The 55,067-nt window shown below is 70.5% G+C and carries 53 protein-coding genes, 2 tRNA genes and 2 pseudogenes (2 of these 57 running past the window's edge); 25 read left to right on the top strand and 32 right to left on the bottom strand.

Annotation, left to right across the window (positions count from 1 at the left end; translation table 11 throughout):
- A protein-coding gene (locus H9Y04_RS31385; RefSeq protein ID WP_187817480.1) for an LLM class flavin-dependent oxidoreductase crosses the window boundary here: on the top strand, positions 1-429 show its 3' end. The gene continues 633 nt to the left of window position 1, outside the view; the window shows 429 of its 1,062 coding nt (coding positions 634-1,062); the start codon falls outside the window, past its left edge; the stop codon is at positions 427-429.
- Between the two features lie 8 nt (positions 430-437).
- Here the strand turns inward: H9Y04_RS31385 and H9Y04_RS31380 are convergent, their stop codons facing one another.
- Together H9Y04_RS31380 and H9Y04_RS31375 are read right to left on the bottom strand one after the other, a co-directional pair.
- Positions 438-1,175: a maleate cis-trans isomerase family protein gene (locus tag H9Y04_RS31380; RefSeq protein ID WP_187817479.1), complete on the bottom strand. Its 738-nt coding sequence runs from the start codon at positions 1,173-1,175 to the stop codon at positions 438-440.
- An 87-nt stretch (positions 1,176-1,262) separates the two neighbouring features.
- Positions 1,263-2,105 carry a maleate cis-trans isomerase family protein gene (locus H9Y04_RS31375; protein WP_187817478.1) on the bottom strand — a complete coding sequence of 281 codons (843 nt, stop codon included), beginning with the start codon at positions 2,103-2,105 and terminating at the stop codon, positions 1,263-1,265.
- Positions 2,106-2,474: 369 nt separating this feature from the next.
- Here H9Y04_RS31375 and H9Y04_RS31370 point away from each other — a divergent pair, with 369 nt between their 5' ends.
- Genes H9Y04_RS31370 through H9Y04_RS31360 form a run of 3 tightly spaced genes read left to right on the top strand, consistent with a single transcriptional unit; the run spans position 2,475 to position 5,501 of the window.
- Positions 2,475-3,494, top strand: a complete 1,020-nt coding sequence (locus tag H9Y04_RS31370) for a D-2-hydroxyacid dehydrogenase (RefSeq protein ID WP_187817477.1) — start codon at positions 2,475-2,477, stop codon at positions 3,492-3,494.
- Between the two features lie 48 nt (positions 3,495-3,542).
- Positions 3,543-4,979, top strand: a complete 1,437-nt coding sequence (locus H9Y04_RS31365) for an amidase (protein WP_187817476.1) — start codon at positions 3,543-3,545, stop codon at positions 4,977-4,979.
- 54 nt (positions 4,980-5,033) lie between these two features.
- The gene (locus H9Y04_RS31360) at positions 5,034-5,501 is read left to right on the top strand and encodes a winged helix DNA-binding protein (RefSeq protein ID WP_187817475.1); all 468 of its coding nucleotides are present in this window, start codon (positions 5,034-5,036) and stop codon (positions 5,499-5,501) included.
- On the opposite strand, the gene H9Y04_RS31355 is transcribed toward H9Y04_RS31360, so the two are convergent.
- Both H9Y04_RS31355 and H9Y04_RS31350 read right to left on the bottom strand, forming a co-directional pair.
- Complete coding sequence (locus H9Y04_RS31355; protein ID WP_187817567.1) at positions 5,476-6,294, bottom strand: DUF817 domain-containing protein; 819 nt, start codon at positions 6,292-6,294, stop codon at positions 5,476-5,478. The two genes, H9Y04_RS31360 and H9Y04_RS31355, sit on opposite strands and share 26 nt — an antisense overlap.
- A 75-nt stretch (positions 6,295-6,369) precedes the next feature.
- On the bottom strand, positions 6,370-6,867 hold the full coding sequence (locus H9Y04_RS31350; RefSeq protein WP_187817474.1) for a DUF3830 family protein: 498 nt from the start codon (positions 6,865-6,867) through the stop codon (positions 6,370-6,372).
- Between the two features lie 131 nt (positions 6,868-6,998).
- Here H9Y04_RS31350 and ehuB point away from each other — a divergent pair, with 131 nt between their 5' ends.
- From ehuB to H9Y04_RS31325, 5 genes are all read left to right on the top strand, one after another.
- Positions 6,999-7,955, top strand: a complete 957-nt coding sequence (gene ehuB, locus H9Y04_RS31345) for an ectoine/hydroxyectoine ABC transporter substrate-binding protein EhuB (RefSeq protein WP_187817473.1) — start codon at positions 6,999-7,001, stop codon at positions 7,953-7,955.
- Positions 7,955-8,695: an ectoine/hydroxyectoine ABC transporter permease subunit EhuC gene (gene ehuC / locus H9Y04_RS31340; protein WP_187817566.1), complete on the top strand. Its 741-nt coding sequence runs from the start codon at positions 7,955-7,957 to the stop codon at positions 8,693-8,695. The genes ehuB and ehuC overlap by 1 nt, the downstream gene beginning before the upstream one ends.
- The gene (ehuD, locus tag H9Y04_RS31335) at positions 8,692-9,339 is read left to right on the top strand and encodes an ectoine/hydroxyectoine ABC transporter permease subunit EhuD (protein ID WP_187817472.1); all 648 of its coding nucleotides are present in this window, start codon (positions 8,692-8,694) and stop codon (positions 9,337-9,339) included. Before ehuC ends, ehuD begins: the two co-directional genes overlap by 4 nt.
- A complete protein-coding gene (ehuA, locus tag H9Y04_RS31330) occupies positions 9,329-10,156 on the top strand; it encodes an ectoine/hydroxyectoine ABC transporter ATP-binding protein EhuA (RefSeq protein WP_187817471.1) in 828 nt (275 codons plus the stop codon). Before ehuD ends, ehuA begins: the two co-directional genes overlap by 11 nt.
- A 231-nt stretch (positions 10,157-10,387) precedes the next feature.
- Positions 10,388-11,149: an IclR family transcriptional regulator gene (locus H9Y04_RS31325; protein WP_187817470.1), complete on the top strand. Its 762-nt coding sequence runs from the start codon at positions 10,388-10,390 to the stop codon at positions 11,147-11,149.
- Between the two features lie 286 nt (positions 11,150-11,435).
- Here the strand turns inward: H9Y04_RS31325 and H9Y04_RS31320 are convergent.
- Both H9Y04_RS31320 and H9Y04_RS31315 read right to left on the bottom strand, forming a co-directional pair.
- Positions 11,436-11,509 (bottom strand) — tRNA-Lys (locus tag H9Y04_RS31320).
- Positions 11,500-12,084, bottom strand: a complete 585-nt coding sequence (locus H9Y04_RS31315) for a bifunctional DNA primase/polymerase (RefSeq protein WP_187817469.1) — start codon at positions 12,082-12,084, stop codon at positions 11,500-11,502. The genes H9Y04_RS31320 and H9Y04_RS31315 overlap by 10 nt, the downstream gene beginning before the upstream one ends.
- 187 nt (positions 12,085-12,271) lie before the next feature.
- Between H9Y04_RS31315 and H9Y04_RS31310 the strand changes: the two genes are divergently transcribed.
- Entirely contained in the window at positions 12,272-12,613 is a 342-nt protein-coding gene (locus tag H9Y04_RS31310; protein ID WP_187817468.1) for a DUF8844 domain-containing protein, read from the top strand.
- Here H9Y04_RS31310 and H9Y04_RS31305 read toward each other — a convergent pair.
- From H9Y04_RS31305 to H9Y04_RS31280, 6 genes are all read right to left on the bottom strand, one after another.
- Positions 12,603-13,538: an LLM class flavin-dependent oxidoreductase gene (locus H9Y04_RS31305; protein WP_187817467.1), complete on the bottom strand. Its 936-nt coding sequence runs from the start codon at positions 13,536-13,538 to the stop codon at positions 12,603-12,605. The genes H9Y04_RS31310 and H9Y04_RS31305 overlap by 11 nt on opposite strands.
- A 79-nt stretch (positions 13,539-13,617) precedes the next feature.
- Positions 13,618-14,094, bottom strand: a complete 477-nt coding sequence (locus H9Y04_RS31300; protein WP_187817466.1) for a MarR family winged helix-turn-helix transcriptional regulator — start codon at positions 14,092-14,094, stop codon at positions 13,618-13,620.
- 53 nt (positions 14,095-14,147) lie between these two features.
- A complete protein-coding gene (locus H9Y04_RS31295; RefSeq protein ID WP_438818171.1) occupies positions 14,148-15,503 on the bottom strand; it encodes an AAA domain-containing protein in 1,356 nt (451 codons plus the stop codon).
- On the bottom strand, positions 15,500-17,086 hold the full coding sequence (locus H9Y04_RS31290) for a hypothetical protein (RefSeq protein WP_187817465.1): 1,587 nt from the start codon (positions 17,084-17,086) through the stop codon (positions 15,500-15,502). Before H9Y04_RS31290 ends, H9Y04_RS31295 begins: the two co-directional genes overlap by 4 nt.
- The gene (locus tag H9Y04_RS31285; protein WP_187817464.1) at positions 17,077-18,249 is read right to left on the bottom strand and encodes a hypothetical protein; all 1,173 of its coding nucleotides are present in this window, start codon (positions 18,247-18,249) and stop codon (positions 17,077-17,079) included. Before H9Y04_RS31285 ends, H9Y04_RS31290 begins: the two co-directional genes overlap by 10 nt.
- Positions 18,250-18,331: 82 nt before the next feature.
- The gene (locus H9Y04_RS31280) at positions 18,332-18,787 is read right to left on the bottom strand and encodes a hypothetical protein (protein ID WP_438818175.1); all 456 of its coding nucleotides are present in this window, start codon (positions 18,785-18,787) and stop codon (positions 18,332-18,334) included.
- Positions 18,788-19,191: 404 nt separating this feature from the next.
- Between H9Y04_RS31280 and H9Y04_RS31275 the strand changes: the two genes are divergently transcribed.
- Positions 19,192-20,583 carry an NsdA family TPR-like regulatory protein gene (locus H9Y04_RS31275; protein ID WP_236071704.1) on the top strand — a complete coding sequence of 464 codons (1,392 nt, stop codon included), beginning with the start codon at positions 19,192-19,194 and terminating at the stop codon, positions 20,581-20,583.
- A gap of 45 nt (positions 20,584-20,628) precedes the next feature.
- On the opposite strand, the gene H9Y04_RS31270 is transcribed toward H9Y04_RS31275, so the two are convergent.
- On the bottom strand, positions 20,629-21,225 hold the full coding sequence (locus H9Y04_RS31270; protein WP_187817463.1) for a histidine phosphatase family protein: 597 nt from the start codon (positions 21,223-21,225) through the stop codon (positions 20,629-20,631).
- Between the two features lie 554 nt (positions 21,226-21,779).
- Between H9Y04_RS31270 and H9Y04_RS31265 the strand changes: the two genes are divergently transcribed.
- Positions 21,780-22,631, top strand: a complete 852-nt coding sequence (locus H9Y04_RS31265) for a spermidine synthase (RefSeq protein ID WP_187817462.1) — start codon at positions 21,780-21,782, stop codon at positions 22,629-22,631.
- A 123-nt stretch (positions 22,632-22,754) separates the two neighbouring features.
- Here H9Y04_RS31265 and H9Y04_RS31260 read toward each other — a convergent pair whose 3' ends face one another.
- Positions 22,755-23,246: a hypothetical protein gene (locus H9Y04_RS31260; RefSeq protein WP_306660195.1), complete on the bottom strand. Its 492-nt coding sequence runs from the start codon at positions 23,244-23,246 to the stop codon at positions 22,755-22,757.
- Positions 23,247-23,432: 186 nt separating this feature from the next.
- Between H9Y04_RS31260 and H9Y04_RS31255 the strand changes: the two genes are divergently transcribed.
- The 3 genes from H9Y04_RS31255 to H9Y04_RS31245 all read left to right on the top strand — a co-directional run bounded on the left by H9Y04_RS31255 (position 23,433) and on the right by H9Y04_RS31245 (position 27,214).
- Positions 23,433-24,125 (top strand): response regulator transcription factor, encoded by a 693-nt coding sequence (locus tag H9Y04_RS31255; RefSeq protein WP_187817460.1) that lies wholly within the window; start codon positions 23,433-23,435, stop codon positions 24,123-24,125.
- On the top strand, positions 24,122-25,528 hold the full coding sequence (locus tag H9Y04_RS31250) for a HAMP domain-containing sensor histidine kinase (protein ID WP_187817459.1): 1,407 nt from the start codon (positions 24,122-24,124) through the stop codon (positions 25,526-25,528). The genes H9Y04_RS31255 and H9Y04_RS31250 overlap by 4 nt, the downstream gene beginning before the upstream one ends.
- Positions 25,529-25,729: 201 nt before the next feature.
- Positions 25,730-27,214 carry a cellulose binding domain-containing protein gene (locus tag H9Y04_RS31245; RefSeq protein ID WP_187817458.1) on the top strand — a complete coding sequence of 495 codons (1,485 nt, stop codon included), beginning with the start codon at positions 25,730-25,732 and terminating at the stop codon, positions 27,212-27,214.
- A gap of 206 nt (positions 27,215-27,420) precedes the next feature.
- Here H9Y04_RS31245 and H9Y04_RS31240 read toward each other — a convergent pair whose 3' ends face one another.
- From H9Y04_RS31240 to H9Y04_RS31225, 4 genes are read right to left on the bottom strand one after another with little or no spacing between them, the layout of a single operon-like run.
- Positions 27,421-28,929 (bottom strand): GH1 family beta-glucosidase, encoded by a 1,509-nt coding sequence (locus H9Y04_RS31240; RefSeq protein ID WP_187817457.1) that lies wholly within the window; start codon positions 28,927-28,929, stop codon positions 27,421-27,423.
- 42 nt (positions 28,930-28,971) lie between these two features.
- Positions 28,972-29,877: a carbohydrate ABC transporter permease gene (locus tag H9Y04_RS31235; protein WP_187817456.1), complete on the bottom strand. Its 906-nt coding sequence runs from the start codon at positions 29,875-29,877 to the stop codon at positions 28,972-28,974.
- A complete protein-coding gene (locus H9Y04_RS31230) occupies positions 29,874-30,893 on the bottom strand; it encodes a carbohydrate ABC transporter permease (RefSeq protein WP_187817455.1) in 1,020 nt (339 codons plus the stop codon). Before H9Y04_RS31230 ends, H9Y04_RS31235 begins: the two co-directional genes overlap by 4 nt.
- Positions 30,894-32,225 (bottom strand): ABC transporter substrate-binding protein, encoded by a 1,332-nt coding sequence (locus H9Y04_RS31225; RefSeq protein WP_187817454.1) that lies wholly within the window; start codon positions 32,223-32,225, stop codon positions 30,894-30,896.
- Between the two features lie 311 nt (positions 32,226-32,536).
- On the opposite strand from H9Y04_RS31225, the gene H9Y04_RS31220 reads away from it, so the two are divergent.
- The 3 genes and pseudogenes from H9Y04_RS31220 to H9Y04_RS31210 all read left to right on the top strand — a co-directional run.
- On the top strand, positions 32,537-33,613 hold the full coding sequence (locus H9Y04_RS31220) for a LacI family DNA-binding transcriptional regulator (protein ID WP_187817453.1): 1,077 nt from the start codon (positions 32,537-32,539) through the stop codon (positions 33,611-33,613).
- A 65-nt stretch (positions 33,614-33,678) separates the two neighbouring features.
- Entirely contained in the window at positions 33,679-34,293 is a 615-nt protein-coding gene (locus H9Y04_RS31215) for a hypothetical protein (RefSeq protein ID WP_187817452.1), read from the top strand.
- A gap of 117 nt (positions 34,294-34,410) precedes the next feature.
- Positions 34,411-34,812 (top strand): annotated as a pseudogene (locus H9Y04_RS31210) (FAD-dependent oxidoreductase); the annotation flags it as partial.
- Positions 34,813-34,885: 73 nt separating this feature from the next.
- Here the strand turns inward: H9Y04_RS31210 and H9Y04_RS31205 are convergent.
- A complete protein-coding gene (locus H9Y04_RS31205; protein WP_187817450.1) occupies positions 34,886-35,857 on the bottom strand; it encodes an RNA-guided endonuclease InsQ/TnpB family protein in 972 nt (323 codons plus the stop codon).
- A gap of 201 nt (positions 35,858-36,058) precedes the next feature.
- Between H9Y04_RS31205 and H9Y04_RS31200 the strand changes: the two are divergent.
- From H9Y04_RS31200 to H9Y04_RS46235, 3 genes and pseudogenes are all read left to right on the top strand, one after another.
- Positions 36,059-36,334, top strand: a pseudogene (locus H9Y04_RS31200) (RNA polymerase subunit sigma-24); the annotation flags it as partial.
- 79 nt (positions 36,335-36,413) lie between these two features.
- Positions 36,414-36,845, top strand: coding sequence for a hypothetical protein (locus H9Y04_RS31195; RefSeq protein WP_187817449.1), 432 nt, complete (start codon positions 36,414-36,416; stop codon positions 36,843-36,845).
- Between the two features lie 87 nt (positions 36,846-36,932).
- Positions 36,933-37,319 (top strand): ubiquitin-like protein, encoded by a 387-nt coding sequence (locus H9Y04_RS46235; protein WP_214661803.1) that lies wholly within the window; start codon positions 36,933-36,935, stop codon positions 37,317-37,319.
- Positions 37,320-37,386: 67 nt separating this feature from the next.
- Here the strand turns inward: H9Y04_RS46235 and H9Y04_RS31185 are convergent.
- From H9Y04_RS31185 to H9Y04_RS31170, 4 genes are all read right to left on the bottom strand, one after another.
- A tRNA-His gene (locus H9Y04_RS31185) sits at positions 37,387-37,459 on the bottom strand.
- Between the two features lie 106 nt (positions 37,460-37,565).
- Entirely contained in the window at positions 37,566-38,174 is a 609-nt protein-coding gene (gene orn, locus H9Y04_RS31180; RefSeq protein WP_187817448.1) for an oligoribonuclease, read from the bottom strand.
- 5 nt (positions 38,175-38,179) lie between these two features.
- Positions 38,180-39,412: a helix-turn-helix domain-containing protein gene (locus tag H9Y04_RS31175; RefSeq protein WP_187817447.1), complete on the bottom strand. Its 1,233-nt coding sequence runs from the start codon at positions 39,410-39,412 to the stop codon at positions 38,180-38,182.
- A gap of 413 nt (positions 39,413-39,825) precedes the next feature.
- Positions 39,826-40,116, bottom strand: coding sequence for a hypothetical protein (locus H9Y04_RS31170; RefSeq protein WP_187817561.1), 291 nt, complete (start codon positions 40,114-40,116; stop codon positions 39,826-39,828).
- 436 nt (positions 40,117-40,552) lie between these two features.
- Here H9Y04_RS31170 and H9Y04_RS31165 point away from each other — a divergent pair, with 436 nt between their 5' ends.
- Together H9Y04_RS31165 and H9Y04_RS31160 are read left to right on the top strand one after the other, a co-directional pair.
- On the top strand, positions 40,553-41,098 hold the full coding sequence (locus tag H9Y04_RS31165; RefSeq protein ID WP_187817446.1) for a universal stress protein: 546 nt from the start codon (positions 40,553-40,555) through the stop codon (positions 41,096-41,098).
- A 215-nt stretch (positions 41,099-41,313) separates the two neighbouring features.
- Positions 41,314-41,880 (top strand): GPR1/FUN34/YaaH family transporter, encoded by a 567-nt coding sequence (locus H9Y04_RS31160; RefSeq protein ID WP_187817445.1) that lies wholly within the window; start codon positions 41,314-41,316, stop codon positions 41,878-41,880.
- Positions 41,881-41,985: 105 nt separating this feature from the next.
- Here H9Y04_RS31160 and glmS read toward each other — a convergent pair whose 3' ends face one another.
- The 3 genes from glmS to H9Y04_RS31145 all read right to left on the bottom strand — a co-directional run bounded on the left by glmS (position 41,986) and on the right by H9Y04_RS31145 (position 45,075).
- Positions 41,986-43,803: a glutamine--fructose-6-phosphate transaminase (isomerizing) gene (glmS, locus tag H9Y04_RS31155; protein ID WP_187817444.1), complete on the bottom strand. Its 1,818-nt coding sequence runs from the start codon at positions 43,801-43,803 to the stop codon at positions 41,986-41,988.
- Positions 43,804-43,834: 31 nt separating this feature from the next.
- Complete coding sequence (locus tag H9Y04_RS31150; protein WP_187817443.1) at positions 43,835-44,092, bottom strand: hypothetical protein; 258 nt, start codon at positions 44,090-44,092, stop codon at positions 43,835-43,837.
- A gap of 107 nt (positions 44,093-44,199) precedes the next feature.
- Positions 44,200-45,075 (bottom strand): DUF4429 domain-containing protein, encoded by an 876-nt coding sequence (locus H9Y04_RS31145; RefSeq protein ID WP_187817442.1) that lies wholly within the window; start codon positions 45,073-45,075, stop codon positions 44,200-44,202.
- Between the two features lie 204 nt (positions 45,076-45,279).
- On the opposite strand from H9Y04_RS31145, the gene H9Y04_RS31140 reads away from it, so the two are divergent.
- Positions 45,280-46,890, top strand: coding sequence for a beta-N-acetylhexosaminidase (locus H9Y04_RS31140; RefSeq protein WP_187817441.1), 1,611 nt, complete (start codon positions 45,280-45,282; stop codon positions 46,888-46,890).
- A 131-nt stretch (positions 46,891-47,021) separates the two neighbouring features.
- On the opposite strand, the gene H9Y04_RS31135 is transcribed toward H9Y04_RS31140, so the two are convergent.
- The 6 genes from H9Y04_RS31135 to H9Y04_RS31110 form a co-directional block, all read right to left on the bottom strand.
- Positions 47,022-47,861 (bottom strand): siderophore-interacting protein, encoded by an 840-nt coding sequence (locus H9Y04_RS31135; protein WP_308801251.1) that lies wholly within the window; start codon positions 47,859-47,861, stop codon positions 47,022-47,024.
- A complete protein-coding gene (locus H9Y04_RS31130) occupies positions 47,858-48,901 on the bottom strand; it encodes an ABC transporter substrate-binding protein (protein ID WP_187817440.1) in 1,044 nt (347 codons plus the stop codon). The genes H9Y04_RS31135 and H9Y04_RS31130 overlap by 4 nt, the downstream gene beginning before the upstream one ends.
- Before the next feature lie 111 nt (positions 48,902-49,012).
- Positions 49,013-50,179, bottom strand: a complete 1,167-nt coding sequence (locus H9Y04_RS31125) for an acyl-CoA dehydrogenase family protein (protein ID WP_187817439.1) — start codon at positions 50,177-50,179, stop codon at positions 49,013-49,015.
- A gap of 29 nt (positions 50,180-50,208) precedes the next feature.
- A complete protein-coding gene (locus tag H9Y04_RS31120; RefSeq protein WP_187817438.1) occupies positions 50,209-51,147 on the bottom strand; it encodes a hydroxymethylglutaryl-CoA lyase in 939 nt (312 codons plus the stop codon).
- On the bottom strand, positions 51,144-53,108 hold the full coding sequence (locus H9Y04_RS31115) for an ATP-binding protein (protein ID WP_187817559.1): 1,965 nt from the start codon (positions 53,106-53,108) through the stop codon (positions 51,144-51,146). Before H9Y04_RS31115 ends, H9Y04_RS31120 begins: the two co-directional genes overlap by 4 nt.
- Positions 53,109-53,131: 23 nt before the next feature.
- Positions 53,132-54,748: a carboxyl transferase domain-containing protein gene (locus H9Y04_RS31110; RefSeq protein WP_187817558.1), complete on the bottom strand. Its 1,617-nt coding sequence runs from the start codon at positions 54,746-54,748 to the stop codon at positions 53,132-53,134.
- A gap of 135 nt (positions 54,749-54,883) precedes the next feature.
- Between H9Y04_RS31110 and H9Y04_RS31105 the strand changes: the two genes are divergently transcribed.
- On the top strand, positions 54,884-55,067 hold the 5' end (the start) of the coding sequence (locus tag H9Y04_RS31105) for an SACE_7040 family transcriptional regulator (RefSeq protein ID WP_187817437.1). It continues 407 nt past the right edge of the window; 184 of the gene's 591 nt are visible here — the first part of the coding sequence; it begins with the start codon at positions 54,884-54,886; its stop codon lies beyond the right edge, outside the window.

Raw genomic sequence — 55,067 nt, 5'->3', positions numbered from 1 at the left:
TTCTCCGCGCAGAACACCGTCCCGGCCCTCGACCTCTACCGCGAGTCCTTCCGCCCGAGCGAGGTCCTCGACACCCCCTACGCGATGATCGGCGTCGCCGCCCTCGCCACCGAGGACGCGCGCGAGGCGCGCCGCCAGGTGATGACCGGCGCGCTGTCCATGCTGCGCCTGCGCACCGGACGGCCCGGCCTGATCCCGATGCCCGAGGAGGCCGAGGCGTATGAATTCAGCCCCCTGGAGCGGGAGTTCGTCGACGGCTGGCTGAAGAACATCGTGCACGGCACCCCCGACGCCGTACGCGACGGGCTCGACGAACTGCAGAAGCGCACCGGCGCCGACGAGCTGATGCTCACCGCGAACGCACACAGCGGACCGGCGCGGCTGCGTTCGTACGAGCTCATCGCGGACGCGTACGGCATGGGTTCCTGAGAGGTCTCTCAGCCCGGCATCTGGATGATCGGCTCCTTGGTGAACAGGGTGCCGAGCTCGGGCGCGTTGACCCGCCGTCCCGCGAGCCGCAGCCCCTCCCACACGGTGACCTGGTTCGCCGTGAGCACCGGCTTGCCCAACTCGGCCTCAAGGGACCGCAGATGGGCGGCCGTGTGCAGGGCTGTGTCGGGGAGCAGGACGGCCTGGGCCTCGGGACGGTCGGCGGCGCGGGCCAGCTCAAGGACCTCGTCGTGGCCCCAAGTGCCCACCTCCGCCGCCGTGATGATGCCGCTGCCGCGCATCGCGACCACGTCGATGCCGTCCGCGTGCAGGAATTGGACGAAGTGCTCGGCGACATCCTCCGGGTACGTGGCGCCGATCGCGACGCGCGCGACGCCCAACTCCCGTACGGCATGGGCGAAGGCGAACGAGGTGCTGGAGGCGGGCAGTCCGGCCGCCTTCGCCAGCGAGCGGACCTGGTCGTGCGCGCCGTCCCAGCCGAAGACGAAGCTCCCGCTGGTGCACGCCCAGACCACGGCCTCGGCGCCGGTGTGCCGCAGCTGCTCGACGCCCGCGGCCAGACGTTCCGGCGAACCCATCTCCAGGAGGGCGTCCACGCGGTGCGCGTCCTCGCCGATGTCCGTGTGGATCACGGTCAGGCGGATATCGCTGCCGAGGAGCTGCTCGATCCGCGGGTAGTCGTCCTCGGCGCTGTAGCCGGGGTAGAGAAGTCCGATGGCGGTCATGGGCGGCCTCCCGGTGCGAGTGGCGGGGCGGTCTTCCGTTCGGAGCGGTGGCCGTACGGCGTGTGGCTTGCCGCGTACGGCGTGTGGTCACTCGGGCAGTGCCGGGTCCTCCGGCACCACCGGTGGGTCCGGCAGGGCGCCGCCCGGCGGCTCGGGTAACGCGTCACCTCCTACCAGCATGCGCCTCGCCGCCGTATCGAGCAGTGCCTGATACGGACCCACCGCATGCGTACCCATACGATGCAGGGCCGACCACATCGTGACCTGGTTCGCCGAAATCACCGGGATCCGCAGCTCGGCCTCCAGCTGCGGGATCGCGTCGTACGTCGGCAGGTTGGTGCAGCTGATGAACAGCGCGTCCACCTCCGCGGGCAGCCGGTGCACCGCCTGGCGGGCCATGGCGACGACATCGCGGTACGGGACCTTCCAGATGTGCCGGGTCAGACCTAGATACGAGCAGCCCGAGACGGTGATGCCGGCCTCGGCCAGATAGTCCTTCAGGGACTGGGTGACCGAGGACGTGTACGGCGTGACCAGTGCGATCCTGCGAGCGCCCAGCTCGTGCAGCGCCTCGATCAGCGCGCCCGACGTGGTCAGCGAGGGCACCTCGCCCGCCGCCTCCATGGCCGCGCACATGGTGCGTTCGCCGACGGCGCCGTCCACGAAGCTGCCCGAGGTGCAGGCGTACGCGATGGCCTCGGGCTCGGCGGCGATGAGCGCCCGTACCGCCTCGTGCAGGGTCTGGTGCTCGCTGACCAGACGGGCCAGGTCCAGGCTGACCTCGACCGGGACGTACGGGGTGCGGGTCACGTAGAGGGAGATCTCGTCGGGGACCCAGCGCCACAGCTCACGGTCGAGCGCGAAGTCGAAGGGTGCGACGACGCCGAGCCCGCGCTGCGGGTGCGGTCCACTGAGGCAGGAGACGTCCATGAGCTGACCCCTTTGAACAGAGCGGTGGGGAGGAGAGCTTGTGCGGAGCTCTTGGCCGGCCGTTTTCACAGAAGGCCGGAGGGGAGGTGCGGGATCCGGCTTCGGAGGCCGATGAGGAGGTGCGCTCGCGGAGCGAGCCCGATGAGGGGCGGTGGTCGGGTGGCGGGTGGGCGCCGGGACAGAGGATGTGCGAAGTCCGATGTGAGGCCCGATCAGCGGAAAGGTCGGTACCTGTCTGTGGTCGTACGGACTTGTGCGGAGCCCGTGTTGACGAAGGTAGATTCGGGTGCCAGCGTGGTCAATCCGTGCACTTCAGACGGTGACTCCGCGAGGCGCCTCAGCAGGAGTCCGCGCAGGCACCGCCGTGCCATGCCACGCCAACTCCAGGGAAGCGGGCCCGCATTGCAGAACGGTTTCCCCGCCGTGTCCGGCCGGTCGCGCGCGACGCGCCCCACGCTCTTGGTGCTCGACGCGGACCCGCCGCCGCGCCTCGGCAAGCTCACCGGACGCGCCCGCATCGTGCACACCGACGAGGCGAAGCTCGCCGAGCACCTGCCCGAGGCGGATGTCCTCCTGGTCTGGGACTTCCACTCGCAAGCGCTGCGCAGCGCCTGGCCGGGCGAGGGGCCGCGGCCGGTCTGGGTGCACACCGCGAGCGCGGGCGCCGACCATCTGATGAGCCCCGAACTGGTCGCCTCCGACACGATGGTCACCAATGCCCGGGGCATCTTCGACGAGCCGATCGCCGAGTATGTGGCCGGGCTCGTCCTCGCCTTCGCCAAGGACCTGCCGCGCACCCTCGATCTGCAGAGCCGCCGCGAGTGGCGGCACCGCGAGACCCGGCGGGTGGGCGGTACCCGGGCCTGCGTGGTGGGCTCCGGGCCGATCGGGCGCGCCATCGCCCGCAGCCTCAAGGCACTCGGCATCCAGGCGGCCGTCGTCGGCCGCACCCCGCGCACCGGGATCCACGGCCCCGGAGACCTCGACCGGCTGCTCGCGCACGCCGACTGGGTGGTGTGCGCGGCGCCGCTCACGGAGTCCACACGCGGCATGTTCGACACCCGGCGGTTCGGCGTGATGCAGCCCTCCGCGCACTTCATCAACGTGGGCCGCGGGCCCCTGGTGGTCGAGGACGACCTGGTGGAGGCGCTCGGCCGGCGCTGGATCGCGGGCGCCGCCCTGGACGTCTTCGACCGCGAGCCGCTGCCCGCGGACAGCCCGCTGTGGGAGGTCCCCGGCCTGATCGTCTCCCCGCACATGAGCGGCGACATCATCGGCTGGCGCGATGAACTGGCGCTCCAGTTCGTCGACTTGTACGAGCGCTGGGTGGCGGGGAAGCCGCTGAAGAACGTGATCGACAAGAAACGTGGGTATGTGCCCGGACACTGAGCGCCAGGAGTGACTGGACGCTGACCGCCAGACGCAAGGGGAGCGCGTATGACCGAGCTCGGTGACCTCACGGCCGTACAACTCGTCGCGGCATACGGCAAGGGGGAGTTGAGCCCGGTCGACGTGACCCGGGCGGCGCTCGCCCGGATCGAGGAGACCGAGCCCGCCGTCAACGCGTTCGTCCGCGTCGACTCCGAAACCGCCCTCGCGCAGGCCGCGCAGTCCGAGGAACGCTGGCGGCGCGGCGAGCCCGCAGGCCTGCTCGACGGCGTGCCCGTATCGGTGAAGGACATCCTCCTGATGCGCGGCGGACCGACCCTGCGCGGCTCCAAGAACACGCGTACGGAAGGCACTTGGGACGAGGACGCGCCGTCCGTGGCCCGGCTGCGCGAGCACGGGGCCGTCTTCCTCGGCAAGACCACCACGCCCGAGTACGGCTGGAAGGGCGTCACCGACAGCCCGCTGTCGGGCATCACCCGCAACCCGTACGACCCGTCGCGCACCGCCGGCGGCTCCAGCGGGGGCGCCGCGGCGGCCGTGGCGCTGGGGGCGGGTCCTGTGGCGCTCGGCACGGACGGCGGCGGCAGCGTCCGGATACCCGGCGCCTTCTGCGGGATCTTCGCGCTCAAGCCCACGTACGGGCGGGTGCCGCTCTATCCGTCCAGCGCCTTCGGCACGCTCGCGCACGTGGGCCCGATGACCCGGGACGCCGCCGACGCGGCCCTGGTCATGGACGTGATCAGTGGCGGCGACCACCGCGACTGGTCCGGGCTCGGGCCGGTTGCGGGCTCCTTCCGTGAGGGGCTCGACGACGGGGTGCGCGGGTTGCGCGTCGCCTACTCGCCGTCCTTCGGCGGCCAGGTGGCCGTCGCCCCGCAGGTCGCCGCCGCGGTCCGCAGGGCAGTGGAGAAGCTCGCCCAACTCGGCGCGTACGTCGCGGAGATGGACCCCGACTTCAGCGATCCGGTCGAGGCCTTCCACACCCTGTGGTTCGCCGGGGCCGCCCGCGTCACCCAGCCGTACGGCAAGGAGCAGCGGGAGCGGCTCGACCCGGGCCTGCGCGAGATCGCCGCACGCGGCGCCCGCTACAGCGCCCTCGACTACCTCGCCGCGGTCGACCTCCGGATGGATCTGGGCCGCCGCATGGGCCGCTTCCACGCCACGTACGACCTGCTTGTCACGCCGACCCTGCCGCTCACCGCCTTCGAGGCCGGCCGCGAAACCCCCTCCGGCCGCGGCCGCTGGACCGGCTGGACCCCCTTCACCTACCCCTTCAACCTCACCCAGCAGCCCGCCGCCACCGTCCCCTGCGGAGTGGACGCCGACGGCCTGCCGATCGGCGTCCAGCTGGTCGCGGCCCGCCACCGGGACGCCCTGGTCCTGCGGGCGGCGCAGGCGCTGTACGGGGCGGGGGTGGCGGACATTCCGGCGCCGGGATGTGACGGCCCGCAACGCGCTTGCCCTCAAGCGCACTTGAGGTTCTAGGTTCCCCTTACGGCCTGCACAAGAGCGCAGGCCGAACGCCAGGAGGGGACGGCCATGACCACCACCCAGGAGATGTCCGACGCCGAGCTCGCCGCGCAGCCCGTCGCGTACTGGACCGGCCTCGCCTACGAGGCGACGATCGCGTACATCCGCGCCCGGCTGGCCGAACAGGGCTGCACCCAGCCGCAGTACTGGCTGCTGCGCAACCTCTCGGTGCACGACATCTCGCCCGACGGCCGGGGCATGACCCTTGCCGAACTCGAAGCGGCCATGGCGTCCTACCTCCGGCGCGAGGACGATCTCGCCGCGCAGGCCGAGGTGCTCGTGGAGCGCGGCTGGCTGTCGCGGGACGCTGACGACCGGCTGTGGCTGACCGAACTCGGGGAGCGGACCCGCGTCGAACTCAAGCGCAACGCCCCCGCGATCCGCGACGCCCTGCACGCGGGCGTCGACGACGCGGACTACGTGACCACGGTGAAGGTCCTGCGGCAGCTGATCAGGAACGCGGGCGGTCCGGCTTGAGGGCCCCCGCCTTCGTCCTCGCGGCCTGTGCCAGGACGAAGGTGATGCTGATGAGCAGGGCCCAGGCGCCGAACTTGTGCAGTGCGACCGGCTGCCAGCCGTTGAGCTGGTTCGGATAGCGCCAGGCGCCCGCGTACGTGGCGAGGTTCTCCGCCACCCACAGGAAGAAGCCGATCAGCACGAACGACAGCGCGAGGGGCATCCACCGGCGCACCCCGCGCACCGTGAAATGCACCCAGGTGCCCGCCGTGACGGCCAGCAGGGCGGCGGCGAGCGGCCAGCGGGCGTCCGGCAGCCAGTGGTGCGTGAAGAAGTTGAGGTACACGGCCGCGGCCACCACGGCGGTCGGCCTCGGCCGGTAGCGCTCCAGGCCGAGGTCGAACAAGTGCCAGGCGCGGCAGACGTAACTGCCGACGGCCGCGTACAGGAAGCCGCCGTACAGCGGGACCCCGGCGAACTTCAGAACCGCCGGCTCCGGGTAGCTCCACGAGCCGAGGGAGACCTTCACCCACTCGAAGGCAAGGCCGATGGCGTGGCAGACGGCGATCACGGCGAGGTCCCGTCCGGTCTCCCAGCCGCGCGCCCAGAACAGCAGCGTCAGCAGCACGCCGTAGACGAGCAGCAGGTCGTAGCGCGCGACCGGGAGGCCCGGCAGCAGAGCGGAGGCCGCGACCCCGGAGAGCAGCGCGATGGCGAACGCGCAGGCCCGGGTCTGGATCCAGGCGAAACCGAGCAGCTGGCGGACGAACGGGGGCCGGGGCCCCGGCAGGTGGTGCTCGCTGAAGTCGACCATGGTGGAGGTGGGGACGAGCGGCCACGCGCCAGGGGTTCCCGTGAGGTCGATCACGCACGCCCGCGACAGCGGGAGTCACAGCCGCCGGAAGCTCAGGGTCTCGCCGACCGCGCCCGCCCGCCACAGGTCCTGGCAGGCCTCCGCCATGCGGTCGAGACCCTCGGTGATCTCCCCCCAGACGATGCCCGGCACCCAGCCGACATCGCCGTTGAGCAGCAGATTGTTGCGTTCGTAGAAGAGGGCGAGATCGACGACCGTGCCGCGCTGTTCCGTGTCGTATCCATACGCACTTGTCCCCAATTCCGTATCGGAAAAGGTGAAATAGCACAGGTCGCCGGGAATCGGAGTCACCGTGGGATTCTCGAGCGGCGGCTCCTTTTCGGCGAAGGCGGGGAAAAGGGCGTAGATCTCGTTGCGGGCGTATTTGGCGTGATACACGGGCGACCCGAGTGGCAGCGCGTCCCAGACGGCCGCGCAGGTCAGGGGGGCCTTCTCGGTCAGGAGCCGGGCGGTGCAGCGGACACCGCGCTTGTCCAGGGCGACTTCGATGTGGCGTTCTGTCTGTGCCGTCATCTGTTCATCGTCCCGTCGTGGTCAACACCGCCTTGTGCATAAGTGAGAACACCCGATCCGCATCGGGGCTGCTGGCTGTCTGGCGAAAATTGATCGGCATATCTCGAATGACTTCGGGTAGCCGCGCGGCCATGGCTCCACCACTTGGGAACGACCATGGGAAGAACACGGACACCGGGGTGCTCACCCGTCACCGCGTCCGCCGTCGCTCGCTGCTCGCGGGCGCCGCGGCGCTCGGTGCGCTCGGCGCCACGACCGCCTGCACCCGCGTGCCGGCGGAGGGAAAGATCGAGGGCGGTGACCTGCTCGACCGGCTACGGGATGCCGGAAAAGTACGGATCGGTGTCGCCGGCGAGGTCCCTTTCGGCTACATCGACGAGGACGGTGAGGTCACCGGCGAAGCACCCGCGATCGCCAAGGTGATCTTCCCGCGGCTCGGGATACCGAACGTCGTGGCGGTGCCGACGGAGTTCGGGGCGCTGATCCCGGGGCTGACCCAGGCCCACCAGTTCGACGTGGTCTCGGCCGGCATGTACATCAACCCGGTCCGCTGCGAGGAAGTCCTCTTCTCCGACCCCGACTACCTGATGAAGGACGCCTTCATCGTCAAGGCCGGCAACCCGCACGGCATCAAGGGATACGAGGACATCGCGAAGAAGGGCCTGAAGCTCGCCAGCGGCACGGCCTATGCGGAGATCGACTACGCGAAGGCCGCCGGGGTCAAGGAAGTCATGGTGCTGCCCGACCAGGTGGCCGGCCTCGACGCCGTACGCCAGGGCCGCGCCGACGCCTTCGCCGGAACCAACGTCACCGTGAAGGGCGTGGTCAAGGGCAAGTCGGGCGTGGAGGCGACCGAGCCCTTCCAGCCGATGGTCGAGGGCGAACCGGCCTACGGCGCGGGCGGATTCGCCTTCCGGCTCTCCGAGAAGCGTCTGCGGGACGCCTTCAACGAAGAGCTCCACAAGATGAAGAAGAGCGGCGAACTCCTGCGCGTGGTGCAGCCCTTCGGGTTCACCAAGGAGGAGATGACCGACCTCACGGTCGAGGATCTCTGCCCCGACGCGTACGGGAAGGGAGCCTCCGCATGATGACCGGAGCGTTCTTCGAGAACTGGTTCCTGCCCGGCATCTGGATCACCCTCCAGGTGACCTTCTTCAGCGCCGCGCTCGCCTTCGTCGTCTCCTTCGTCGTCGGCGTCCTGCGCGCCGCGCCCAGCCGTATCGTGCGGATCCTCGCCGGTGCCTACTTCGAGATCTTCCGCTCGACCTCCTCGCTGGTCTTCATGTTCTGGATCGCCTTCACGGTCCCGATGCTCTTCCATATCCAGTTCTACGGAATGGCCGCGGGCGTTCTCGCGCTCGGTCTGACCTACGGGGCGTACGGATCCGAGATCGTCCGCGGCGCGCTCGCCGCCGTCCCGGCAGCCCAGCGCGAGGCGGGCATCGCCCTCAACTTCACGCGGATCCAGCGCCTTCGCCGGATCGAGATCCCGCAGGCCTGGCCCGAGATGCTGCCGCCGTTCAACAACCTCCTGATCGAGCTGCTCAAGGGCACCTCCCTGATCTCGCTGATCACGGTCGCCGACATGACCTTCTCCGGCAATCTGCTGCGCCTGGTCAAGGGCGAGAGCGCCCCGATCTACACGCTTCTGCTGGTCCTGTACTTCGTCCTCGCCTTCCTGCTCACCCGCGGGATGCGCCTCCTCGAGCGCCGCGCCAAGGCCAAGATCGGCCAGGCCCCGGAGAAGACTGGCCTGTTCGGCGGGCTGCGCTCGCGCTCGTCCATCGACGCCGTGACCGGCACGGCGGGTACCGGGGGTGCCAAGTGAACTGGGACTGGTCCAACGTGGACGCCTTCATGCCGAGGTTCTGGGACGGCGTCCTCGTCACCCTGCAGGCCCTGGCCGGCGGTGCGGTCATCGCCTTCGTGCTCGGCCTCATCTGGGCGATCGCGCTGCGCTCCCCGACCCGCTGGGTCCGCTGGCCCGTCGCGGCGTTCACGGAGTTCATCCGCAACACCCCGCTGCTCGTCCAGCTGTTCTTCCTCTTCTACGTGGTGCCCGAGTGGGGCCCGTCGATGTCGCCCCTCGTCACGGGCATCGTCGGACTCGGCCTGCACTACTCCACGTATACGAGCGAGGTCTACCGCGCCGGTATCGAAGGCGTGCCCGCGGGGCAGTGGGAGGCGGCCACCGCGCTGAGCCTGCCCAAGCGCCGCACCTGGACCGCGGTGATCCTGCCGCAGGCCGTGCGCCGCGTGATCCCCGCGCTCGGCAACTACGTGATCGTGATGCTGAAGGAATCCCCTCAGCTGGCCGCCATCGGCGCCCTCGAAATGCTCGGCGAGGCGCGCGGCTTCAGCAACGAGACCTTCACCTTCGAGGCGATCAGCATCGTCGGCCTCGCCTTCATCGTCATCGCCTACCCGGCTTCTGTTCTTCTCCGAGTCCTGGAGCGTCGTCTTGTCCGCTGAATCCCCGCACACCGCCAACACGCCTGTCACCGACGCCAATCCGGCCGTCGACGGCAGCGAACTGATCCGCTTCGACAAGGTCACCAAGCGCTTCGCAGGCAACACGGTGCTCGACAACCTGTGCTTCTCCGTGGACTCGGGCAAGCACGTCACCCTGATCGGCCCGTCCGGCTCGGGAAAGACCACGATCCTGCGGCTGCTCATGACCCTGGTGAAGCCCGACGAGGGCACCATCAAGGTCGGCGGCGACTACCTCACGCACGAGGAGCGCGGCGGCAAGCTGGTGCCGGCCGGCGAGAAGCACATCCGCGAGGTCCGCAAGAACATCGGGATGGTCTTCCAGCAGTTCAACCTCTTCCCGAACATGAAGGTCCTGCAGAACATCATGGAGGCCCCGGTCCAGGTGCTCGGCCTGTCCAAGGACGAGGCCGAGGCGCGCGCCCGCGAGCTGCTCGACATGGTCGGCCTCGCGGACCGGTGCGACGAGTACCCCTCGCGGCTCTCGGGCGGTCAGCAGCAACGGGTCGCGATCGCCCGTGCGTTGGCGATGCGTCCGCAGGTGCTGCTGCTCGACGAGGTGACCTCGGCGCTCGACCCGGAGCTGGTGGCCGGTGTCCTCGACGTCCTGCGGGACGTCGCGCGCACCACCGACATCACGATGCTCTGCGTGACCCACGAGATGAACTTCGCCCGCGACATCTCGGACCAGGTCCTGATGTTCGACGGCGGCAAGGTCGTGGAATCGGGCTCTCCGGAGAAGATCTTCGGTGATCCTGATCACGATCGTACGAGGGAATTCCTCAGCGCAGTCCTGTGACTTCGCTCGGTGAGTGATCGTCAACAGCCCGGCGAGCGGCACGTTCCCCGAGCTGGTGGCTTCAGCCTGTGACTGTGGCATATGCCAGGGTGGCGCGTTCCTGGACAGGCGGCCTGTCCGCCGCCGGGAGCGCGCCATCAATCTCGTCAACAGCCCCTCCGTGCAACCCGTTTGACGGCTATCGTGGTACGGAGCCCAGCTGTCCGGAACCGGTCCATGCAGGGGGAAACCGTGGCGCTGAAGCCTGAGTCGACCGCGCCGTACCACTCGGTGCAGCACGCCTTGCGTGTGCTTGAAACCGTGGCGCGGCACGCTGCGGGCGTGACGGATGTCCAGATCGCCCGCGAAACCGGCCTGCCCGCAAAGCAGTTGTCCGCGCTGCTGCTCATGCTGCGCCGCGAGGGTTACGTCCAGCAGGACACCGATGGTGCGTACCTCAGCGGGGACTCGCTCTCCCGGCTCGGCTCCGCATCGCCCGACCGTCAGCAGGCCATCACTGACCAGCTCCAGGTCACGCTCGACCGGCTGCGCGACTCGGTCGGCGCCGCCGTCTACATCAGCCGGTATGTCGACGGGGAGGTCCGCATCATGCAGTACGCGGCCGGCCCCGAGGCCCCCGCGGTGAACGAGTGGGTGGACTTCCGCTCCGCGGCCCACGCGAGCGCGGTCGGCAAGTCGCTTCTGACGCAGCTCGACATGAACGGCCGCAGGGACCATCTGTCCCGCCACAAGCCGGCCCGTCTCACGTCCCGCACGATCACCAACGAGCGGCTGCTGTTCAGCCGCCTCGACGCCCAGCCCCCGACCGTCCCGGTCCTGGACCTCCAGGAGTACGCGGTCGGCACGGTCTGCGCGGCGGTCCCGATCACGGCGGGCGCGGCGGTGGGCTGCCTGGCGCTCTCGATGCCGGTCGAACACGCACACCGGCTGCGGGCCGCGGCGGACACGTTGAACCGTGGGGCGGCGCCGGTTCTGCTGTCGTTGGCGATCTGAGGCCGACCGGCCGGGTTCCGGGGCCGGGGTGTGGTCTGAAGACAAACGATGAAGGCTCTCCGCAGAGCGGGGGGCCTCCTTCATGCATCGGGTATGACGAAGGCCCCCCGCCGAAGCGGAGGGCCTTTCGTTATCGCGTGCGCCGCCAGGGACTCGAACCCCGGACCCGCTGATGCTGCATTTACCCGGGGGATAACCCCCGGACCCCCAGCCGCCATTCGTGCGGCGCGGACTTCACCGTACGACGAAGGCCCCCCGCCGAAGCGGAGGGCCTTTCGATATCGCGTGCGCCGCCAGGGACTCGAACCCCGGACCCGCTGATTAAGAGTCAGCTGCTCTAACCAACTGAGCTAGCGGCGCCTGCTGACGTCGTAGACCTTAGCATCCTGATCCGGGGGAGGAAAAATCGATATGCGTACGGCCGACCTCGCGGCCTTCACGCCCGCCCAGAGAAGGACCTCGGGGCCCGGCAGCCAGGGGTGACGGGTGTCCGGGGCCACTAACCAGCGCGAACCGTCGCGGCCCACGGGCTCCGAGACCGGAGCCGGCACGGTCACCGCGTCCCCCGCCCCGTGGCACAGCGGGGTGGGTACCGCCGAGCCCCACTCCTCCCACGCGAGCAGCGACGGCAGCCGGTGCGCGGTACCGGGCGCGGCGAAGATCAGCATGCGGCCGCGGTACGTCGCGACGGGCCCCGAGCCCGGGCCCTCCTCCCACAGCCGGTCCAGCATCTTGCGCCCGAAGATCGCCGGCACGCTCACGACGTCGAAGGCGGTTCCGCAGGGCAGCACCACGGGGGCGGTGGGCCGTGCGTCCCACAGGGCGAGGGTGGAGCGCGGATAGGAGGTCGCGGAGGCCAGCCACAGGGCGCCCTCGGGCGTCACGGATCCGGCATGCGCTTCGACGGGGTGCTTGCTGGTCAGCCGAGTGCTCATGGCATCTACATGTACCGCCGGTAAGGGCGCGGCCTCACGGGGTTACGGATTTCCGGGACGCCCGGGCGGTCCGTGCAGTACCGTCCGCCCGGCATATGCCAGCCCCGTACGGTGAGGCCCTCTTGCGCGGCCCGGGACAATGGAAGGCGGCCCACAGGCCCACGCACCGTACGACGAAAGGACCGGCATGGCGGAGCCCGAGCGGACAGAGCGGCGACTGCGTCCGGCACCCCTGCTCTTCGAGCCCACCACGGCCGCCGCCGACCCGGAGCACTTCTTCGACCTGGAGTCGATCGAGGACCCCCGGGAGCTGCTCTCCCGTGCCACCGAGCTGACCCTCGCGTTCCGCGCCGCGACCGACCGGGCCATCGAGTACCAGGCCATCGCCGCTGCCCAGCTGGCCGACCCGCACCGCTTTGACCGTCTGACGGCGGCGGCGATCGCGGAGCGCGCGGAGTGGACCGAGGACTATGCGAAGAAGATGGTCGAGTTCGGGCGGGCCTTGCAGAGCCGGGGGCTCAGCGACTGACGCTGCCTGCCGGAGAGCTCTCCTTCGCCACCGCTTCCCGTACCGCCGGCGCGATCTCCGCGGACCAGCGCCCCACCGACACCGCGTCCTGCGTGCCGCCCTTGGGGGAGAAGAGCGTGAAGCCGGCCGCTCCGTGGTCGAGCACCGCGGCGGTCAGCTCCTCGGTCCACTGCGCGACGCTGCCGCCCAGCCACTTCCCCTCGGCGTCCCGCGTGGCAGGAAGCGGCGCGTCCGTGATGCGGCCGGGCAGATTGAAGACCGTGGCGATCTCGGCGGGGGCGCGGCCCACGGCGCGGGCCGCCTCGTCGATCACCGGCCGTGAGTCGCGGTAGCGCTCGCTGAGCCAGTCCGCCGCGTGGCCCGGGATCCAGCCGTCGGCCACGCGGCCGGTCACGGCGAGCGACTTGCGGCCCACCGAACCCGTCCAGACCGGGGGAGCGGGCACCGGGGAGGGCGCGATGTTCCGCACCTGGAAGTGCCTGCCCTCGAACGTGACCGGGGCGCCCCCGCCCGACAGCTTCCTGACCAGGACGATCGCCTCCTCGAAGGCCTCCACGGCCTGGGCGGGCGTGAGCTTCTCGACGCCCATGTCGGCGATCCGGTCCCAGATCCCGCCCGCGCCCATCCCCAGGATCACGCGGCCGTCGCTCAGTGCGGAGAGCGAGGTCAGGGTGCGCGACAGCATCGCGGGCGGCCGGGTCGGATTGGTGACGTTGGCGAACCCCGCGATGTGCCGCGTACGGCCGAGCAGGAAGGCGATCGTGGCGTACGCGTCCAGGCGCTCGCCGATGTACGGGTGGTCCGAGAGCGAGAAGTGGTCGAGGCCGTCACGGTCGGCCTGCTGCACCATGCGGAGCAGCTCAGGCCCTTCGTCGAGGGTGCTGTGCGCTCCGAAACCGAACAGAGGGATGGCGGGTGCGGACATGATGCGACGCCTCCACAGGGAGTATTGAGTTCGTAGTGCGAACTTTATTAGTTCGTACTACGAACTGCAACCGCTCATGTCATTCCGTGCCGCCGCCTGCCCGCAGGAACACCTCGGGCACCTCGTTGTCGTGCACCACGCGGCTGAGCAGCCCGGCGAGCAGCTCCCGATCCTCGGCCGTCAGGCCGTCGGGCAGCCGGTCGACGCGGCGGCAGGTCTCGGCATAGAAGTCCCGCGCCAGATCGGCGCCTTCGGGGGTCAGGGCCACCCGTACCGCACGGCTGTCCTCGGGGTCCGGCTCGCGCCGGACCAGGCCGTTGCGTGCCGTCCGGTCGACGAGCCCGGTCAGGCTGGACTTGGCGAGCCGCAGCACCGAGCCCAACTCGCCCATCCCGTACGGCCGCGCCATCAGGACGCACAGCAACTGTCCCTGCTGCGGCGTGAGTCCGTACTCGCGCCCCGACTCCGCGTACACGGCATTCACCAGGAATGACGACCGCACTAGTGCGGCCACCACGCCGAGCTGACCGCTGCCCTTTTCGTCTTTTTCGCCCACGCGGTCAGCGTAACACCGTAATTCGTACTGCGAACTATGGGTGAAGGGGGTCGTCAGGGCCGGTAGGAGACCCGGTGCTCGCTCAGGTGCGAGAGCACCGTGTGGTTCGCGTCCCAGCCGTCGGGGAACTTCACCGTGACGCCCAGCTGCACCGGCTCCGTCGACGGATGCTCGTCGAGCAGCTCGGCGACCCCGGCCCGGCAGACCACGATGCACGCGTGCCGGTGCCGCGAGGCGAGCACGCACAGCCGGCCCGTCTCCAGGTGGAAGGCCGTGGCGTCGGGGCGGCCGGAGAGCGGGTGCAGCACGACCGTGACGTCGTACTCGCGGCCCTGGAGCCGGTTGGCCGTGTCGACCGTGACGCCCTGGACTCCCAGATCCGCCAGGGCCGTTCGGACCGCCGCGGCCTGGTCGCGGTGAGCCGTGCCGACGGCGATACGGTCCGCGGTGAGCGGCGCCGGATCCGGCGAGCGCTCGCTGACGGTGACCCCGCCGCGGTCCAGGAGCCTGCGCACCACCAGGGCCAGGGCCTGTACGGCCTCCGGGTCGGTGCGCGGGGTGTGCCGGGCCGGCAGCTCCAGCAGGCCCCAGCCGGAGGCCGCGGCCTCGTCCAGGACGCGGTCGTGCGCGGAGCCGTCGCCCGTGACGCCGAAGCTGAGGGCGCGGTCCCCGTGCGAGGTGCCGCTGCGGAACTTCGTGAAGGGGTAGAACGCGTCGGAGATCAGCGGCGCCGCGGACGCGGGAAGGCGCCAGGAGACCGGCAGACGGTGCTGGGGGAGCTGCGGATTGTGCGCGAGGAGCGTGCTGACCGCGCTGGCCGACGGGTCGTACGACAGCCCCGCCCACTGCTCGGAGCCCACGATCGAGAACGGGTCCAACTGGCCCGGGTCGCCCACGAACAGAGCGCGCTCGAAGAGCCCGGCGACGGCGAGCAGGGAGTCCGATCGCATCTGGTACGCCTCGTCGACGATCGCGTGCTGCCAGGGCTCCACGTCCTTGACGTGCGCCCACTTCGCGGCGGTCGACAGGACCACGTCGAGGCCGGCCAGATCACCGGCCTTCGAGGACGTACGGACCTGCGGGAGGTCGTCGAGCGCCTTGTCGTAGGCGTCGGCGTCGCTGCTGTGCAGCCGGCCGACGGGGAGGTCCGGGTTCTTCTCGGCCAGGCGCAGCACGAGGTCGTCGACCTGGGCGTTGGTCTGGGCGACGACCATCAACGGGCGTCCCGCGGCGGCCAGTTCGAGTGCCGTGTTCACCACCAGGGTCGACTTGCCCGCGCCCGGCGGGGAGTCGACGACCACGCCGCGGTCCGTGCCGTGCAGGGTGTCGCGCAGGATCGCGGTGGTGGCCTCGGTGGCGGCCGCGGACGGATCGAAATCCGCTGCCGTGGATCCGTCCAGGGCGGTCACAGCACGTCCTCCGGGGTCAGCGGGTCGGGTTGTTCGGCCGTCGGCTCACCGGGCGGGCCGCCGTGGGTCCACGGGGTCTGCTCGGCGTCGGGCAGCTTCGCGCCGCCGCGCGCGTCGTGCTCGAAGAGCGTCCAGCACAGCCGGTCGCCCTTCGTGGGCACCGACCCTTCGTCGGGCTCCTTGCCGCGCCCCATCTTGTCCAGGATCCGCAGCACCACACCGCCCTCCTCGTATCCGATGAACTCGGCGCTCTGCGGCTTGCCCTGGAGCGACCGGTACACCTTCGCCCCCGCACCCAGATGCGGCTGGTCCTCCGTCCATACGGTGATCAGCGGGCGCGGCCGTGGCCGCTTGTCCTCGGTGTACGTCATGACCGCCTCGGTCACCTCGCCCACGAAGGCCTCCCCGGTGAGCCGCCGTCCGGCCATCACCAGCGGATCGTCCAGGGCCTCCTGCGCTTCGAGCCTGGCCTGCGCCTCCTCGCGCCGCTGCAGCTTGCGGGCCGCGGTGACCGCGTCGTCGCGGCGCGGCTGCGGAGGTTCGCCCGCCAGGACGCGGTCGCGGTGACCGGTGTACGACCAGAGGTCGCGCGTCCAGCGCTCGGCGCTGCGGGGTGCCTCGGGCAGGGTGCGCAGGAGGTCGAGTCCGCGCCAGACCGCGTCCCAGGTGGGCCGGGTGCGGCTCTCGATCAGTGCGGCGATCTCCCGCTGCGCGGCGGCCAGTTCACCGAGCCGGTCGTCCGCGTCCAGGCCGTCCTCGGCCGCCTGGAGTGCGGTACGGGCCCGGTCGAAGCGCTCGATGGCGGGCGCGAGCAGCCGGTTGTCGAAGGCCGGATCGGTGGCGGGCCCGGCGGGCGGGCACAGGAGCTGGCCCTCCTTGTCGCGGCCCAGCTCGGCCTGGTGGGCGGCCTCGGCGCCGCTTGTCCCGACCGGCGGGTCGATCCAGGAGAGCAGCGCGCCCAGGTGCTGGTCCTCCAGGCTGGACTGACCGGTGGCCCAGTGCCGTCCGAGCAGCTCGGTCATGGCCAGGAGCTGCGCGGAGCCCGGCACATGGGCCCGCTCGCCGAAGTGCGTCAGCCACCGCCCGAGCAACGGCACGCGGGGCGGCGCGGGATAGGGGGTGTCCGGGTCCTGTTCGGCGGTCCTGCGGAAGCGCATGGAGCGCCCGAGCAGCCGTACGAACTCCACACCGGCCCGGCTCGGCACGATCAACTGCGGTGCGTCCACGCACAGTTCGACCTCGACCTTGACCTTCTTGCCGGTCTCCGGATCCGTCTCATTGCGGGTCTCCGCCTGAGTCTCCTCGGCGAAGGACTCCACATACGGCAGTACGACCTCGGCCAGCTCGGCGAGGAAGGCGAACCGCAGCTCGCGGTCGCGCGGCTGCGGCACGACGAGGAGGCGGGGCCGCCCGCGGTCGGTCCCGACGAGCGCGCCGAGCGGCGCGCCCGCCTCGCCCGCGGTGGTCAACGGCACGAAGACAAGCGGCCGTTCGGACAGTCTGCGGTGCCGCACGGTGGCCATCGGCTGCGCCCGTCCGCTCTGCACCGCCTGGAGACGCGCCAAGGTCGCGATCAACGACATGCGGCGCCTCCTTCCCGTACGACCGCCGTCTCTTCCGTACGGGGAGGAGGCGGCGCGGCCGCGAGCGCCTCCTCGCGCAGGGCGGCGGCGCGGCGCAGGGCCGCGACCGCGGGGTCGGCCGGATCGCCGCTCTCGCCGCGGGCCGCGGACAACACCGCGTCCACCGTGGTCAGTTCGCCGAGGTCGCCGCGGAGCGAGCGGCCCAGCGCGGTCACCGCGCCGCGCTCGCGGGCCCGGTCGCGGCAGTGGAAGGCCAGCTCGCAGGCGGCCAGGCACTCGGGGGCATACGTGGCGGGCACCGACTCGACGGCGCCGGTCAGCTGCGCGGCCGGCTGTTCGAGGTCGAAGGTCGTGCCGGGTGCGAGGGTGTCGGCGATCTCCTCGATCCGGGTGAGCCGGGCCAACTGGCGTGCGGTCACGGCCCGTTGCTTGCGCACGTCGACGACCGAGGCCGTCGGCAGGTTGGAGAAGTCCTTGGGGCAGACGAGGAGGACGCTGTGGCCGACCTCGGGGGAGGGGTCGAGACGGGCGGCGATCTGCTCCAGGGCGAGCACATAGACCGCCGACTGGCGGGCCGCGGCCCCGACCTTCGCGGCATCGGCCGAACCGTCGATCATCGGGAAGGACTTGATCTCGACGACCGTCCAGCGGCCGTCGGGATGCACCACCACGGCATCCGGCTCCAGGAACGCGGGCGAGCCCGCGACGTCGAGCGCGACCATCGGATGGTCGAGCAGCGTCCAGACGCCCGCCCGTGCGTCCCGCAGGGCGAGCGCGGTGCGGGCGGCGCGGCCCTCGGGTCCGACGGCGGCGAGGTCGGGCACAACGGTGGTGTCGGCGGTGGGCTCGGGTCCGCCGCCCAGGCGCTGGTGGGCGAGGCGGAGCAACTCGGCGCCACCGTCCGCCTTGACCCGCGCCTCGAAGGCATTGCCGCGGATGAACGCGAACTGCGACTGCCCGAACCCGGAGGGCGAGCCGAGCGCCTCGGCCAGCGCGGACTTGTCCACCCCGGCGCCGTCGAGCAACGCGCGCCTGCGGCAGCCGGGGTTGGCCGCGAGGGCGGCGAGCGCCCTGGCGTCCAGGGGCTTGGGCAGGGCGGCTGGGCCGCGCAGGGCGGCCAGCCGGGCGCGCAGCGGCTCGGTGGAGGTCGGGATTTCGCTCACCTGCGAGAGTCTCGCATTTCCCACTGACAACAGGGGTGAGTCCTGTTGCGGACGGGTCCTGCGGTGGGCGGGACGGCCCGTCCTACTCCCTGCACCCGTCCGCGGCCGCGATCATCCGCGCCGCTTCGCCGAGTGCCGCGCGCAGCGCCGCGGGGTCCGTCACCGGATCCCCGTCCGTCGGCGGCAGCAGCCAGCCCGCCTTCGCGTACGCCGTGGACGGTGACGCGAGGGGCAGACCGCGGCCCGCCGTCTGGGTGCAGGCCGAGCCCGGCAGGTCCCAGCCGTCGGCCGTGCCGGCCGGGACGACGAAGCCGAGGGTGTCGTGGCTGTCGTCGTGCAGGACGGGCCCGACCGACGGCGCACCGCGGCGCAGGATGTCCACGGCTTCGAGGCCCTGCCGCGTCGGCACGGTCACCAGATCGCACTCGCCCGGCGGGGCGCTGCGGTCCAGGGTCGGCCGGTGCTGTGCGGTCGAGGCCGGCGAGGTCAGGGGCGGCGGGGGCGGGACGGGTTTCGGGGCCGGCGCGGTGGCTTCCAACAAGGGAACTCCTCCTGGCTCAGGACACACGGTCTGGGAGTGCTCACCGCATGGTTCAACGCGCGGCCAAGTCAACGGCTACGGTGTCGAATCGCCGCATTGGATGGCAGTTCATGGCGGATCGTGGCTGGGATTTCCGGTTTGTAGCAAAACTCTGTGTGCCGCACCCGTCACTCCCGGTACGTTCGTTGCCCGCCGGAGCCACCGGAGCGTGACGCCGGAACCACCGTGAGCCGTGACGAGAGGGCTGTTCCATGGCGTCGTCCTCGCGGACTTCAGCGAATTCACTGACCGCAGTGAGTTCCGCGACTGCACTGACCTCAGCGACCGCACTGACCTCGGCGACCGCGGCGAGTCCGCCGCCTGCGCCGCCCGGTGCGCCCCGGCCGAACCGGGCCTTCCGGATGCTGCGGGGCAGCCTGTCGCCGGGCGAGTTCGCCGCGGCCGTGCGCAGGGCCGCGCGGGAGATCGGGGAACGGGTCTCGTGCGACGCGCGCTACATCGGGCGGGTGGAGGCCGGCGAGATCCGCTGCCCGAACTACGCGTACGAGCGGGTCTTTCTGCACATGTTCCCCGGCCGTGCGCTGACCGACCTGGGGTTCGCGCCCCGCGAGACGGTCCGCGGGCGGGGGGCGCGCAGCGCGGCTCGTGCGCCCGCGCCGCGCACCGAGCTGCCGCGCGTACCGGAAGAGCTCCACGGGACGGGCGCCCTGTCCGAACCGTCGGGCGTCACGCCGTACTCGAGGCGCCCGGAGAACCATGCAGAGAACCACCCGGAGAAACATCCAGAGGAGAGCGACGTGCTGCGTCGCGTGTTCATGACCGGCACCACGGCCGCGGTGGCCACCGCCTCGCTCGCCCAGATCCCCGGCGGCGAACAGCCCCGGCGGCGGGTGGGCGGTGCGGAGGCCGACGCGGTGGAGGAGGCCGTCCGCAGGATCCGGCTGCTCGACGACCGGCACGGCGCCGACGGCCTCTACCAGCGCGCGGCAGCGCCCCTGCGCAGTGCGTACGCACTGCTCGACGAGGGCGCGGCGCGCCAGTCCGTCACCGACAGGCTGCAGGCGAGCGCCGGTGAACTGGCCATCTCCGTGGGCTGGTTGGCGCATGACTCGGGCCGTTACGAGGATGCGCGCTCGCATTACGGGGAGGCGCTGGCCACCGCGCGGCTGCTCGGCGATCCGGGTCTGGAGGCGCACGCGTTCTGCAATATGTCCTTCCTGGCCCGCGACGCCGGCCGGCCCCGCGAGGCGGTCCGTGCGGCGCAGGCCGCGCAGCGGGCGGCCGGGCCGCTCGGCTCCGACCGGCTGCTCTCGCTGCTCGCGCTGCGCGAGGCGGGCGGGCTCGCGGCGCTGTCCGACCGTACGGGCTGCGAGGAGGCGCTCACGCGGGCCCAGCGGCTGTTCGGGCGGGGCCCGTCCGACGCCGATCCCGAGTGGATGTCCTTCTTCGGCGCGGCGGAGCTGGCAGGGCTCGAAGCCCAGTGCTGGTCCGCGCTCGGCAAGTGGTCGAGGGCGTCGAGCCATGCGCGCAGGGCCGTGGCCCTCCAGGATCCGCACTTCAAGCGCAACATCGCGCTCTACACGGCGGAGCTCGCCGACGACCTGGCCCGTGCGGGCCGCCCCGACGAGGCCGCCGCGGCGGGCCGTCGCGTCCTCGACCTCCTCGGCGAGGTCCAGTCGAGCCGGGTCCAGTCGATACTGCGCGCCACGGCCCGCGTTCTGCTTCCGCACGGTCGGGTGCCCGGGGTCGCCCGCTTCCTGGAGCGGCACCGGGGGGTGGGCCGGATCGCCTGAGGAGTGCGGGCCGGATCGTCTGAGCCCCGGGCTGGGGGTGCCCGCTCAGGCCTCCAGGTGGCCCGTCTCGTTCCACGACTCGATCGCCGGGGCGTCGTAGGCCCAGCCCAGGACCGAGAGCGACGTGGGGTTCAGGCGGATCCGGGCCGCGAAGTCGAGGGGGAGGCCCAGCCAGCGGGCGCCGATCGAGCGCAGGATGTGGCCGTGCGCGAAGATCAGCACGTCGCGGTCCGCCGAGCGGGCCCAGGCGACCACCTCGTCCGCGCGGGCGGTGACCTCGGCCAGCGTCTCGCCTTCCGGGACGCCGTCCCGCCAGATGAACCAGCCCGGGCGGATCGCCTGGATCTCGGCCGGGGTCATCCCCTCGTACGCCCCGTAGTCCCACTCCATGAGGGCGTCCCAGGGCTCGGCGCGCTCGCCGAATCCGGCGATCTCGCAGGTCTCGGCCGCCCGTACGAGCGGCGAGGTCCGCACCTCGACCCCTGCGAGCCCGTCGTACGGTGCCCGCCGCAGCCGCTCCCCGAGCAGTTTGGCCCCGTCGCGTCCCTCGTCGAGCAGGGGGATGTCCGTCCGCCCGGTGTGCTTGCCGGACAGGGACCAGGCGGTCTGACCGTGCCGGGCGAGGAGGATACGGGCTGCCATGGTGCGCTCCAGAACTACGGAATGTGTACGTAAGGGGCGTATCGCCATTGATCGCCTCGCCTGTCCATCATCGCGCACGCGCGCCTTCCGGGTATGCGCGGGCGGTCCGGCCCCTCGCGCAACGGGCCGAGCGCGGCAGCGGGTGGGCTGCGCCTGCGGCGGGCTTTTCTCCCCCACCCCGCCCCTTCCCGAAACCGAGGGCTGCGCCCCCGGGCCCCCGGGTGGGTGGGCCACTTTGGGGCCTCGCCCCTTGCCCCCTTTTCACGCCTGGACGGCGCTCGTCCTCAAACGCCGGACGGGCTGGAAGTGGACGCTCCGTCCGGCAGCCGCGATGCGGCCGGAGGGGACGGGGTGGGGTGCCTGGTTTTCGGGCGGTCCGTTAGCAACGACGTGAGTCCCTCGGTACCGGCCCACATTGCCCGAAAACCAGGTATCCCACCCCGGCACCGACCCAAGACGAAACAGCGGGTGCAGAGGACACGGCGGAACAGGCGGCCTCCCGCGCCACCGGGCTCGCAGCGCGGCCACCCCCCGCCGCGCCCCATAATGGCCAGATGGCCAGAAGGAAAAGCGCAGCTCAGGCCGTGGTCGAGGCGGTCGACGGGGGGCTCGCGGAGCTGATACCCGATCCGGACCGGCCGCGCGCCTGGAACGTCCTCGTGGACGGCGCACCCCAGTCCCACGTGGACCTCGACGACCCCACGTATCTGGACTTCTCCTACCAGCGCCGCCTGGGCCACGTCATCGACCTGATCGCACCGCCCGGCAAACCGCTGCAGGTGGTGCACCTCGGCGGCGGCGGCTTCACTCTGGCCCGCTACGTGGCCGCCACGAGGCCGCGCTCCTCGCAGCAGATCGTCGAGCGCGACGCCGCCCTGGTCCAACTGGTGCGCAGGGAGCTCCCGTTGGACCCCGCCGCCCGCATCAGGGTGCGCTCCACCGACGCCCGTGAGGGCCTCGCGAAGATCCCCGAGGGCTGGGCGGACCTCCTGATCGCGGACGTGTTCAGCGCGGCCCGCACGCCCGCCCATCTGACCAGCGTCGAGTTCCTCGAAGAGGTACGCAGGGTGGTCAGGCCCGGCGGCCACTACGCCGCCAACCTCGCGGACGGCCCACCGCTCGCCCACCTCCGCGGCCAGATCGCCACCGTGGCCGCCGTCTTCCCCGAGCTCGCCCTGGCCATCGACCCCGCGGTGCTGCGCGGCAAGCGCTTCGGCAACGCGGTGCTCGTCGCCGCCGACCGAGAGCTCCCGGTCGCCGAACTCACCCGCCGCATCGCCTCCGACCCCCACCCCGGCCGCGTCGAACACGGCCGCCCCCTCACCGACTTCACAGGCGGCGCGACCCCCGTACGCGACGCATCGGCCACCGCCTCACCGGCGCCACCGCCCGGGGTGTTCCGCTGACGCGGCAACCGCGTCCTCGTCTTCGCAGAGGACGGCGACAGCTGGCGCATGGTCGAGGACAGGACCGAGCAGGAATACGGCGACTTCTGAGCGAGCCCGCTTCCGGCGAGCCCGCGAAGGCCGTCACGGATCGTCGATCTCCACCTGCGGCGCATGGTCGTGCCAGGTGCAGAAGACCGAGACCTCGCGGTTGCCCTTGGTGAAGGTCACGCGGATCCAGTCCTGCTCCTCCTGCTGGTTCCAGATCTGCATCTCCCAGCCGGTCTTGGGCGTCGCGGAGACCAACTCGGCGTAATCCGCGTGGATCTCGAAGACCACGCGGCCACCGGAGACGTTGAAGCTCTGCACGTCGCCGGCCGGGGCCGACGTCGAGGGCGAAGCGCTGCCCGACTTGCTCGGCGTGCTGCTGCCGGACGACGAGGTCCCCTTGTCGTCCGTACCCGAGGAGGATGCGGACGGTTTGCTCGACTTGGAGCCATCGTCCGAATTGCCGGACTTCGACGGCTCCTTGGGGCGCTGCGTCGAGGACCCCTCGGGGTCCGCCGCCTGCTGGGTCGTCTCGTGGGAAGCGGTCAACGGGAGTGCGCGCGGCGGGTCGTAGGCCGTGCCTGACATCACCGTGTGCACCCCCCACCAGGACAGCGTCACCGCTGCCCCGGTGGCGCATGTCCACGCCGCTGCATGTACCAAGCCTCTGTGCATCGCGGGCCATACTGCCCCATCGGCCCCACGTGTGTCCCGGCCGTCCCCGGATCGCGGGTGCCATGACCGGCGTCCCCCGTATGGCGTACGGTGCGGGCCATGGCAAGTGTGCTCGTGGTCGAGGACGACCAGTTCGTACGCTCGGCCCTCATCCGGCATCTGACCGACGCCTCGCACACCGTGCGCAGCGTCGGCACGGCCCTCGAGGCGCTGCGCGAGGTCGCTCATTTCCGCTTCGACGTCGTCATCCTGGATCTCGGTCTGCCGGATCTGGACGGGGCCGAGGCGCTGAAGATGCTGCGCGGGATCACGGACGTCCCCGTGATCATCGCCACTGCGCGCGATGACGAGACCGAGATCGTACGGCTGCTCAACGACGGCGCCGACGACTATCTGACCAAGCCCTTCTCGGTGGAGCACCTGTCGGCCCGGATGGCCGCCGTGCTGCGCCGTGCGGGAGCCGGCGGAGGTGGCGAGTCGCCCACGTCCAGCGTCCTGCGCGTCGGCGGGCTCGCGATCGACCCGCTGCGGCGCCAGGCCTCCCTCGACGGGACGGCACTCGACCTCACCCGGCGCGAGTTCGATCTCCTCGCCTTTCTCGCCGGGCGGCCCGGTCTGGTCGTACCGCGCAAGGAACTCCTGTCGGAGGTCTGGCAGCAGTCGTACGGGGACGACCAGACCATCGACGTCCATCTGTCCTGGCTACGCCGGAAACTGGGCGAAACCGCAGCAAAGCCCCGCTATCTGCACACGCTGCGCGGTGTCGGTGTGAAGCTGGAGCCCCCGCGGTGAGGTGGGCCCTCGTCAAGGTGTGCCTGGCGGTCACCACGATGGTCGTGGTCGCCTTCGCGGTCCCGCTGGCCCTGGTCATCAAGGAGATGGCCAGCGACCGCGCCATCTCCAACGCCGAGCGCCAGGCGGCCAACATCGCGCCCACGCTCTCCATCACCACCGACCGCACCGAGCTCGAGCGGGCCATCGCGATCACCGACGCGGGCGGCGAGGGACGGATGGCCGTCCATCTGCCGGGCGCCGACGGGCAGGGCGCGAGCGAGATCGGCCGCCAGCGCGCCAGTGACGCGGATGTCGAGACGGCCCGCCGCAAGAGCCGCGCGTTCATCGCGGAGGCCCCCGGCGGCTCCGTACTCCTGCAGCCCACCGCCCTGAGCGCCGGCGGCAACGCGGTCGTCGAGATCTTCGTGCCCGAGGGCGATGTCACCAACGGGGTAACGACGGCCTGGGTGGTGCTCGCGGGCGTGGGCGTCGCGCTGGTCATCGGCTCCGTCGCGGTGGCCGACCGGCTCGGCGTACGGCTCATCCAGCCGGCCAAGCGCCTCGCGGGCGCCGCACACGACCTGGGCGAGGGGAAGCTGGGCGTACGGGTGCCCGAGGAGGGGCCCACCGAGCTCAAGTCGGCGGCCGTGGCCTTCAACTCGATGGCCGACCAGGTGGTGCAACTCCTCGCCAACGAACGTGAGTTGGCGGCCGATCTGTCCCATCGCCTCCGTACACCTCTGACCGTCCTGCGCCTGAACGCCGCCTCGCTCGGCGACGGCGCCGCCGCCGAGCAGACCCGGGCCGCGGTCGAGCAGCTGGAGCGCGAGGTCGACACGATCATCCGTACGGCCCGCGAGGCCAAGCCGCAGACCGCGGCGCACGGCGGCGGCGCCGGATGCGACGCGGCCGAGGTGATCAGGGAGCGGATGGCGTTCTGGTCCGCCCTTGCCGAGGATGAGGCCCGCAAGGTGCGGGTCGCGGGCGTGGACCGCCCCGTCCGCATCCCGGTCGCGCGACCCGACCTGGTCGCCGCCCTGGACGCCCTGCTCGGCAATGTCTTCCGGCACACGCCCGAGGGCACGGCCTTCGCGGTCGACGTGCACAGCGGCGAGGACGCCGTGATCGTCCTTGTCTCGGACGCGGGCCCCGGCATCACCGACCCCGAGGCGGCGCTGCGCCGCGGCGGCGGCTCGGGCGCGGACGGGTCGACCGGGCTCGGCCTGGACATCGTGCGGCAGATGGCCGAGGCCACCGGCGGCGATCTGCGGATCGGGTCCTCGGTGCTCGGCGGCACGGAGGTCCGGATCTGGATCCAGCTGGACGGCCGCCGCACCAGCGAGGGGCGGCGCAGGCACCGGGGGGCCGCGGTGCGGCGCAGGAAGAAGGGGCAGCAGCCGGCCAGTCCTTCGGGGGTCTGAGCCCGGCCGCTGTACGCCTCACCTGCATCTCCGGGCTCACCGCGCCCGCTTTCACACCCGCACCATTAATCACTCCCCATCCCTCCCTTAACGCCACCCTAAGAACCTCAACCCCCGTCCACCTCGCCCGATTTGCCGGATCAGAGATCGCTAGCGTGCTGCCGCACCCCACCCCCACGTACAGCGAAGGCAGGCAGCCCCATGAGCAGCTCGCGCAATGCGCACCGGCGGACCCTCGGCGGCAAGGCGAAGGCGATCGGCGCGGTCGTGGCCGCGGCGGCCGTCGGCACCACCGTGATGGTGTTCACGGGCACGGCACAGGCCGCGGGCGCCGGCGCCGCGTACACCAAGACCAGCTCGTGGTCCGGCGGCTACACCGCCCAGTACGTGATCACCAACGACTCGGACAAGCCGCTCGGCGACTGGACGCTCGAGTTCGACCTCCCCGCAGGCACGGAGCTCAGCTCGCTGTGGAACGGTGACCACACGGTCGAGGGCGGCCATGTCACCGTGCGCCCTGCCGCCTGGGACACCGACCTCGCGCCCGGCAAGACCGTGACCGTCGGCTTCGTCGCCAGTGGCAAGGGCGCCGACCCCAGCAGCTGCACCATCGACGGCGCGGACTGTTCCACCGCGGCGGAACCCGCGCCGGGCACCGAGGCCCCCACCTCGACCGCCGCGCCCACGGACGAGCCGACCTCGCAGCCGACCTCCACGCCGAGCTCCGGGCCGACCTCCCAGCCGAGCGGGACGGCCACGACCGACCCCGCCGAACCCACCGCGCCCGCCGGCTCCACCACCCGCTTCGCCCCCTTCGTCGACACCTCGCTCGCCCCCGCGTACGACCTCGTGGGCACCGCGGACAAGACCGGTGTGAAGGAGTTCAACCTCGCCTTCGTCACCGCGGGCAACGGCGGCTGCACCCCGCTGTGGGGCGGCTCCACCGGGCTCGGCGACGACAAGGTCGCCTCGCAGATAGGCGCCCTGCGCGCCAAGGGCGGTGACGTACGCGTCTCCTTCGGCGGCGCGGCCGGCAGCGAACTCGCCCTCAACTGCGGCTCCGCGGACGACCTCGCCGCCGCGTACGGCAAGGTCGTGGACGCTTACAAGCTCACCAAGGTCGACTTCGACATCGAGGGCGCCGCCCTGCCCGACACGGCCGCCAACACCCGCCGCGCCCAGGCGATCGCGCAGCTGCAGAAGCAACACCCGGGCCTGGACGTCTCGTTCACGCTCCCGGTGATGCCGGAGGGCCTGACGCAGCCGGGCGTGGACCTGCTCATGGACGCGAAGAAGAACGGCGTCACGATCGACAACGTCAACATCATGGCCATGGACTACGGACCCTCGTACAGCGGTGACATGGGTACGTACGCCGAGCAGGCCGCGACCGCCACGCAGGCGCAGATCAAGGGTGTGCTCGGGCTGAGCGACAGCGCGGCGTGGCAGGCCGTCGCCGTGACGCCGATGATCGGCGTCAACGACGTCACCACGGAGATCTTCAAGGTCGACGACGCCGCGCAGCTGGTGAAGTTCGCCGAGGCCAAGGGGATGGGCTGGCTGTCGATGTGGTCCTCGACCCGTGACAAGGCCTGCGAGGGCGGCTCCACGTCGGTCTCGCCCACGTGCAGCTCGATCAGCCAGGAGCCGCTGGCGTTCACGAAGGCGTTCGCGGCGTACAAGTAGGCGCAAGCAGCAGTCCGCGGGCCAAGTAGGCGTACAAGCAGCAGTCCGCGGGCCAAGTAGGCGTACAAGCAGCAGTCCCCGTGCCAAGCAGCGGTCCCCGGACTGTTGTTCCGCCCTCCTGACCACCCCCCACCCAGCGCGTCCCGGCCGGCCTCCCCCCATCCGGCCGGGGCGCGCATCTTGGGTGCCGAGGGTGCGGGCGGCGGTCAGTCCACCGGCGGCAGCGCCCCGTCGCGGGCCGCCCGTGCGTACCAGTGCGCGCTGGACTTGGGGATGCGCGCTTGCGTCCCGTAGTCGACGTACACCGCGCCGAAGCGCTTGCTGTAGCCGTAGGCCCACTCGAAGTTGTCGAGCAGCGACCACAGGAAGTACCCGCGGACGTCGGCGCCCCGGCGCATCGCCTCGTGCACCGCCGTCAGATGGCCGTGCAGATAGCGCACGCGGTCCGGATCGTGGACCCGGCCGTCCTCGTCCACCTCGTCGTCGAAGGCCGCGCCGTTCTCCGTCACGAAGAGCGGAACCCCGGGCGCCTGAGCGGTGTATTCAAGGAGAAGGTCCGTGAGACCGGTCGGGTCCACCGGCCATTCCATCGCGGTGAGTTCGCCCGGAGCGCGATGGAAGGCCACACCGTCGGCGCCCGGCCAGGGGGAGTGGGAGCCGGTGTTGTGGCCGTCCTTGCGGGGAGCGTCGGGATCGCTCGCGGCCGAGACGACCGCGGGTGTGTAGTAGTTGATGCCGAGGAAGTCCAGGGGGTGCAAGATGGCGGCGAGGTCTTCGGAGCGTACGAAGGACCAGTCGGTGATATCCGCGGTGTCGGCCAGGAGATCCTCCGGGTAGGCGCCCTTGAGCAGGGGGCCGGTGAAGATCCGGTTGGCGAGTGCGTCGATCCGGCGCTGCGCGTCGCGGTCCGCGGGGGATTCGGTCAGCGGGCGCACCGCGCTCGGGTTGAGGGCGATCCCGATGCCCGCCTGAGTCGGCAGCGCGGCGCGCAGGGCCTGGGCGGCGAGACCGTGCCCGAGGTTGAGGTGGTGAGCCGCGCGCAGGGCTGCCACGTGGTCGGTGCGGCCCGGGGCGTGCACCCCGGAGGCGTAGCCGAGAAAGGCGCTGCACCACGGCTCGTTGAGCGTGGACCACAGCTCGACCCGGTCACCGAGCGCGTCCGCCATGATCCCGGCGTACTCCGCGAACCGCTCGGCGGTGTCCCGCGCGGTCCAGCCACCGCCCGCGGCGGAGCCGCCGGAGGCAGGGGTCTCGAGTTCCTGCGGCAGGTCCCAGTGGTAGAGCGTGGCCATCGGGGTGATGCCCTGCTCAAGGAGCTCGTCGACCAGGGCGCGGTAGAAGTCGAGCCCGCGCCGGTCGGCGGGACCGCGCCCGGTGGGCTGCACGCGGGGCCAGGAGATCGAGAACCGATAGGCGCCGAGGCCGAGTTCGGCCATCAGACGCACGTCGTCGCGGAAGCGGTGGTAGTGGTCGCAGGCCACATCCCCGGTGTCGCCGCCGAGCACCTTGCCCGGCGTACGGCTGAAGGTGTCCCAGATAGATGGTGTTCGCCCGTCTTCCTGGGCGGCGCCCTCGATCTGGTACGCGGCGGTGGCGGCGCCCCACAGAAAGCCGGGCGGAAAGGTGGCACGCCCGGCAGGGGACGGCTGGTCGGCGGTGACGGCCGAGGCCCCGGCCTCGGATGTTTCGACTGTTGACACAGGGAGCGCTCCCATTCTTGGTACGGGAAAGGGGAGTTGGGGAATGCAGGAGTGAGGTCAGCCCTTGATCGCTCCCTGCATGATTCCGCCGACGATCTGCTTGCCGAACACGACGAACGCGATGAGCAGCGGCAGAGTGCCCAGCAGGGCGCCCGCCATGATCACCGACTGGTCCGGGATGTACCCGCGCCCAAGACCGGTCAGCGCGACCTGGACCGTCGGATTCCCGTTCTGGGTGAGCGCGATGATCGGCCAGAAGAAGTCGTTCCAGGCCTGCACGAAGGTGAGCATCCCCAGCACCGCCATGGCGGGCCGCGCCGCGGGGAACACCACGTGCCACAGCACGCGGACACTGCTCGCGCCGTCCACGCGGGCCGCCTCGACCAGCTCGTTCGGCAGCGCCTGCACCAGGTACTGGCGCATGAAGAACACCCCGAAGGCAGCCACGAAGAACGGGAAGATCACCGCCTGCAGCTGGTCGGTCCAGGACAGCTCGGCGATCAGCATGTACATCGGGACGACGCTCAGCTGCGGCGGCACCATCATCGTGGCGATCACGAAGAAGAGCAGGAAGTTCTTCCAGCGGAACCGCAGCTTGGCGAAGGCGAACCCGGCGAGCGTGGAGATCAGCACCGTCCCGGCGGCCGAAATGCTCGCCACGATCGTGGTGTTGAACAGGGCCGCGCCCATATTGGCGTCGGTCCAGGCGATCTCCAGGTTCTTGAAGAGATTCCCGCCGAACCAGAAGGGCGGTGGCGTCTGGGCCAGCCGCGTGTTGTTGCGCGACGCGGCGATCGCCGTCCACACCAGCGGGAACAGCGAGAACACGGTGACGGCGATCAGGACGAGATACGTCCACTTGCCGCCGTACAGCGTCTTGCCTGCCTTGCTCTTGCGCGGCGGCTTCGCGGGACGGCTCCGCCGACCGGCCGGCGGCACCTTGTCGGTGACGGTGGCGCTCATCGGGCCCTCCCTTCGCTCCTGCGCAGCCGGCGGGCGATCGCCCAGTTGACGGCGGCCACGACCAGCAGGATCAGGAACATCGTCCAGGCGATGGCCGAGGCCCGGCCCAGATGCAGATTCACCCAGCCCTGTTCGTACAGATAAAGACCCAGCGTCTGGAACTGGTGGTCGGAGCCGCCCGTCGGCGAGGCCCCGTCGTTGAAGAGCAGCGGCTCACCGAAGAGCTGGGTCGCACCGATCGTGGAGACCACACAGGTGAACAGGATCGTGGGCCTGAGCGAGGGCAGGGTCACATGGAAGAACTGCTGCCAGCGCGAGGCCCCGTCGATCGCCGCGGACTCGTACAGGTCGTTGGGGATGGACTGCATCGCGGCCAGATAGATCAGCGCGTTGTAGCCCGTCCAGCGCCAGATGACGATCGAGGAGACCGCGAGCTGGGAGGTCCAGTCCCCGTTCTTCCAGTCGATGTTGTCGATCCCGATCTGACCGAGGCCCCAGTTGATCATTCCGTAGTCGCGCCCGTAGAGCAGCACGAACACCAGCGTCGCCGCGGCCACCGAGGTGGCGTACGGGGTGAGCGCCGCGACCCGGAAGAACCAGGAGCCGCGCAGCCGGTAGTTGAGCAGATGGGCGATGCCCAGGGCCATGAGCAGCTGCGGCACCGTGGAGATCAGGCCGATGGTGACGGTGTTCTTCAGGGCGTTCCAGAAGAACTCGTCCTCCAGGAGCCGGGTGAAGTTCCTGAAGCCCACCCACTCCATGTCGTTCGGAGCGGTCAGCGAGACCCGGTGCATCGAGGCCCAGCCGGTGTAGAGCAGCGGGAAGAGCCCGAAGGCGAGGAAGAAGAGGAAGAACGGACTGAGCAGCGCGTACGGGCTGAACTTCATGTCCCAGCGGTAGCGCCGGCTGCGCCACGCACGGGACTTGAGCTCCTTGGCGCTCGGCTCCTGTACGGCGCGCGGGGCCGCGGCCCCCTCCCCTCGGGGGGCCGCGGTGGTCTCGTACTGCTTCACCATCTACTGATCCAGCGCGTTGTCGATCGACTTCACTGCCTTCTCCCAGGCCGCATCGGGGGCGGTGCCCTTCTGGTCGACCTGGAGCATGCCCACATCCGCGAGGTTCTGCGCGATGATCAGGTCCTTCGGGCCGAGGATCTGCACCGGGGCGTCAAGGGCGGCCTTCGCGAAGATCTCACCGATGGGCGCGTTGTCGAAGTACGTGTGCTTCGCGTCCTTGACCGCGGGCAGTTCGTACGCGGCCTTGGCGCTCGGGAAACTGGCCCGCTCGGTGAAGAGCTTCGCCTGCTGCTCGGGGGCCGTCAGCCAGGCGGCGAGCTTGGCCGCCGCCTCCTTGTTCTTGCCCGCTTCGGGTACGACGAGGAAGGAGCCGCCCCAGTTGCTGGGCTTCGGCGCGGGCGCCACGTCCCACTTGCCCTTGGCCTTGTCGCCGCCCTTGTCCTGGATGTAGCCGAGCATCCAGGCCGGGCAGGAGATCGTCGCGAAGTCACCGTTGGCGAAGCCCTGGTCCCAGGAGGGCGTGAAGCTCTGCAGCTTCGCCGACAGACCCGCCTCGGCGAACTCGGCGGCCAGGTCCCAGCCTTCCTTGATGACCGGGTTGGTCTTGTAGATGATCTCGCCGTTCTCGTCGTAGAAGCGCTTCTCGCTGCTGCCGTGCACCGCGGCCATCACGTTCTGCGCACCGTCGACGAAGGCGGCGTCCTTCACCTTGGCCTTGAACTGCTTGCCGACGGCGAGGTACTTCTGCCAGTCGCCCGCCCACAGCGCGCCGACCTTCTCGCGGTCCGTGGGCAGCCCGGCCTTCTGGAACAGGTCCTTGCGGTAGCAGATCCCCTGCGGGCCGACGTCCGTGCCGAGCGCGACCGTCTTGCCGCCCTCGGCGGTGCCCTGCTGCCACTTCCAGTCGAGGAAGTTGTTCTTGTCCACGCCCTCGGCCTTGCCGAGGTCCATCAGCTTGTCGGCCTGGGTCGCGGTGATCTCCGCGATGTTGTTGACCTCGATGGCCTGGATGTCGGCGAGGCCGCTGCCCGAGGCGAGGTGGGTGAGCAGCGCCGGGTAGTAGTTCTCGTTCCGTTCGACGGACGTCTGCTTGATGACGACGTCCGGGTTCTCCTTCATGTACTGGTCGTAGAGACCTGCCTCCTTGAGGCCGAAGGCACCGAACACGCCCACGGTGATCGTGGTCTTGCCCTTGGTGTCCTTGCCGCCCTTCGTGCCCGAGCCGCCTGGCTCTTCCGAGTCATCGGCGCAGCCTGCCAGCAGTCCCGCGCCCAGCGCGGCGACGGCCGCGAGGACCACGGCCTGACGGGACGTTCGGTGCCTCATGCGCATTGCGTCCTCCTTGTGCCCTGACGTGCCGACTCCCGGCCAACTCTCTCGTGCTGTGGGGGGATTTCACTGTGCGGCTCGGGCGGGAACGTACGGGTTGTGTATGAGTCAGGTACGGCGGGAGCGCTCCCAGGTGTGATGAGTTGAAGAGTCCCGGCTCGGCCAGGGAGAGGCAAGAGGTGCGACAGACGGAGCCGAATCGGTTATCGGGCTGTAAGTTTCGGCCCGGGTGGTCGAAATCTCGGGCAGACTCGGTGATCCATGCAGGGATCGCCGAGCGCTCCGCTGGTTCCTACGCCGATGGGGAGGCATGCATGACGATCCGTCAACCTCGGGAAGGCGGACGGGCCAGGAGCGGGGGCAGGCCCACGCTCGAGGAGGTCGCGGCGCGTGCGGGCGTCGGCCGAGGCACGGTCTCGCGGGTCATCAACGGCTCGCCCCGCGTCAGCGAGACGACGCGCGCGGCCGTCGAGGCGGCCGTGGCCGAGCTCGGTTATGTTCCGAACACAGCGGCGCGTGCACTGGCCGCCAACCGTACGGACGCGATCGCCCTGGTGGTCCCGGAGCCGGAGGGCCGCTTCTTCGCCGAGCCCTACTTCTCCGACATCATCCACGGGGTCGGTGTGGCCCTCGCCGACACCGAGGTTCAGCTCCTGCTCACGTTCGCGAGCAAGGACCGCGAACGGCGGCGCCTGGCGCAGTACTTGGCGGCCCAGCGCGTCGACGGCGTGCTCCTGGTCTCGGTCCACGCCAACGATCCGCTGCCCGACCTCATCGACGACCTGCACATCCCCGCCGTGGTCAGCGGCCGCCGTTCGGCCACCGAGCCGCTGGCCTCCGTCGACACGGACAACTTCGAAGGCGCCAGGGCGGCCATCGCCCACCTCGTGGAGCGCGGCCGCACCCGTATCGCCACCATCACGGGAATCCTCGATGTCTACGGTGCCCAGCGCCGCCTCGACGGCTACCGTGCGGCGCTCTCGGCGGCCGGCATCGAGGAGGACGAAGCCCTCGTCGAACCGGGGGACTTCAGCGAGGAGGGCGGCCGGCGCGCCATGGCCGAGCTGCTCCGCCGCCGCCCCGACCTCGACGCGGTCTTCGCCGCCTCCGACGTGATGGCCTCGGGCGCCCGCCAGATCCTGCGCGAACAGGGCCGCCGTATCCCCGACGACGTGTCCCTCGTCGGCTTCGACGACTCGGCGATCGCCCGCCACATGGACCCGCCGCTGACCAGCGTCCGCCAGCCCATCGAACAGATGGGCCGCGAGATGACCCGCCTGCTCCTCGCGGAGATCGCCGCGATCGACGCCCACCGCCCCCAGACGTCCCGGCTGCTCAGCCGCGAACAGGTGGTCCTGCCGACACAGTTGGTGATCCGCTCCTCGTCCTGAGACGGGTCCTCGTCCTGGGACGGGGCCCTGCCCGAGGTGTCAGTGCCTGGTGGCAGGCTGCGGTTATGCGGATCAAGGGATACGGGGGCGGGCCGCTGGCCGCCGGGGAGCCACTCCTCACACGACCGGGCTTCTGGTCGAACTACCTCCTGCTGGCAGGCGCCCAGGCACCGGAGCGCCCTGCCCCGGAGTGGTTCGGTGAGGACGGCGCCGATGCGGACGAGCTGTACGAGACCCTCTGGTCGCCCGAGAGCTGGCCGGTGTTCCGGGTGCGCTCCGCGGACGGCTCGGGCGTGCTCGTGGTCTTCCGCAACCTCGAGGAGGACGAGGGCGTCGACTATCTGCGCGTCCACCCGGACCGGACGCACGCGGAGCTCCTCGCCAAGTGGGAGGGCGAGCGCGAGGGTGCCGGCCTGCCGTGGCCGGACATGGTCCGCATCGCCGACAGCCCCGCGCCCGGCGCCGGTGTCCGCGAGCCGCACCTGCGGCTGCTCCTCCTGCTGCCCCTCCTCGACGAACCGTACGTACCGGAGGGGGCGTTGCCGCGGATCGCCGAGGCCCTGACGGCGGCGGGCACACCACCCGACATGGCCCACGCCACCGCGGGCCGCCTGCTCACCGCGCTCACGGGGCGGGTGTGGCACGACGCGGACTGGGGTCCGTCCTGGCGAGACGCGTAAGGCGGTCCAGGCCCCTTCGGCACGTGTGGCGCGCGTCACTTCCCCGCCATGTCACGTTCCGGCCGCCCGCTCCCATCTGGTGGTCGTCAGCAAGGCGGAGCCAGAGGGAGACAGGCCATGAACGCACAGCAGCAGACCGGCATCGGCACCCACCGCGTGGTCGTCCTGGGCGCGGGATACGCGGGCCTCTCGGCCGCGGTCCAGCTCGCAGGCCGGGTACGGCGGCGCGGCGGTGTGGAGATCACGCTGGTGAACGCGGAGGCCCGCTTCACCGAGCGGATGCGGCTGCACCTGACGGCCACCGGCCGGAAGACGGCCGAGCTCGACCTCGGCACGCTGCTCGACGGCACGGGCGTCCGCTTCGCCCGCGGCTGGGTCACCGCGATCGACGCCCGGGCGCGGACCGTACGCGTCGACGACGACCGCGAACTCGCCTACGACACCCTCGTGTACGGCCTCGGGGGAGTGGCCGACACCGCCGCCGTACCGGGTGCCGAGGACCACGCGTACACCGTCAACGACCCGGGAATGAATTCCCGGGCTTGCTGCTCGAGTCATCACTGGCTGTGATGGTTACGGCTGCGTCTGGAACTTACGCGGTGAGGGTGAGTTCTGGGGCCGTTGACGGGGCCCCGCGGACCCACGTGTACCACCCGCGGTGGGCGATGTTGTGGGACGAGTTGAGGTCGGCGTGCTCAACGAAGCCGCAGACCCGGCACGCGAACACGGCCTGGGAGGGCCGGTTCGAACGTGCGGTGTGGTGGCACTGGGAGCATTCCTGGCTGGTGTAGGCCGGATCGACGTACACGACCGGTACCCCGGCCTTCTTCGCCTTGTAGGCGATGAAGGCTCCGAGCTGGGCGAACGGCCAGGAGTGCAGCGTGGCGCGTTGGGGCTTTCCGTTCTCCCGCTTCCGGTTGATGCGGCGGCCTGCGTGCCGGGTGCCGTCACAGGTGACGGCGATGTTCACGATGCCCAGGTCCACGCCGAGGAACCCGTTCGGGTGGGTGTTGAGGGCGGCTTCGTCGATGTCGCAGGTGGCGATCAGGTACCAGGTGCCGTCCTGGCACACCAGGTCGGACTCACCCTTGCGGTGTGCGGCCAGGAAGGCGAGCTGCTCGGCCTGTCCGGTGAAGGCCACACCCTTCATCCGGCCGGTGGTGGTCCAGATCGACACCGTGCGCGCCTGGTGCTGCCAGGACAGCATCCGGTCGTCGTAGGGCTGGGCGGCTGTGGGGCGGAAGGTGACCGGCTTTCCCGCGGCGCGGGTGTGGCGCCGGGTGCCAGGTCGTCCGTAGCGGCCAGCGCGGAGGTTGGCGTTCAGGGTGGTGTAGGCGTCGCAGGTCTTCTTGATCGCGTGCTGGGCGGCCTGCGCACCCAGACCCCACCGCGCGCGGATCTCGGTATAGGTGTGCTTGCGCAGTTCCAGCGGACGGCGTGCCTTCTTGTCGAAGGCGACGTGTGCGGCCCAGGTGGCGGCCTCGTTGCAGGCGTGCAGGGTCGCCTCAAGTGCCTTCGCCTGTACGGGCGTCGGCAGGAGTTTCACCCGCACCACCAGCTTCATGACACCGAACGCTAGACGGACTGTCACACAAACGTGTCGCCTTCCAGAGCGACACCCCCGTGCCAGCGATCTCCAGAACATGTGTACGGCTGCCAACGGGCTTGGTCCGGCTCCGTCGGCGCGAAACCCGGACACTCCGCGTCGCAGCCGCCGGATGCGATTCCTCCCGGGCGTGAACGCCTGGGGTTCCTCGCAAGAATCAGGCTGAAGCCCGTGGTGGGCGCGGACACGGTCGCCTCGTGGTTCGCGCGGATCGGCACGGTCGCGTACCAGGGCGTCGAGCCGTCCGACATGACCGCCCGCCTCGCGCAGATCAACGGCGGCCCCGGCCTGCTCTTCAAGTCCCCGGACCGCGTGATCGCCACGGTCACCTTCGACTTCGACGCGCGGGGGCGCATCACGGCCATCCACAACGTCGCCAACCCGGAGAAGCTGCAAGCCGTGACAAGCGGCACTCCGTACGACCTGGGCGCGTGAGCCTGCGGTGCGGCCGACGTTTCGACGATCCCTCGATCCCGCTTGACCTCGAGCAAAGTTGAGGAACCAGGGTAGTCCCATGACCACTTCGGACAGCACCCTGGTTCTCTTCCGCAACACGATGCGGATCACCGACGGACACCTCGCGGAGTTCCGTGACGCGATCGCCCGCGCCGTGGACTTCGTGGAGCGGCACGGACCGCAGCTGATGGTGCAGACGTTCATCGACGAGGAACGGATGCTGGCGCACAGCTTCCAGCTCTACGCGGACTCGGACGCGGTCCGCACGCACTGGAAGCTCTCCGATCCCTACATCCGCGAGGTCATGGAGCACTGCACGGTGGAGGGCTTCGAGGTCTTCGGCACACCGGACGCGGACGTGACCGACGGCATCCGCGCGGCGGTGACGGCCCCGGCCACTCTCACCTTCACGCCACACATCGCGGGATTCGTACGCTTCGGCCCGGACGCCTCGCGGCATGACGCCAGGCCCCGTACCTCGGACAGCTGAGGAGCCCGCCTCCGTCCGGCGGTGCTGCGGATGCGGGGATGTGGGGGACCGGACCACCGTGGCAGGGACGTCCACGAAAGGGAGCCCATGCTTCTCCGCTGTGCCCTGGCAGCATCGAGCCTCGTCGTCCTCGGCCTCGTGTCGGCGGCCCCCGCGTCCGCCGCCCCGGCCGAGCCCAACCCGTGCACGGCCGAACCCGCCGTACGTCTGAGCATCGGCATCGGCCGTGACGACGACGCACCGCAAGAGCTGATGCCGCTCTACGTGAAGACCCTGACGGGCAAGACGATCACGCTCTGCGTGCTGCCCTCCGACACGATCGACACCGCGAAGGCGAAGATCCAGGACGCCGAGGGCATCCCGCCGGACCAGCAGCGCCTCATCTACGCGGGCAAGCAACTGGAGGACGGCCGCACCCTGGCCGACTACAACATCCAGGCCGAGAGCACCCTCCACCTCGTGCTCCGCCTGTGACCGCACCGCACACGGAAACGACCGAGGCCCGGTCTGCGTCTCCGCAGACCGGGCCTCGGTCATTCAGGGTGAGTGACGGGACTTGAACCCGCGGCCACCTGGACCACAACCAGGTGCTCTACCAACTGAGCTACACCCACCATGTCCGGTCGTTTTTCCGACCGGCCGAGAAAAAGTGTACAGGGTCCGAGAGGGTGCTCGCTCCCACCTTTTTCCCGGGCGGATCATGGGCCCTTCAGGGGGCCGTCAGGACTCCTCCGCAGGCAGGACGTACTTCGCCGCGATGGTGCGCGCCGTCTCGGAGTCCGGTCCGGGCTGCGGGACGAAGATCGCCTCGCGGTAGTAGCGCAGCTCCGCGATGGATTCGCGGATGTCGGCGAGCGCCCGGTGGTTGCCGTTCTTCTCCGGGCTGTTGAAGTACGCCCGCGGGTACCAGCGCCGCGACAGCTCCTTGATCGAGGAGACGTCGACGATCCGGTAGTGGAGGTAGTCCTCCAGGGTCGGCATGTCGCGGAGCAGGAAGCCGCGGTCGGTGCCGACCGAGTTTCCGCACAGCGGGGCCTTGCCGGCGTCCTTGACGTGCTCACGTACATACGCGAGCACCTGCTCCTCGGCGTCCGCGAGCGTCGTGCCGCCCGCGAGCTCGTCGAGGAGGCCCGAGGCGGTGTGCATCTGGCGCACCACCTCGGGCATCGTCTCCAGCGCGGCGTCCGGCGGGCGGATCACGATGTCCACACCTTCGCCGAGCACGTTCAGTTCCGAGTCGGTGACCAGTGCGGCCACCTCGATGAGTGCGTCGTCCGTCAGCGAGAGCCCGGTCATCTCGCAGTCGATCCACACCATGCGATCGTTCATGCCCATCACCCTACGGGGCGCTCCCGCTGACCGGGCAGCGTCGAGCGTCCCGATGTGCCGGAAGCGCCCGGGGCATAGGCGTCCGAGCCGGGTTTGCCCGGCTCGGTGCCCCGGTCGGCCGGCAGCGAAGCCGACGGCTGGCCCTGCGCGGCGGCCGCGGCCGTCCGCCGGGACTGCGCCGGGATCGGGCCGTCCGCCACCTCGACCGCGCGCTCGCTCTGCGACGCAGGCCGCCGTGCCCGGTAGGCCGCCCGGTACGCGGCGGGCGAGGACCCCAGCTGGCGCCGGAAGTGCCCGCGCAGCGCGACCGGCGAGCGGAAGCCGCAGCGGCCCGCTACCTCGTCGACCGAGTAGTCGGAGGTCTCCAGGAGCCGCTGGGCCTGCAGGACACGCTGCGTGATCAGCCATTGCAGCGGTGCCGAGCCGGTCAGGGAGCGGAAGCGGCGGTCGAAGGTGCGGCGTGACATGTACGCACGGGCCGCGAGCGTTTCGACGTCGAACTGTTCGTGGAGGTGCTCCAGTGCCCAGGAGACCACCTCGGCGAGCGGGTCCGCGCCGATCTCCTCCGGTAAAGACCTGTCGAGGTAGCGCTCCTGACCGCCGGAGCGGCGCGGCGGCACGACCAGACGGCGGGCCAGGGCCCCGGCCGCCTCGGTTCCGTGGTCGCTGCGCACGATGTGCAGACACAGGTCGATTCCGGCCGCGGTGCCGGCCGAGGTCAGGACGTCGCCGTCGTCCACGAAGAGCTCGCGCGGATCGACGTGCACCGATGGGTAGCGCTTGGCCAGCGTCGGCGCGTACATCCAGTGGGTGGTCGCGGGCCGGCCGTCGAGGAGTCCGGCGGCGGCGAGCACGAAGGCGCCGGTGCACAGGCCGACGATCCGCGCGCCTTCTTCGTGCGCGCGACGCAGCGCGTCCAGGGCGTTCTGCGGCGGCGGCGCGGTGATCGAGCGCCAGGCCGGAACCACCACGGTGCCGGCCCGGGCGATCGCCTCCAGGCCGTACGGAGCGGTGAGTTCGAGCCCGCCGGTGGTGCGCAGCGGTCCGTCCTCGCCCGCGCAGACCAGCAGGCGGTAGCGGGGCACGCCCGCGTCCTGGCGGTCGACGCCGAAAACGGACAGGGGAATGGAACTCTCGAAGATGGGCCCGCCGCTGAACAACAGCACGGCGACGATTTCCCTGCGCCGACGCCCGGAGAGCTTGCGGCTCGTCTCCGGTGCGGCGGAGTCGTGGCTCATGGCGCTAAGCCCCCCTCGGTGGTTGCGGCACCCCTTGCATGTCGGCGTCCTGCTTTGCCGCAGCGTCGCTCCTGCACGTTTCCCCTCGCAACGAGTCCCCCGCCTGGACGGTCAAGATCGAATCTACTGTGTCCGGTGGTGCCGGCGTGACCAGTTCACCAGCTACTGCATTGTCGACAAGGCAACTTGGCGTGAAGCATTCGATCACGAAGCGTTGCACTCCCGGGCGTTGCTGGGAAGTGCGCCTTGCGCCCGTGGCCGGTCCACATAGGGTGCGCAGGGCCCCGAAAGGCCTTTTTCCGCTGGTGGTACGGGGGTTGGGAAGCCCACACCGCAACCCATCGGCCCGCCCGGGACTTTGGCCGAAAAGCGATGGGGGCGTACGGCGGTTTCCAGTCGGCGCCCGGCGTGAATCAGCCGCCGTGCCGCCCGCCCCTGCGAGCCCCCGCCCCGGGCCGCCCGTGCCGGGCGCGGACGACGACGTGCCGCTCCGCGCAAAGCCGCGCGGTCCCGCGCTCCGAGCGGTGCAGCAGCGCCCGGCAGACGCCGGTCACGACGGCCAGACCGAGCGCGGCGACGGCCGCGCCCGCGAGCGACGTCCCGTAGGCGACGAGGACCACCGGCACCAGGAGGCAGCTGAACGCCGCCCACCTCACCACGTCCTCCACCGAGTGTGCCGATGTGACCCGTGGGGCCTCTGTCAGCCATGGGGTCGGTGGTGTGGAAGGAGCGGGTGGTGCGGGCGGGGTGCGGCGGCGTCGGCCGCGTGCGGGGTCGGGCGGCGGGGCGACTGCGGGCACGGCGGGCTCCCTCGGGCTGCGGCGTCGCCCGTTCAACGCGCGGCCGGGCAGCCGGTCACTGGGGTTGCAGGGCCGCGCATGGAGGTGTGTACGAGTCCGGGCGAAAAGCTGTAGGAGACAGGGACCATTGCCATACGGGACACGCTCATGCATGCTCACGGAACGCCGTGGGACCCCCTGCGGGACCTGGGCAGGAGAGGAGTGTCGCCGTACCCTTGGGGTATACGGATTGGGAAGATGATTCCCGGACACTGCTCCGTGACCGCCTTCCGCCGACCCTGCACCTCCCCACCTCCGTAAGCCGTCCCTCTCCTTCGAGGATTCATTTTCAGAGACGCCGATGGCCGGTCACGAATTTCCCGAACCCGCGCCCCGTAAGCGCCAGATCGAGCGCCAGGTCGCCGATCCCGCGGACCTCGCAGGCGAGCCCGTCGCCGCGGAAGAGCTCCGCAAGTCCTGTGATCCCGCGTTCCGGCACGGTGTCGTCGTCGGCTTCGACGGCTCGACCTCCAGTGAGCGCGCCCTCGCGTACGCCATCGGTATGGCCCGTCGTTCGTCCTCGGCGCTGATCATCGTGCATGTCGCCAACCGGCTGCCCACCACGGTGTGGGCGGGCTGCGAACCCCCGGTCTTCGTGGACGTCCCCGATCACCGCACCGAGGTGCTGGGACTCGAACTCGCCTGCGCCGACTATCTGTCGGAGGTCTCCTGGATCCTCGTCGAGCGCGGCGGGGACATCTGCCACGAACTCGAAGAGGTCGGCCGGGAGTACGAGGCGGACGCCATCGTCGTCGGCTCCACACATGGCCTCGTGGGCCGGATCTTCGGCTCGGTGGCGGGACGGCTCGCCAAGCGCGCGCAGCGCCCCGTCGTCGTCATTCCTTAGCGCCCGCCGCGACGCCCGTCGTTGCCATTCCGTAACTCCCCGTTGTCCCAGGTGAGATGGGATCTGGGAACCGTCAACTCCCCCTTGACGCCGCATAAATCTACTGCCCGGTAGAGGTGGTTTGTGCCCTTGTGAAGGGTACATAAAGGTTGCTGGCTCAACTGCACGGCCCAGCACCACGCAGTACCACAACTGCACGTCGAAGGGAGCCCGCCGTGGACAACGAAGTCTCCGCGGGAAGCAGCACCACTACCACCCTCGGCCACCTCGCGCTCGGTGTGACCCTGCTGGCCTTCGGCCTCGGGCACACGGACGTGATCGACGGCGTGACGGCGGCGGACGCGATGTCCATCGCCACCTACGTCGGTGGCATCGCGCTGTTCATCGCCGGCCTGCTCGCGTTCCGCGACCGCGACGCCTTCACGGGCACCGCGTTCGCCGGTCTCGGCGCCTTCTGGTTCACCTGGGGCACCGCGGACGCCGAAGTATCCACCAATGCCGCAGGGCTCTTCCTGCTGCTCTTCGCTCTGCTCGCACTCAGCCTGACTCTCGGGGCAGCCGGCGGCGGTCTGCTCGGGCAGGGCATGTACGGGCTGACCTTCCTCTCCCTCCTCCTTCTGGCCATCGCGTCCTTCGGTGAGACCGAAGCGCTCGCGAAGGTCGGCGGCTGGGCAGGCGTCGCCGCGGGTGCGGTCGCCTGGTACGGCGCCACGGCGGCCCTCGCCAAGTGGCCCGCACTCACCGGACGCGCTGCCGGCCGGGGGGTGACGGCCACCGGCTGAGCAGCCAACGGGCCGGAGTAATGGGCGACTTCGGCCTCCACGAGAACGACCCCCTGTGCGCTGGTGGCACACACAGGGGGTCGTTCGCGTTCGTACGGAAGAGACTTACTCGACCGTGACCGACTTCGCCAGGTTGCGCGGCTTGTCGATGTCCCGGCCCAGGGCAAGTGCCGTGTGGTACGCGAAGATCTGGAGCGGGATGCCCATCAGGATCGAGTCCAGCTCGGGCTCGTTCTTCGGGACCACGATGGTGTGGTCGGCCTTCTCCTGCTCCTGGTGCGCGACCGCGAGGATCTGGCCGCTGCGGGCCTTGATCTCCTCCAGGGCGGCGCGGTTCTTCTCGAGCAGATCGTCGTCCGGGATGATCGCGACGGTCGGCAGCGAGGGCTCGATCAGCGCGAGCGGACCGTGCTTCAGCTCCGAGGCCGGGTACGCCTCGGCGTGGATGTACGAGATCTCCTTCAGCTTCAGCGAAGCCTCGAGCGCGACCGGGTAGCCACGGACACGGCCGATGAACATCATCGACTTGGCGTCCGCGTACCGCTTCGCGAGCTTCTTGATCTCGTCCTCCTGCTTGAGGATCTCCTGGATCTGGCCGGGCAGGCGGCGCAGACCCTCGATGACCCGCTTGCCGTCCGCGACCGACAGGTCGCGGATACGGCCCAGGTGCAGGGCGAGCAGGGCGAACGCGGTGACCGTGTTCGTGAAGCACTTGGTGGAGACCACGCAGACCTCGGGCCCGGCGTGCACGTACACACCGCCGTCGGTCTCACGGGCGATCGCGGAGCCGACCACGTTCACGACGCCGAGGACACGGGCGCCCTTGCGCTTGAGCTCCTGGACGGCCGCGAGCACGTCGTAGGTCTCACCGGACTGCGAGACCGCGATGTACAGGGTGTCGGGGTCCACGACCGGGTTGCGGTAGCGGAACTCGGAGGCCGGCTCGGCGTCCGCGGGGATGCGGGCGAGCTCCTCGATCAGACCCGCGCCGATGAGGCCCGCGTGGTAGCTCGTACCGCAGCCGAGGATCTTGATGCGGCGGATCGTACGGGCCTCGCGCGCGTCCAGGTTGAGGCCGCCCAGGTGCACGGTGGAGAAGCGGTCGTCGATACGGCCGCGCAGCACGCGGTCGACCGCGTCGGGCTGCTCGCTGATCTCCTTGTGCATGTACGTGTCGTGGCCGCCCATGTCGTACGACTCGGCCTCCCACTCGACGGTGGTCGGGTTCGCGGTCGTCCGGGTGCCGGAGGTCGTGTACGTACGGAAGTCGTCGGCCTTGATCGTGGCCATCTCACCGTCGTCGAGCGTGACGACCTGGCGGGTGTGCGAGACGAGCGCGGCCACGTCGGAGGCGACGAACATCTCCTTCTCGCCGATGCCGAGGACGACCGGGGAGCCGTTGCGGGCGACGACGATGCGGTCGCTGAAGTCGGCGTGCAGGACGGCGATGCCGTACGTGCCCTCGATGAGGCGCAGGGCCTCGCGGACCTTCTCCTCCAGGGTGTCGGCCTGGGAGCGGGCGACGAGGTGGACGAGCACCTCGGTGTCGGTCTCGGAGAGGAACTCGACGCCGTCCGCGGTCAGCTTGGCGCGCAGGTCGTCGGCGTTGTCGATGATGCCGTTGTGGACGACCGCGACCTTGTTGTCCCCGGACATGTGCGGGTGCGCGTTCTCGTCGGAGGGTGCGCCGTGGGTGGCCCAGCGGGTGTGGGCGATACCGGTCGTGCCCTTGAAGCGGGCGGGGACCTTGGCTTCGAGGTCGCGGACGCGGCCCTTCGCCTTGACCATCTTCAGGCCCGCGGCCTTGGGCCCGGTGATGACGACGCCGGCCGAGTCGTAGCCGCGGTACTCGAGGCGCTGCAGGCCTTCGAGGAGGAGGGGAGCTACGTCTCGTTTGCCGATATAACCGACGATTCCGCACATATTTGGTCCTTAAGGGTTTCTGGCTCTCGGTCTAGCCGTAGACGATGCGGCGCAGCTGGCGGAGGGAGAGCTCCGGGGGTGCGACCGCGCGGTAGGTCAGGTCCGCCGAGATCTGTTCGAAGATCGCCGCGTTCACCAGGCCCTGACTCTGGAGTTCGCGGTGGCGGCGACGGACGAACGCTTCTGTCGTCTCGTCGAAGTAGGCGAGCACGTCCTGGATCACCCGCAGTGCCTCGCCCCGCTGAAGCGGGGTGCTGCGCGTGAGGTGATCAACGAGGTCGTCGTGCATTCGCAAGATCCTGGGGGATCGGGGCCGTGTTCGCAAGAAATCTGCCCGGTTTCGGGCAGGGGTTGGAGTTTTCCCCGCGTCGAACGCTCCTGAAACCGGGTCGATGCCTACATACGACGCAAAACAGCCTGCTTGGCCATCGTGAACTCGTCGTCCGTGAGGATTCCGGCCTGGTAAAGTTCACCCAGTTCGCGCAGGCGGCGCAGGAGCGCGTCGTGGTCGTCGGCCGGCGGGGCCGATGCCGCGGCGAGCGCCTTCGGCTGGTCGGCCGTGGCGGGCTCCGAGGCCGGATGGGGGAGCCGGGCCTGCACGGCCGCGGCGATCAGGGACATCAGCGGGTCCTTCTTGAAGCCCCACAGCTCGATCGCGTTCGGGTCGTACTTCGGCGGCGCCTTCGTCGAGGAGTTCCTCACCTTGAAGCGGAGATAGCCGTTCTCCAGGCCGGCCGACGGCTGCCACTCGACGGACTCGATGTCGTCCAGGGCGAGGGTGCGGGTGCCGGCGGCGGCCTTCGCCTCCTCCGTGTTCCACTTCCACTCCAGGCGTACGCGCTCGCCGTCGAAGCTCGCGGTGCCGTCGCCGGCGCTCACCGAGATCGGCACGGGCGGCCCGGCGAGCAGATAGGCGGTGCACGGGTCCGTCGGCACCTGTTCCAGCAGATGCGCGTTGCGCACCTCGTCCACGAAGTACTCGGCGACGCCGTAGCGGTCCGACTCCACCGTCAGCTGATACGGGTCCGCCGAGTCGGCCAGCTTGCCGCCCGTGACGTGGGTCAGCGGATCGGAGCCCTCGCGCAGGCGCAGCCTGAGGCGGCCCTGCTTCTTGCCGTGCTCGAAGGAGATGCCCGCCAACGCCTGTACGGGGACCTCCAGTTCACCCAGCGTCTTGCGGAGCAGCCCGACGTTCTTGTCGTGTCCGGGGACGAGCCGGAGCGTGTCGCCGTCGAAGGTCCAGGTCCCGTCGCGCTGGATGATTTCCGCCATGCCATTGATTCTGCATCAGCCCCCGGTCCGGCTGTCCGGCGCTGCGGGAGTCGGTCGGCGGCGGCTGCCGGAGCCGGCCGGCGGCGGGCTCTCCAAGTGGTCTACACCTTGACCGCTCGAGTGGGGCGCGGTACGCATGGTGACCGTTCGACTGCGCACAGGACTGGACCACACCCCATTCGGGACTCGAAGGGAAACAGACTTGTGAGACAGCAATGGACAACTCCCCGGCTGCTCGGCTCGCTGCTGCTCGTGGCGGCCGTCGGCATCTCCTGCGTCGGGGCCGCCCCGGCCGGCGAGGCGAAGGCGGCGTCCGGCGTCGTGCCGCTCGGCCAGGTGATCCCGGCACCCGCCGAGGTCGAGCCCGGCGGATCACCGTACGAGATCACCTCCCGCACCCGGATCCGCGTGGAAGAGGGCTCCCGCGAGGCGCGCCGGATCGGGGAGCAGCTGGCCGGCGTGCTGCGGCCGTCCACGGGCTACCGGCTGCCGGTCACCGACGAGGGCGGCGGCGACGGGATCCGGCTCGAACTCTCGGGCAAGGCGAAGGAGTTGGGGGCGGAGGGCTATCGGTTCGCGTCGGGCCGGCGCGGGGTCACCATCACCGCCAAGGAGCCCGCGGGTCTGTTCCACGGCGTGCAGACGCTGCGCCAGCAGCTGCCGCCGCGGATCGAGTCGGACAGCAGGCAGGAGGGCCCTTGGCAGGTCGCCGGCGGACGGATCGAGGACACCCCGCGGTTCGCGTACCGCGGGGCGATGCTCGATGTGTCCCGGCACTTCTTCACCGTCGAACAGGTCAAGCGCTACATCGACCAGATGGCGATGTACAAGGTCAACAAGCTGCATCTGCACATCAGCGACGACCAGGGCTGGCGCATCGCCATCGACTCCTGGCCGCGGCTCGCCGAGTACGGCGGGTCCACGCAGGTGGGCGGCGGGCCCGGCGGCTACTACACCAAGGACCAGTACAAGGACATCGTGCGCTACGCCTCCGAGCGCTATCTGGAGGTGATCCCGGAGATCGACATGCCGGGGCACACCAACGCGGCCCTCGCCTCGTACGCCGAGCTGAACTGCAACGGTGTCGCACCGCCGCTGTACACCGGCACGAACGTCGGCTTCAGCTCCCTGTGCGTGCCCAAGGAGATCACGTACGACTTCGTGGACGATGTGATCCGTGAGATCGCGGCCCTCACGCCGGGCCGCTACCTCCACATCGGCGGCGACGAGGCGCACTCGACGCCGCACGAGGACTACGTGACGTTCATGGACCGGGTGCAGCCGGTCGTCGCCAAGTACGGCAAGACCGTGATGGGCTGGCACCAGCTGACCGGGGCGAACCCGGCCGAGGGTGCGATCGCCCAGTACTGGGGCTACGACCAGACCGGGCAGGCGGAGCGCGACCAGGTCGTGGCGGCGGCGAAGAAGGGCACCAAGCTGGTGCTCTCGCCGGCGGACCGCTCGTACCTGGACATGAAGTACAACAAGGACACCCCGCTGGGGCTCGCCTGGGCGGGGCTCGTCGAGGTGGACCGGTCGTACGACTGGGACCCGGGCACGTATCTGGCCGGGGCGCCGGAATCCTCGATCTTCGGGGTGGAGGCGCCGCTGTGGTCCGAGACGATCTCGACGAGCAAGCACATCGAGTTCATGGCGTTCCCGCGGCTGCCGGGGATCGCGGAGCTCGGCTGGTCGCCCGCGTCCACGCATGACTGGGAGGCGTACAAGGTCAGGCTCGCGGCGCACGGGCCGCGCTGGGACGCCCTCGGGATGGACTACTACAAGTCGGCGAAGGTGCCCTGGCCGGCGAGCTGAGCAGCGCACAGGGCTGAGCACCGCACAGAGCTGCGCACCGCACAGAGCTGCGCACCGCACACAGCTGCGCACCGCGCACATGCCGGCGCCCCGGGAGGACCGTCTCCCGGGGCGCCGGACTTCTGTGGGGGTCAGTCCTCTTCGGTGACCCCTGCGGCCGCCTCGTCGCGCAGGTTGTCCTCGCTGGCACCCTTGCGCCAGTAGCCGGTGAAGCTGACCGAACGGCGGTCGTAGCCGCGGTCGTTGATCAGGTGGCGGCGGATCAGCTTCATCGCGCCGGCCTCGCCCGCGAGCCAGATGTACGGGGCCCCGTCGGGCAGGTCGGAGGCGGCACGGATCGCTTCGAGGGCGTCGGCGCCGGTCTCGCGTGCGAGCCAGGTCGCCTTCAGGTCCGCCGCCGTCTCCAGCGTCAACTCGTCGGCTGCGTACGGGACTTCGAAGAACGCACGGACCGGGAGACCGGCCGGCAGCGTCTCCAGGATCGCCGAGGCGGCCGGAAGCGCCGTCTCGTCCGCCCACAGGAGCACCCAGGGTGCCTCGGCAGGCAGCTTGAAGCGCACACCCGTGTTGTCGGCGTCGGCCGGGCCGAGCATCTTCACGCGGTCGCCGGGCGCGGCCTTCTCGGCCCAGACGCAGGCCGGTCCGCCGTCCTCGTGCAGCGCGAAGTCGATGTCGACCTCGCCCGCCTCGGGACGCTGGGCGCGCACCGTGTACGAGCGCATGATCGCGCGCTCGTCGTCGGGCATCGACCGGTACGCCATGTACCAGGCACCCGGCTCCTGCGCGGGCGGGAGCACCGGCTCGGACTGGCCCGGCTGCGGCAGGAACAGCGAGCAGGACTGGTCGAGGCCGCCCGAGCGGAAGCCGGCCAGGCCTGCGTCCTCGCCGTATCCGACGAAGGTGACGCGCGCCATCGACGGCGACAGACGCTCGGTCCGTATGACCTCGAGCCCGAAGAGACCAAAGGTCACTTGGCCACCTTCTTCGCGTCCTCGATCGCCTTCGCCAGGTCCTCCAGGATCGGGGTGCACTTCGCGTACGAGTAGATCGGCTCGGTCACGCGCGGGATGACCTGACCGGCCTTGACCGCCGGGAGCTGCTTCCAGGTCGGCTTGGACTTGTCCAGGTCGGCCGGCTGCAGGGTGCCCGTGCGGTTGTCCATCATGATCACGTCGGCCTTGTACTTGTCGACGTTCTCCCAGGAGAGCTCCTCGAAGAAGCCCTGCGCGTTGACCTTCGGCTGCACGAACTCCACGCCCAGCGACTCGAAGTACGCGGTGTCCGCGGCCGTCTTGGGCAGCGTGACGTAGAAGAGGTCGGCGGAGCCCGAGCCGACCATGACCTTGATGCCGGGGTTGGCCTTGGTGGCCGCGCGCAGCCGGGCCGCGGCCTTCTCGAAGGCGGCCTTGGCGTCGGTGACCTTCTTGGCGGAGGTGTCCGCGCCGAGCGCCTTGGCGAGGTCCACGCGGCGGGCGAGCGCCTTGTCCATGGTGGTCTCGGCGGCCCACAGGTAGACCGAGGGGACCTTCAGCTGCAGGATCTTCTTCTCGGCGCCGGTGCCGGAGATGTACCAGCCCTGGTCCTTGATCCACATGTCGGTGACCAGGAGGTCGGGGTTCAGGGCGGCGTACTGCTCGACGCTGAACTTGTCCCAGGCGTTGCCGAGGATCTCGACCTTGCTGATGTCCATGTCGCCGGCCTGGACGTCCGGCTTGCCGTCGGCGGTCTTGGTCGGGCCGAAGACGCCCTTGACCTGGATGCCGTAGTCGTAGAGCGCGGCGGCGGTGCCGGTGAAGGCGACGATGTTCGCCGGGATCTTGTCCGCCTTCACCGCGGTGCCGCGGTCGTCCGTGAAGGAGAAGGGGCCGGAGTCGGCCGCCTGCGTGGAGCCGCCGTCCTTCTTCGAGCCCTTGTCGTCACCGCAGGCGACGAGCAGGGCGCCGAGACCGGCCGCGCCGCCTGCGGCGAGCAGGCCACGGCGGGAGAGCTGGGGCAAGCGGGACTTGGACATGTGGTTCTGCCTTCTCGGGGACGGGCGGCGAGCGGACCGCAGTTCGACTGTGGATCTCGAACGTTAGGCTAACCTAACCTAAGGTCCGCTCCCGCCCGGCCCCCGCCGGGATCAGCCCACCAGGCCGAGCTCCCGCGCGATCAGCATCCGCTGCACCTCGCTCGTGCCCTCGCCGATCTCCAGGATCTTGGAGTCGCGCCACATGCGGGCCACCGGGAACTCGTTCATGAAGCCGTAGCCGCCGTGGATCTGCGTGGCCTCGCGCGCGTTGTCCACGGCGATCGTCGAGGAGTAGAGCTTGGCGAGCGCCGCCTCCTTCTTGAAGGACTCCCCGTGCACGAGCCGCGAGGCCGCGTCGCGCCAGGCGAGGCGGGCCGTGTGCGCCTTCATCTCCATGTCGGCGAGCTTGAACTGGATGGCCTGGTTGGCGCCGATCGGCTTGCCGAACGCGTGCCGCTCCTTGGCGTACTTCACCGACTCGTCCACACAGCCCTGCGCGAGCCCGGTCGCGAGCGCCGAGATGGCGATCCGGCCCTCGTCGAGGATGCGCAGGAACTGGGCGTATCCGCGGCCGAGTTCACCGAGCAGGTTGGCGCGCGGGACGCGGACGTCGGCGAAGGAGAGCTCGCGGGTGTCCGAGGCGTTCCAGCCGACTTTCGAGTACGGGGCGGCCACCGTGAAGCCCGGGGTGCCGGAGGGCACGATGATGGAGCTGATCTGCGGCTTCCCGGATTCGCTGCGGCCCGTCACGGCCGTCACGGTGACCAGACCGGTGATGTCCGTACCGGAGTTGGTGATGAAGCACTTGGAGCCGTTGATCACCCACTGGTCGGTGGCCTCGTCGAGCACGGCCGTCGTACGGGTGCCGCCCGCGTCCGAGCCCGCGCCCGGTTCGGTCAGGCCGAAGGCGCCGAGCATCTCGCCGCTGCACAGCTTGGGCAGCCACTGCCGCTTCTGCTCCTCGGTTCCGTACAGGTGGAGCGGCATCGCGCCGAGCGAGACACCGGCCTCCAGGGTGATCGCGACGGAGGAGTCGACGCGGGCCAGCTCCTCCAGGGCGATCCCGAGCGCCAGGTAGTCGCCGCCCATCCCGCCGTACTCCTCGGGGAAGGGCAGTCCGAACAGGCCCATACGGCCCATCTCGCGGACGATCTCGTAAGGGAATTCATGCCGCTCGTAGAAGTCGCCGATCTTCGGCGCGACGACGTCGTGCGCGAACTCCTCGACGGTGCGGCGGAGTTCCTCGTGTTCGGCGGAGAGCCGGTGGTCCAGGGTCATCCCTGTTCAACTCCTTGTGGGAGGGCGGGTCACTCCGTGGGGGAGAGCGCGCGGACGGTGCGGGAGGGGCTGGGACGGCCCAGCTGTTCGGCCAGCCACACGCTTGTGGCGGTGAGCGCGGCCAAGTCGACCCCGGTCTCGATGCCGAGGCCGTCGAGCATCCACACGAGATCCTCGGTGGCGAGATTGCCGGTGGCGCTCTTCGCGTACGGGCAGCCGCCGAGGCCGCCCGCGGACGCGTCCACCGTGGTGACGCCGCGTTGGAGCGCGGCGAGGGTGTTGGAGAGCGCCTGGCCGTACGTGTCGTGGAAGTGCACGCCGATGGTGTCGGTGGGCACGCCTTCGTCGTTGAGCGCGGAGAGCAGCGCCTGCACGTGGCCCGGGGTGGCCACGCCGATGGTGTCGCCGAGGCTCAGCTCGTCGCAGCCGAGGTCGAGCAACGCCTTGGCCGTGGCGACGACTTGGGGGACCGGGACGGCGCCTTCCCAGGGGTCGCCGAAGCACATGGAGAGGTACCCGCGGACGTGCACCTTCGCGTCCTTGGCGCGGGTGACGACCGGCTCGAACATGGCGAGCGATTCGGCGACCGTGCGGTTGAGGTTCTTCTGCGCGAAGGTCTCGGTGGCCGAACCGAACACGGCGATACGGCGGGCGCCGAGGTCGAGGGCGCGGTCGAGGCCGCGCTCATTGGGCACGAGGACGGGCAGATGGACGCCCTCGATGTCGCTCACCTGCGGGAACAGGGCCTCCGCGTCGGCCAGTTGAGGCACCCACTTGGGGTGCACGAAGCTGGTGGCCTCGATGGTGGTGAGGCCGGAGGCGGCGAGGCGGCGGATGAACTCCGCCTTCACCTCGGTCGGCACGGTCGCCTTCTCGTTCTGCAGCCCGTCGCGCGCGCCGACCTCGTGGATGCGGACGCGGGGCGGGAGGCCCTGGGCCGGGACGACCATGGGCAGGGCTGAGGTCATGACGCCTCCTCGGTCTCGTGGGGGGTGACCACGGCGAGGATCTGGTCCATCGCCACGGTCGTACCGGGGGTGACGTCGAGCTCGGCGACGATGCCGGCGTGCGGGGCGGCGATGACGTGCTCCATCTTCATCGCCTCGACGACGAGCAGGGACTGGCCCGCCGCGACCTCGTCGCCGACGGCCGCCTTGACCACGGTCACCGTGCCGGGCATGGGTGCGGCGAGGGTGTCGGCGCCCGCGTGGGCGGCGCCCGTCAGGGAGGCCTCCACCGGGTCGTACGTCTGGACGTGCCAGGCGTCGCCGTCGCGGCCGAGCCAGTCGCCCGCGTACGTGAACGTGTGGGTCATGCCGTCGAGTTCGAGCGTGAGGCGGCCCTCGGTGCGGTCGATGAGACGGCTGCGCGGGGCGAGGGCCACCGGGTCCTGGCCGGGCACCTTCATGTGGTGCGTGACCGGTGCCGTCGAGCCGCCCATGCGCCAGCCGTTGGGCACGGTGAACGGGTCGGTCCAGCCGGTCCCGGTGGGCTCCAAGGCGGCCTGCCGCAGCAGCGCCGCCGCCTCGTACGCCTCGTCCGGTACAGAGGAGTCGATGAGCCCGTCGACCTCGCGCTCCACGAGCCCGGTGTCCAACTCGCCCGCCACGACGGCCGGATGGGCGAGCAGCCGCCGCAGGAAGCCTGCGTTGGTCTGCACCCCGAGCGTCACCGTGTCCGCGAGCGCCACCCGCAGCTTGCGCAGGGCGGAGGCGCGGTCCGGTCCGTACGCGATGACCTTGGACAGCATCGGGTCGTACAGGCTCCCGACCTCCGTGCCCTCGGACAGGCCCGAGTCGGTCCGTACGCCGTCGCCTTGCGGTTCGTGCAGCGCGAGCACCGTGCCGCCGGACGGGAGGAAGCCGCGGGCCCCCGCTTTAATGGACACAGTCTCGGCGCAGATGCGCGCCTCGACCGCGTGCCCGGTGAGCGTGATGTCCTTCTGTGCGAACGGGAGTTGCTCGCCGGACGCGACCCTGACCTGCCACTCCACCAGGTCGATCCCCGTGATCAGCTCGGTGACGGGGTGCTCGACCTGGAGGCGCGTATTCATCTCCATGAAGTAGTACGAGGACGGATCGCCGCCCGGCACGATGAACTCGACCGTACCCGCGCCCGCGTAGCCGCAGGAGCGCGCGGCCTGCACGGCCGCCTCGCCCATCGCGGCCCGGATCTCCTCGTCGAGCAGGACGCTGGGCGCCTCCTCGATGATCTTCTGGTGGCGGCGCTGCAGCGAGCACTCGCGCTCGCCGAGGTGCACCACATTGCCGTGCCCGTCGGCGAGCACCTGGATCTCGATGTGCCGGGGCCGGTCCACCCAGCGCTCCACGAGCAGGGTGTCGTCGCCGAAGGAGGCCCGTGCCTCGCGCCGGGCCGCGGCGATCTCGTCGTTCAGGACCGCGGCGTCCCGTACGAGCCGCATGCCCTTGCCGCCGCCGCCCGCGGAGGGCTTCAGGAGCACGGGCATCCCGATCTCCCTTGCGGCGTCCGCGAGTTGGGCGTCGGTGAGCCCGCTGCCCGAGGAGCCGGGCACGACCGGGACACCGGCCGCCTTCACCGTCTCCTTGGCGCGGATCTTGTCGCCCATCAGGTCGATCGCGGAGGCGGGCGGTCCGATGAAGACCAGACCGGCGTCCGCGCAGGCCTGCGCGAAGCCCGCGTTCTCCGCGAGGAATCCATAGCCGGGGTGCACCGCCTGGGCGCCGGTCCGCCGGGCCGCCTCGATCAGGACGTCCACGCGCAGATACGACTCGGACGCGGCGGGCGGACCGATCCGTACCGCCGTATCGGCCTCCCGTACGTGACGGGCCTCGGCGTCGGCGTCGCTGTACACGGCGACCGAGCGGATCCCGAGGGCGCGCAGACTGCGGATCACGCGGACGGCGATCTCGCCGCGGTTGGCCACAAGCACGGTGTTGAACATCGTCATCTCAGCCATCTCGTGTTCGCCCCTCACATCCGGAAGACGCCGAACTCGGGGTCACCGAGCGGGGCGTGGGCGCAGGCGGTCAGGGCCAGTCCGAGGACCTGGCGGGTTTCGAGCGGGTCGATCACACCGTCGTCCCAGAGGCGGGCGGTCGCGTAGTAAGCATTCCCCTGGGATTCGTACTGCTCCCTGATCGGGGCCTTGAAGGTGTCCTCGTCCTCGGCCGACCACTCCTCGCCGCGGCCCTCCAACTGCTCGCGCTTGACGGTGGCGAGGACGGAGGCGGCCTGTTCGCCGCCCATGACCGAGATCTTGGCGTTGGGCCACATCCACATGAAGCGGGGGGAGTAGGCCCGGCCGCACATCGAGTAGTTGCCCGCGCCGTACGAGCCGCCGACCACGACCGTCAGCTTCGGGACGCGGGTGCAGGCCACGGCCGTCACCATCTTGGCGCCGTGCTTGGCGATGCCGCCCGCCTCGTAGTCCCGGCCGACCATGAAGCCGGAGATGTTCTGCAGGAAGAGCAGCGGGATGCCGCGCTGGTCGCACAGCTCGATGAAGTGCGCGCCCTTCTGGGCGGATTCGGAGAACAGGATGCCGTTGTTCGCGACGATCCCGACGGGGTGGCCGTGGATCCGCGCGAACCCGGTCACGAGGGTCGTGCCGAACTCGGACTTGAACTCCTGGAAGCGGGAGCCGTCGACGATCCGCGCGATGACCTCGCGTACGTCATAGGGGGTGCGGGAGTCGACGGGCACGGCCCCGTACAGCCCGTACGGATCGACCTTCGGCTCCTCGGCGGGCTCCAACGACCAGGGGAACGGGCCGGGTTCGGGCAGCGTCGAGACGATGTTGCGGACGATGCGCAGGGCGTGCGCGTCGTCCTCGGCGAGGTGGTCGGTGACCCCGGACGTACGGGAGTGGACCTCGCCGCCGCCCAGTTCCTCGGCCGTGACGACCTCGCCGGTCGCGGCCTTCACCAGCGGGGGGCCGCCGAGGAAGATCGTGCCCTGGTTGCGGACGATCACGGCCTCGTCGCTCATCGCGGGGACATACGCGCCGCCGGCGGTGCAGGAGCCCATGACCGCGGCGATCTGGGGGATGCCGGCGCCGGACATGCGGGCCTGGTTGTAGAAGATCCGCCCGAAGTGCTCGCGGTCGGGGAAGACCTCGTCCTGCATCGGCAGGAAGGCGCCGCCGGAGTCGACCAGGTACACGCAGGGGAGGCGGTTCTCCAGGGCCACGGCCTGGGCCCTGAGGTGCTTCTTCACCGTCATCGGGTAGTACGTGCCGCCCTTGACGGTGGCGTCATTGGCGACGACCACGCAGGTGCGGCCGCTGACCCGGCCGATCCCGGCGATCACTCCGGCGGCCGGGGCGTCCCCGCCGTACAGACCGTCGGCGGCGAGCGGGGCCAGCTCCAGGAAGGGGGAGCCCGGGTCGAGCAGCCCGTCGACGCGGTCGCGGGGCAGGAGCTTGCCGCGGGCGACATGGCGGGCGCGGGCCTTCTCGCCGCCGCCGAGGCGGGCCGCGGCCAGCTTGGTCCGCAGCTCCTCGACGAGGGCGCGGTGTGCCGCCTCGTTCGACCGCCAGGCCTCGGACGCCGGGTCGGCGCCGCTGCCCAGTACGGGTGCCTGCTGCATCGTGGTGAGCCCCCTTGCTCTGTCCATGAGCTGCTCGGTTAATGAGCGTTAACCCATTTCCGCCAGGTTAACGAGCGCTAACCGCGCTGTCTACAATGACTTCATGACCAGTGGCTTCGGACGGGTGGACGCGCGATGACGACGACGACCGCGGGTGCGACCCGCCGTGAGCAGATCCTCAAGGAGGCGGCGCGCCTTTTCGCCGAGCGCGGGTTCCACGGGGTCGGTGTCGACGAGATAGGGGCCGCGGTCGGGATCAGCGGGCCCGGCCTGTACCGGCACTTCGCGGGCAAGGACGCGATGCTGGCCGAGCTGCTCG

This window comes from Streptomyces polyasparticus, assembly GCF_014493765.1.
Lineage (GTDB): Bacteria > Actinomycetota > Actinomycetes > Streptomycetales > Streptomycetaceae > Streptomyces > Streptomyces polyasparticus.
Note: the sequence above shows the minus strand (reverse complement) of the source record. Positions and strands in the feature narration are given on the sequence as shown.

Bases quoted from the DNA above. Each gene is read 5' to 3' on its own strand.
- H9Y04_RS31235 (WP_187817456.1), bottom strand. From the start codon at position 29,877: ATGAGCGCCACCGTCACCGACAAGGTGCCGCCGGCCGGTCGGCGGAGC.
- H9Y04_RS31225 (WP_187817454.1), bottom strand. From the start codon at position 32,225: ATGCGCATGAGGCACCGAACGTCCCGTCAGGCCGTGGTCCTCGCGGCC.
- H9Y04_RS31175 (WP_187817447.1), bottom strand. From the start codon at position 39,412: ATGAGCCACGACTCCGCCGCACCGGAGACGAGCCGCAAGCTCTCCGGG.
- H9Y04_RS31375 (WP_187817478.1), bottom strand. From the start codon at position 2,105: ATGGACGTCTCCTGCCTCAGTGGACCGCACCCGCAGCGCGGGCTCGGC.
- H9Y04_RS31195 (WP_187817449.1), top strand. From the start codon at position 36,414: ATGACCACTTCGGACAGCACCCTGGTTCTCTTCCGCAACACGATGCGG.
- H9Y04_RS31110 (WP_187817558.1), bottom strand. From the start codon at position 54,748: ATGCAGCAGGCACCCGTACTGGGCAGCGGCGCCGACCCGGCGTCCGAG.
- ehuC (WP_187817566.1), top strand. From the start codon at position 7,955: ATGACCGGAGCGTTCTTCGAGAACTGGTTCCTGCCCGGCATCTGGATC.
- H9Y04_RS31165 (WP_187817446.1), top strand. From the start codon at position 40,553: ATGGCCGGTCACGAATTTCCCGAACCCGCGCCCCGTAAGCGCCAGATC.
- H9Y04_RS31115 (WP_187817559.1), bottom strand. From the start codon at position 53,108: ATGACGATGTTCAACACCGTGCTTGTGGCCAACCGCGGCGAGATCGCC.
- H9Y04_RS31255 (WP_187817460.1), top strand. From the start codon at position 23,433: ATGGCAAGTGTGCTCGTGGTCGAGGACGACCAGTTCGTACGCTCGGCC.
- H9Y04_RS31150 (WP_187817443.1), bottom strand. From the start codon at position 44,092: ATGCACGACGACCTCGTTGATCACCTCACGCGCAGCACCCCGCTTCAG.
- H9Y04_RS31305 (WP_187817467.1), bottom strand. From the start codon at position 13,538: ATGTCCGCACCCGCCATCCCTCTGTTCGGTTTCGGAGCGCACAGCACC.
- H9Y04_RS31360 (WP_187817475.1), top strand. From the start codon at position 5,034: ATGACCACCACCCAGGAGATGTCCGACGCCGAGCTCGCCGCGCAGCCC.
- orn (WP_187817448.1), bottom strand. From the start codon at position 38,174: ATGAACGATCGCATGGTGTGGATCGACTGCGAGATGACCGGGCTCTCG.
- ehuB (WP_187817473.1), top strand. From the start codon at position 6,999: ATGGCTCCACCACTTGGGAACGACCATGGGAAGAACACGGACACCGGG.
- H9Y04_RS31270 (WP_187817463.1), bottom strand. From the start codon at position 21,225: ATGGCAGCCCGTATCCTCCTCGCCCGGCACGGTCAGACCGCCTGGTCC.
- H9Y04_RS31120 (WP_187817438.1), bottom strand. From the start codon at position 51,147: ATGACCTCAGCCCTGCCCATGGTCGTCCCGGCCCAGGGCCTCCCGCCC.
- H9Y04_RS31350 (WP_187817474.1), bottom strand. From the start codon at position 6,867: ATGACGGCACAGACAGAACGCCACATCGAAGTCGCCCTGGACAAGCGC.
- H9Y04_RS31365 (WP_187817476.1), top strand. From the start codon at position 3,543: ATGACCGAGCTCGGTGACCTCACGGCCGTACAACTCGTCGCGGCATAC.
- H9Y04_RS31315 (WP_187817469.1), bottom strand. From the start codon at position 12,084: ATGAGCACTCGGCTGACCAGCAAGCACCCCGTCGAAGCGCATGCCGGA.
- H9Y04_RS46235 (WP_214661803.1), top strand. From the start codon at position 36,933: ATGCTTCTCCGCTGTGCCCTGGCAGCATCGAGCCTCGTCGTCCTCGGC.
- H9Y04_RS31310 (WP_187817468.1), top strand. From the start codon at position 12,272: ATGGCGGAGCCCGAGCGGACAGAGCGGCGACTGCGTCCGGCACCCCTG.
- H9Y04_RS31215 (WP_187817452.1), top strand. From the start codon at position 33,679: ATGCGGATCAAGGGATACGGGGGCGGGCCGCTGGCCGCCGGGGAGCCA.
- H9Y04_RS31275 (WP_236071704.1), top strand. From the start codon at position 19,192: ATGCTGCGGGGCAGCCTGTCGCCGGGCGAGTTCGCCGCGGCCGTGCGC.
- H9Y04_RS31230 (WP_187817455.1), bottom strand. From the start codon at position 30,893: ATGGTGAAGCAGTACGAGACCACCGCGGCCCCCCGAGGGGAGGGGGCC.
- glmS (WP_187817444.1), bottom strand. From the start codon at position 43,803: ATGTGCGGAATCGTCGGTTATATCGGCAAACGAGACGTAGCTCCCCTC.
- H9Y04_RS31220 (WP_187817453.1), top strand. From the start codon at position 32,537: ATGACGATCCGTCAACCTCGGGAAGGCGGACGGGCCAGGAGCGGGGGC.
- H9Y04_RS31205 (WP_187817450.1), bottom strand. From the start codon at position 35,857: ATGAAGCTGGTGGTGCGGGTGAAACTCCTGCCGACGCCCGTACAGGCG.
- H9Y04_RS31380 (WP_187817479.1), bottom strand. From the start codon at position 1,175: ATGACCGCCATCGGACTTCTCTACCCCGGCTACAGCGCCGAGGACGAC.
- H9Y04_RS31260 (WP_306660195.1), bottom strand. From the start codon at position 23,246: ATGTCAGGCACGGCCTACGACCCGCCGCGCGCACTCCCGTTGACCGCT.
- H9Y04_RS31265 (WP_187817462.1), top strand. From the start codon at position 21,780: ATGGCCAGAAGGAAAAGCGCAGCTCAGGCCGTGGTCGAGGCGGTCGAC.
- H9Y04_RS31355 (WP_187817567.1), bottom strand. From the start codon at position 6,294: ATGGTCGACTTCAGCGAGCACCACCTGCCGGGGCCCCGGCCCCCGTTC.
- H9Y04_RS31290 (WP_187817465.1), bottom strand. From the start codon at position 17,086: ATGTCGTTGATCGCGACCTTGGCGCGTCTCCAGGCGGTGCAGAGCGGA.
- H9Y04_RS31125 (WP_187817439.1), bottom strand. From the start codon at position 50,179: ATGACCCTGGACCACCGGCTCTCCGCCGAACACGAGGAACTCCGCCGC.
- H9Y04_RS31370 (WP_187817477.1), top strand. From the start codon at position 2,475: ATGCCACGCCAACTCCAGGGAAGCGGGCCCGCATTGCAGAACGGTTTC.
- H9Y04_RS31245 (WP_187817458.1), top strand. From the start codon at position 25,730: ATGAGCAGCTCGCGCAATGCGCACCGGCGGACCCTCGGCGGCAAGGCG.
- H9Y04_RS31130 (WP_187817440.1), bottom strand. From the start codon at position 48,901: ATGTCCAAGTCCCGCTTGCCCCAGCTCTCCCGCCGTGGCCTGCTCGCC.
- H9Y04_RS31145 (WP_187817442.1), bottom strand. From the start codon at position 45,075: ATGGCGGAAATCATCCAGCGCGACGGGACCTGGACCTTCGACGGCGAC.
- H9Y04_RS31240 (WP_187817457.1), bottom strand. From the start codon at position 28,929: ATGGGAGCGCTCCCTGTGTCAACAGTCGAAACATCCGAGGCCGGGGCC.